This window comes from Chryseobacterium sp. Leaf201, assembly GCF_001421435.1.
Lineage (GTDB): Bacteria > Bacteroidota > Bacteroidia > Flavobacteriales > Weeksellaceae > Chryseobacterium.
This window is the reverse complement of record NZ_LMKA01000067.1, coordinates 1-42575: the sequence shown is the minus strand read 5'-3', so window position 1 is coordinate 42575 and position 42575 is coordinate 1. Positions and strand designations below refer to the sequence as shown.

Here is a 42575-nt window from a genome sequence, read left to right as displayed (position 1 = left end):
ATCTTTGTCAAGTACTTGGTACATCATAGGCTTGCTTTATCTTTTTATGTCTCGCAACACAAAAATAAGCAAGCCTTTTTTTATAGAAAAGTTTAAATGACCTCGATAAGTCAATTTACTCTTGGAAAGATTCCTCCGGAAAAAATCAGAGAACTGCGCCTCAGATTCTTGGTGATCCCGATAAGGATACACTGCCTGTTCTTGAAGAAACTCTAACAACTCAGGAGTTTTTTATTCAATCCCTTCAATCTTCACCACCTCACTTTCCATCACCTTCGTTCCGCTTTCATTATAAATCTGCTTCACGGTAACTTTGATGCGGTCATATTCCGGAGTAGGAAAGTCCATCAGTTCGGAAATGTTTTTGTAGCCGAAAGCTTTTGCCAGCAGTGAAATGTGTCGGGTGGAGTATTTATGTCGTTGAGTATATGATTCTACATTTCCTACGAAAGATTTTGCCACACCCATTTTAAGACTCAATTGATCTTTGCTGATTTTCTTGGATTTACGAATATTTTTTACATGATTTATAAAATCAAAATCAAATTGAGTGGTTTCGAAAGTGAATGTTTTCTCCATAAATTATAAAAAAAATATCATCCTATATGTTGGATGTTTAAAAAATATTATTACATTTGTATCAGCGAATTGATAACAGCCTCTAAAGACCAGTTAAAAAAATGCATCCCGAGCCGGAAACGACCAATTCCATTGGAAAATCCAGTGAAATGGTTGTAAAAAGTTCATCACTTTTCGTACGGTAAAAGTGTGGTTCTCACGCAGGCTTCAGGGGAAACTTTTATAAGACACAGATGATGAAAAAGAAATTTCAACCCTGCTGCTTACAGGCCCGCCGGACTCACCGGAGCCCCGCAGCATAACAATGACAACGCTATACCGAAACTGCCCGCAAGTGCAGGAAGGCGGGTATAGCCTCACCCAAAAACCGCCGCCCTCCGAAATTCCTTTAAGCCTAAAAGGAAAGCCGAAGTACGCTTAAACTCACCCCTTAAAAGTACTGGCTTTCTTTCAATTTTCCAAATTATTTTCATCCCGAAAGGAATTTATAAAAAAGTGAACAGCCCGCCTGCTACAGAGCGGTTAACTGCTGTTTTAATCCGGTAATGGTCTGCCATGAAGACAGGCTGGCCCCGGCATGCCCAATTACTGATGACTTTAACAGATAAATAAACCTTTCGGCCACCGTGCAGGAAATTCCTTTGTGGCCCATGACAATTGATAACCTAAAAACAGAATGATGAAAAAGAAAAAAACAGACTTTGAATCCCGGTTTTGGTCCGGCACCCGGAAACATTCCGCAGTAGGCTTGCTGGAGGCATTCTTCCAGTTCAATGACCTGGCCGGAGTAAAAGAAACCATCAGCACGATGGTGCAGTGTTCGGTACAGAAGAACGCCCGGATCAGGGCAGATCCTGCCGAAGTGTTCCATTTGTACCAGTCGCTGCGGTCGCTGGTCCGGGCCGCCCGCCTGATCGGGAGAAAAGCAAAGACCGGAAAGTTTCAGATTCCTCCGGAAAACCATTACCTCATGATGCTCACCTTTCTTTCGGCGGAAGAATACCGGGATCCGGTGCGGGTGTTCCGGAGCGCTTTCAAAGCCTGCAGCCTGGAAGAATACGATGAGTTTCTGTCGGCAATGGTTTATTTCTCGCTGGGAAAATCCGGGTATGAAGAGGAGAGAAGGATCATCATTCCGTATATCCAACTCATGAAAATGCTGGATGCGGCGTGGCTGATCGTGGAAAAGGCTTCAACAGAAAAAGCAACCGGGAAGTGATCTGTTTTTTTGACCGCAAAAGGGCATAACAGAATATTTACCTTAAATTTGTACTACTTTGAATTCCCAAACTATGAATACCAAACAGGAAAAGCTGGACGCGTTCGGAAAATTATTGGATATTATGGATGACCTGCGCGAGAAATGCCCGTGGGACCGGAAGCAGACCTTAGAATCGCTTCGCCATCTGACGCTGGAAGAAACCTACGAACTTTCTGATGCCATTTTACAGGGAGACCTGCAGGAAATTAAAAAAGAGCTTGGCGACGTACTCCTTCATCTGGTTTTCTATGCTAAAATCGGTTCCGAGAAAGAAAGCTTTGATATCGCGGATGTAATCAATTCCCTGAATGAAAAGTTGATCTTCCGCCATCCCCACATTTACGGTGATACGGAAGTGAAGGATGAAGAAGAAGTAAAGCAGAACTGGGAAAAATTAAAACTGAAAGAAGGCAACACCTCCATTCTGGGCGGTGTCCCGAAAAGCCTGCCGAGCATGGTAAAAGCCTATCGGATTCAGGATAAAGTAAAAGGCATCGGCTTTGAATTCCATGATGCGGAGGATGCCTGGAAAAAAGTAGATGAAGAAATCCAGGAATTTCATGAAGAGACCGATCCGGAAAAAAAGGAGCAGGAGTTGGGCGATGTATTTTTCTCACTCATCAATTATGCCAGGATTTCCGGGATCAATCCAGACTCAGCCCTGGAAAGAACTAATCTGAAATTCATTTCAAGGTTCCGGAAAATGGAGAAACTGGCCTCAGAACAAAATTTAAACCTCGCCGATATGACCCTGGAAGAAATGGATGTTCTCTGGGAAGAGGCAAAGAAACGTTTACAATAATAGATGAAAGTACAGAATCCGGTAGCCCAGAGGTTCCATTACCTGCTGGAATTTAAACAGACGGAACGGAAATGGCATTTTCCTGTTCTGGCGGCGCTGTGTATAGGAAGCTGCCTGTTTATCGAATATTTTCTCGGGAAACCCGGATATGGCAGCCTGTCTAGCCTCGGGGCTTTAACCATTTTATACTTTACATCAGCACCCATTACCCAGCGGATGGTGCACCTGGCCATCTGTGCTTTCGGGATTGTATTTTCATTTACCATAAGCTCATTTTTCAGCTTTAATGTATATGCAGCAGCCTTTTCGCTGGGTGTCATCTCTTTCCTGGCTCATTTTCTTACTTCCTATTTTAAAATGCCGCCGCCGGGAAACTTTTTCTTCATTATGGTTGCCGCAATGGCAAGTACTTTCACTTTCGATTTAGAATTGATTCCCACGAGGGTAGGGCTGGTGGCCATGGGCGCTATCTTATCCTGTTCCCTCGCTTTCCTGTATTCCGTTTTTATCGAAAAAAGCAAAGTGGTAACAGTTCCGAGAAGGACATTCAACAAAAGAAGATATACAAAATTCGTGGAAAGCACCATTATAGGGTTTTTCATGGCCCTGACTTTAATTACCGGGCATCTTTTAAAATTCAATAATACCTACTGGATTTCCATCGCGGCCGTTGCCATCGTCCAGGGACGGAATTTTGAACATGTGCGCCAGCGGAACATGCACCGGATCCTGGGAACCTTTATCGGGATTGCACTTGCCTGGCTGATCCTATGGTTCCGGCCGGAGAAAATCATCATGATTGTGATTATTACCGTATTGCAGTTTATCATTGAACTGCTCATTGTAAGGAATTACGGTTTTGCCGTTGCCTTTATCACTCCATTGACGATTCTTCTGGCAGAAACCGGAAGCGAAGTCTATCATCCCGTAGAACAGCTGATGCATGCAAGGCTCCTGGATACCATTATCGGAAGCCTGATCGGGCTGGCAGCAGGCTTTTTCCTGCACCATCAGCAAATCATTAATAACCTGGAAAAAAATATAAGGTTTTCTTATTTCCGGTTTAAAAAATTAAAAAAATAATTATGTTGCGTATTTCAATTTTATCAGCATTCTTCCTGTTAAGCTGCAATCCGAAAGCTCAGGATTCACCGGAAAATGAAGACCTGAAGACAGAATTTTCTTTACCGAAAAAGCTGAAGGAGGTTTCAGGGATCGCCCTGTCCGGAGATAAAAAAATAATCTGGGCCATTGAAGACCAGGGAAATAAAAATGTAGTATATGGCCTGGATCTGCAGGGGAAACCCGTTGCAGATGTACAGGTAAGCAATGCTGAAAATACCGACTGGGAAGATATTACGGCAGATCCGCAGGGAAATATCTACATCGGGGATTTTGGGAATAACGACAATGACCGGCAGAATCTTTCCATTTTAAAATTAGACCTAAAAAATGCCTCCCAAAACAGTATGGCGGTAACACAGACCACAAAGTTCCGTTATGAAGGGCAGACTGAATTTCCGCCGAAAAAATCTAAATGGCTGTATGACTGCGAAGCATTTGTAGAAATGGACGGTAATTTTTATCTGTTTACCAAAAACAGAAGCAAAGGTTTTGACGGGACTTTCCTGGTTTTCCGAGTTCCGAATAAAGAAGGGGATTTTGAAGCTAAGCTGATCGGGAAACTAAAGCTTGAAGGCAGCTACAGCGATGCAGCCATTACTTCTGCAGCTGTTAACAGCACAAAAGATAAGATCATCCTGCTGAATCACAAGAATATCCAGGTCCTGACAGGTTTTACGGCAGATGACTTTAACAAAACAAAAATCCAGGCCGTATCTTTAAACCACAATTCACAGAAAGAAGCCGTTGTTTTCCTTGATGAGAAGACTTTATTAATCGCCGATGAAAAAGATAAAAAAACAGGAGGCAATGTGTATCGGTTTCCTTTAAAATAAAACAAACAAAATCCGCAGATACTTCTGCGGATTTCATTTTTTAGTCTGTTATTTAAAATTAATGTAACAGTAAGTCGAGGCGTTAAAAGCTCAATCCTACACCTCCCGAGATCCTTCCGCCGTCTTCACCGGTGAAATAATCCAGCCTTGCAGAGAACATTTCCAGGACATTCATCCAGAATCCGGCTCCGACACCCTGATGCCATTTATCAGAGCTTTCACGGTCCATCCACACTCTTCCCACGTCATAACCGATCAGGATCCCCATATTGGTCGGGACAATATTGTTTTTGATACGCCCGAAATCCCATCGTACTTCTGCATTATTCACCAGATAAGATTTTCCGGCAAACCTTTCGTTTCTGTAGGCACGCATTCCGTTGTTGCCGCCGATGGCTGCTGCCTGGTAGAATTCGAAATTATTATTGTTGATAATCATGGCATTGGTAGAGTTGGCGAACACAAACCGGCCTCTTTTATCAATTCTGCGGAACAGATTCATTGTTCCCTGGAATGTAGCGAAGTTCTGGTCGAATTCTGAAATGTTGGCTTTCCAGCCTGCCTGTAAAGCCAGTTCCAGGCCTAAGGTCGGGAATGCTTTGTTATCTAAATTTTTAAAGCTGAAGGTATAATTGGCACCCGCAAACTGCTGCCCATTGAAAACTTCCGGATTTACATCCGGTGAAACAGCAATAAAGCGGTCGTCATTTCTCTGTACTTCAGCATGCTCAAAGTTCAATTGGAACTGATGTCTCATGTTCAGCCAGCTGGTCGTGGAAACTGATGGTGCAAATTTAAACTGTGAAATCCGCACTCTGTTGAAATTCCGGTCTACCGCATCTTTATCGTATTCGGTTTCATTACCCAGTCCGAAAAACGTTCTTGCGAAAAACGGCGTGGTGTAAGAAGCATCAATCCCGGCATCCCAGCCTCCGATTGCTTTTTTGAAAATCCCTTTGTAACCCAGGTTAAATCCGCCTGTCGCGGTATAGACATTCGCCCTGAGGCTGTGCTTCTGTGTATACGGATCACGAATGAAGTTATTAACGGTGTAATTGGCAACAAAACCTAAAATCACCCCGTCGTCCGGGTTGAAATTGGCATTCGGATATCCTGCAAAGAAATTGTATTTCGGGTGTTTCCAGTTGTAGGTATTGGTATCGTAATCGTTCGTGATATGCTTTGATGCAGATTTTGCATTGTAGGTGTTTTCCTGTGATTTAAAATCGTAGATCTTTACATTGCGCCCTTTTTCTACATTATACGTATCTTTATTGTAACCTCCGATCAGGCGGATGTTTGTTTTGGATTTTCCGTCTCCTGAAACTTCATAAATATCATTGTCTTCCAATCCGTAGATCCAGAGTTCTTTGGTTTTTTTACCGTCGTAGGTCTTTTCAAAAACCAGTTCTTCAGACTGGTCCTTGTTGATTTTATACTGTTTTACCCCAACCGAGTTTTCATTTTTAACCACCACAAACTTGTCCGGGTTCACGGTTCCGGCCAGCTGTACTTTTTCCTGCAGGATATGGTAATATTTTACCGCAGAGGTTTCAATACCTGCTTTTCTCAGCTTCAGTTTTCTCTGGATATCCGTGATGGTCTCGTCCTGTACTTCTTTGGGAAGGTTTTTAAACGCTTCATCAATATCCGTATCGGTCAGGTTCTGCTGAATGTATTGGGCCTGGGTAATCCAGTCCTGTTCCGAAGAACCCTTAAGAAGGATCATATCCAGCGGATACGGCTCCATATTCATCCAGCGGACATTCTTAATTTCATCTTTAAAAGATTTCATGTGGCGGATTACCGGGATATTCATCACTACCTTAAAAGCTGTCCCGTCATAATTGCTGAATGCCTGGTCATGGTCTCTCGGGATAGGCTTGTAAATAATTTTATCCCCTTTTTTGTATTCCGCCCATTTCCACTGGTCTTCATGCCGGTCCCAGTCGCCGATCATCATATCGAAAATCCTGGCCCGGATATACTGTTCCTGGTCTACGGAATATCTGCTGTCTTTTCTCAGGTTTTTCAGTACGTCATCAGTTGACAGGACATCGGAAGCATTGTCAAGGTACTGCAAGGTTTTAGGATCAGAAGAAAAGCGTTCCTCAATCATATAAAGCTCGTCGCCGTAATTTTTATTGTATTCACCCAGAGCTTTCTGCTTAGGCACATAATACAGTTCCGGGTTGCTGTGGAAAAGATCTATTTTCTCAGCCATGTTGTTCACGGAAAATACGGTGAAAGGATGGCTTGTGGTATAAAAGTCAAGCAGGAACCTGTCTGGGAACGTATTGTTCAGTTCGTTTCCGAAGGTGTTTTTTTTGAAAGCCATCGCGTTAAGAAAGCGTACTGCGCTCTTTTTTACACCGCGCATCACGAATTCCTGGCCGTCTTTTGCTTTTAGGCGCAGGCTGTTGGACTGGTTGCCGCCGCCTTCCCTGAAAGGTTCATAACCGCCGTTCAGTTCAGAAAGATTGGCGGTTCTCGCATTGATCGGAAGCGCATAATATTTCCGGTAATGGTTCCCCCAGAGCCAGCGGTAGATCTTGCCTTTGCTGGTTAACCTTTCGGTATAAATCGATGAGGTCTGCATCGGGGAGAAAGCCGAAGGGTAATTGTTCTCAAACAGCTGTGGCTTCGGCATTACGGAAATCTGCGTAAGCTTCTCCAGCTCATTGTTTTTTGTGGAGAAATATTCAACATCAGAACTCAGGTCTTTTCTCAGGTTCAACACGGCGAAGCCGCTTCCGCCATACGAGAAATCGGTATTGTTCACAATGGTTGCCGGATCTGTTTTAGAGCCTGCACCACTGATGATCTGCCTGATGTTGTTGTTTTTATGATACTGTAAATTATGATCGTGCCCGGAAACCAGGATGACGTTTTCCTTATCCTGGATAATGCTTTTGATCCGGTTGGCAAACTCTGTGTAATGGACATTGCTCAGGTCTTCCATACTTACGCCGGAAGAGCTTCTCAAGGTTGTGGCTACAGTGGCAAGCCCGGGAACCGGAAGCCTTCCGTTGAATGCCGAAAGATGGGATTTTGCCGAGTTGAACCCCGCATGCACGCCGGAACTGATCACCGGATGATGCAGCGCTACAATAATCCTCTTATCCTGATTTTTAATGATCAGATCCTTGAATTCAGCGTAGAAATCTTCCCTTGTTTTAATATCACAGCCTTCGTTGATGCCCGGCTGTTTATCCCAGTTGATCAGAGCCCATTCCGAGTCTACCACAATCAGCTTGATATCTTTGGTGAGATTGATGTCATCAATAGGGCAGGAATTTTTAGGCAGAAAAGCCTTTTTATCGTTCAGGTAAGATTTTACAAATTTTTCCTGTGCTTTCAATCCTTCGAGGCCGTTATACCAGTCGTGGTTTCCCGGGATCACCAGGGTTCTGCCCTTAAAATTTTTTACAATGGCAAGCTGGTCTTCCAGTTTCTGCTTAGCCAGGTCATATCCTTTGGCTGAAGGAGCTGGCATCCCGAGCGGATAGATATTATCCCCTAAAAAGATCAGCATAGAGTTCTGTCCGGCACTTTCAAGCTGGCTTTTCAGCAGGTTGAGTGTATTCTGGCCCTGTTTCTGATCTGCATTTCCGGCATCGCCTATTAAGAAAAGTTTAAAGTCATTTTCAGATTTTACAGCAGAATTTTCTATCTCTGATAAGTTTTTGCCTTTTTTTACGTTATAGGTTGCGCAGGAATAGAGCACTCCTGCAGACAATACGACCCTAAGGACAACAGACGTATTTTTTAAATGAGTTTTCGAGGATAAATTCATAAATTTACAATAACAAAATTCCGGCCATGAGCATTTTACAGAAAGCCAAAGATTACGTTGAGATCTTATTCAAAGATAAGTTATCTTCGGTATATTTTTACCATAATTTCATACATACTACCTACACCGTAAACAAAGCGGAAGAAATTATGAAGAATACGCCTGTTTCCGCGGAAGAGCAGGAGAAAGTGCTGTTAGCGTTATGGTTCCATGATACAGGGTACATTAAATGTGCGCAGAGCCATGAGGAGAACGGTGTGGAGATTATGAAAGATTTTCTGAGCAAGGAGAATTTCAGCGAAGAATATATCAGTGAGGTAGCCCGGCTGATCCTTGCCACACAGATTACCCATCAGCCTAAGGATCTTTTGGAAGAGATTGTAAAAGATGCAGACTGCAGCCATTTCGCAAGCCATGATTATAATGATATTTCCGATGCCCTGAGAAAAGAATGGGAGCTTACCAACGTAAGATGCTTTTCCAATGATGAATGGAATGCAGGCAACTTGGATATGCTGAAAAACAAGCACCGGTTTTATACAGATTATGCCAAAAAGAACTGGCAGTCCCTGAAAGATAAAAACATCAAAAAAATAGAGAAAAAGCTGGAAAAAGAAGACAGCGGAAAAAAAGAGCCTTCCGAAAGTAAAAAAGATAAAGAGAAGGAACCGAAATCTGACCGGAGCGTAGACACTTTATTCAGGATTACGCTGAGCAACCATACGCGGTTAAGCGATATTGCCGACAGCAAGGCGAATATACTGCTTTCGGTAAATGCGATTATTATCTCGGTTTGTCTGTCCGTACTGGTGCCCAAACTGGATACGCCTAAGAATTCACATCTTATCATTCCGAGCTTTCTCTTACTGCTGTCCAGTGTAATTACCATTATTTTTGCCATTTTATCGACAAAGCCGAACGTGACGAAAGTAAAATTTACACCTCAGGATATTGCCGAGAGGAAAGTCAATCTTCTGTTTTTCGGTAATTTTAACAGGATGCTTTTCGATGATTTTAATGATGCGATGAAAGACCTGATCAATGACCGGAACTATATCTATGATTCGATGGTAAAGGATTTATATTTCCTGGGGAAAGTTCTGGACCGGAAATACAGGCTTCTCTCCATGACCTATAATATTTTTATGGCCGGAATTGTCATTTCAGTACTGTCTTTTGCCTATGCTTTCCTGAGCCTCTAATTAAACAGATTTAAGCTGATAAAACAGATAAAAACTCATTCAATACGGATGGGTTTTATTTTTATGCGAGTGAAACCCGCAGCGCAAGCAGCCCGGTGATTCCCTGAAGGTCTTCAACTTTTAAAAATTCAATGTCATTCTGCAGGATTTCTTTTTTCTGGAGCTTGCTGATGTATTCCAGGTATTCCCTCTGGTTTTCCATCCCGAAATAGACAATGGTTATCTTTCCCGGACATGTTATTCTGTCTGAAGAACCCTTTACATGCGCCTTGTCAAGCCGTTTTTTAATGATTTCATAATAAGAATTATAGGCTCCGTCCACATCAAACCGTTTTTCGTCCATCCGGAACCGGATATCGATTTTTTCATTATATACGAAGATCAGTGAGGCAATGTCCAGAGGAACCGCCAGGTCTTTCCTGAAATTACGGAATTCACGTTCCATACTGCACATGGTCTTCAGCTGCCAGTATCTCAGCCGCTGCACTACCTTTGAGGTATATGGCAGTTCCGGAGCAATATTCTGGCCTGTGTACAGCGTATGCTCTACACCATCGGATTTGAATCTTTCGTAATAATGCGGGAAAATCAGCTGGGCTTCGGCCTGGCTTTCATCCAGCATATCCGCGAGTTTCCTGTTGACCAAAGTAATGGAGTCATCCAGGCTTTTCCGGTTGAAATAAAACAGGTCATTCTGGGTGTGGATCTGGGCAAAATAATCCTTGATTTTCGCTTTTGCTTCACTGGATGTTTTAATCTCCAGCTTTGCCTGTAAAAAGGGATGGATTTCTTCTCTCAATAACCGCTGGAAACGCTGTTCGCTGTCTGCCTTTATTTCATTGTTTAATTCATTTTCAAAAATTTCAAGGGCGAGTATGTATTTCTCCGAATCTGCTGCGATCAGGGAAAAAATCCCGTGAAGACAGTCGATCTGCCGGTTGAGGTCCTCCAGCATGAGGTAAAAACGCTTTTCCGAGGAAGAGCGGATATCTGAAAAGCCGAAAAGCGGCGTAAGATTTTTAAAAGAGATCTGTTTTAAGGTATATATTTTCTTGGACAGTGAAGCATTGAAGTATTTTTCAGCCTCATTCCTGAACTTCCACACCACACTGTTGTGAATGCTGGTATATTCCCGCTGGATAATAGCCTCAATCTGGTAGTTTTTCTCGAAACTGAAACGGTTCAGCGAGAATAAAATCATATCGGTAAAAAACTCCATCTTTTTAAGCTTTAACCCGTTGAAACTGTTCCTGACCGGTGAGGTAAACTCCATAATGGCCAGCAGTTCATTGTCTCTCATAATGGGGATGACCATAAAGCTGTTGATGTTGTTGTCTTTTAATATTTTGAAAGAAGGAAGCAACTGTATCTCCTGGTCCAGGTTCTCTACATTGGAGATCACAAAGGGCTTTGAATTATAATTGATATTGCTGAAGGTACTTTTCCGGGTTTCCTCATCAAAAGTATTGATCCAGAAATCCAGGATATGATTCGTAAAGAGGTTCTCGTATATCGGGAGCTTTTCAAGGCGCTGGTCTTTTGTATTGAAGAGCATCAGCCCGAAGTTAAGTTCAGGCACATCAAAATAAGACTTGAATATTTCAATCAGGTTTTCATCAGGAGAAAGGTTCTCCGGATCAATGCTGATCAGGCTGGATTTCAGGTCAGATAATGCCACTTCTGAAGTACAGTCTACCAGGGAAATAATGGTAAAACCTGTGAGTATCCAGGATTCATAAGGGAAATATTTTTTCCAGAGCTTAGTATCATCTAAGTTTTCCAGCAGCATATCCAGGATTTCATCGGACGGTATCTTTGTGCCTTCTGTAGGATACACGTCCGTAAAATCTGAGTTTACCGTGATCTTGTAATGCTTCATGATGCCCTGCCGGTTCGGGATGTCATAATAAAGGGGCAGCGTGCCTCTGATATCCCTTTTGAAATAGCTCTGTACAATCAGGCAGCAGCAGAATACATAAAATTCATCATCGTCAATATTCCTGAGCTCTATTTCAAAATCTTTTCCGGCATCTTTAAGGATGTTTTTAAACCGTTCTGTATAATTGAAGGTAATATTGGAAAGCGGAATACTGGCTGCCTTTATTTCATTATGGGTAAGTCCGGTAGGGAAGAGGTCTGCCAGCAACAGCCTGATGAGGTCTGCATGCTTTTCAAGCAGGGAGACATCCTGAAAACCGTCCCTGAGTTCCCTGAAGTTTTTGGTCTTGTCAATAAGTGATTCAGCATAGCTGGCACGGTATTCCAGACGGTCGTTATATCGGATATGTTCGAGGATATCCAGATATTTTTTAAACGAAATGTGAACCTGAAATGGAGCGTCTTTCTTGTAAAGATTTGCCAAAGCTGAAATTTAGAGTAAAGTTATAAAAAAACCACAACAGGAACGTTGTGGTTGGTATGATTTGTCATGACTTTTTACAGCCCGAACTGTCTTGCAAATAAATCCGGGTAGACGCCCAGTACAATGATTGAAGCAATAATGCATACGGCAACAATATTATAGGTAAGCGTTACTTTTTCTGAAGATTTGAATGAGCTTTCTTTAAAGAAAAACATTGAAATGATTAATCTCAGATAATACGCGATTGAAACCGCAGAACCTAAAACGGCGATCAGAACCAGGAAAGCGGCTCCGTTCATCGCCTGGGAGAACAATGCAAATTTACCCATGAAACCGGCCGTAAGCGGAACTCCCGCCATGGAAAGCATGGAAATTGCAGCTACTGTTGCCAGCAAAGGCTCAGATTTCGCCAATCCTTTGAAGGCTCCGAAAGAGGTTTCTCTTTTCAGTTTCTCAACATAGATCAGACACATGAAAACACCGACTGTTGATAAAGCGTATGCGAATAAATAAAAGGCTAAATTATAAGGCGAAAGGCTTGTAATCCCGAAGAATACCAACCCGATATATCCTGCATGGGAAACCGAAGAGTAAGCCAGCATCTTTTTGGCATTGGTCTGGGCAAGTCCCATTACGTTGGCTAAAAGCAAAGTAATAATCAGGAATACCCCGAAAACATTGATCCATTCATTGGTCACTCCCGCAAACCCGATCGTCATTAATCTGAACAGTGCGAAAAATCCGGAGATCTTAACCACACTGGCCATGAAAGCCGTAATCAGTGAAGGTGCTCCGTAATATACATCCGGGCTCCACATGTGGAATGGTGCCAATGCTACTTTAAATGCCAGTGCACAAAGAATCAGCAATACTCCTAAAATAAACATGACGTCCTTAGGGTTAGACATTCCGAAATCATGAATGGTATATAAATCGAAACTTCCCGTGCTGCCGTAGATAAAAGCAATACCGAAAAGTAAAAAGCCTGTTGCAAATGCACCCATCAGGAAATATTTGATGGAAGCTTCGTTTGATCTTAAATCTGTTTTGTTGGCTCCTGCCATTACATATAACGGGATGGAAAGAATCTCTATTCCGAGGAACAGCGTAACCATATTCTGGAAGCCGAAAAGGATAATCCCGCCGCAAAGCGCAAAAAGCATTAAGGCATATAATTCAGACTGGTGGCTTCTGTGATTGCTGAATGCAAAACCTCCTAAAAAGAATAACAGCAAAGTGGTAACAAGGGATATCTTTGTAAACAATGCGGTATTTGCAGTATAGTCATACATATGCCTGTACTGTTCAAAGAATGCATTTTCCGGCATAAAGCTTACAAATAATGCGATGATCAATCCCAAAATCCCAATGTACCTTGCGAATTTCCCCTGTTCGAAAACCCCCGAAAATAACGCAACAACTGCCGTTAGAAAAACAATAATTAAAACACTCATAATATAGATTTGAGATGCGAGATATGAGATCTGAGACAAAAATTCTGATTTCTCATTTCCTGATCTGCTAATTTTTTAATTTTTAAATATTTCAATTTTTAATTGGCCATAGAACTGTAGATGAACCTCACCGAGCTGCTTACCATATCGATAACCGGCTGCGGGAAAATACCCAGTACAATTACAAAAACGGCCAGACTTGCCAGTACCGAAAATTCCACTGCGGATAAATCTTTCGCGGTACTTAAAACGGCTTCGTCACCTTGCCCGAACATGGCTCTTCCGTAGAATCTTAACAGATAAGCGGCCGCAAAGATAATGGTAAGACCAGCCAGTATTGCAGCCGTCCCGTTAAAATCATACACCGCTTTCAGCAGGATAAATTCCCCGATGAACCCGTTGGTCAAAGGAACTCCCATGGAACCTAATATAATTACCAGGAACAGTACGGCAAACTTCGGAGCTACTTTTGCAAGCCCGCCCATCTGTCTGATGTCTCTGGATTTAAATCTTTTGTAAAGAATATCACAGCAGTAGAACAGCCCCACCACGTTGATCCCGTGTGCAAAAGTCTGTACCAAAGCTCCTTCAGCCCCTTCAATATTGAAGGTCCCTCTCAGTGTAACCATGGCAGAGGCAAAAATACCGGCTACCATCAATCCTACGTGAGAGAAAGAGGAATAGGCAATAATCCTTTTCATATCGGTCTGGATAATCGCAATCCACGCACCGTGAACAATTCCTATGATGGCCAGAATAATAACGATCTGTCCTGAAATCCCGGCAATCGGGATCGGTGTGATCGGTAAAAGGTAACGCATAACCCCATAAATTGCCATCTTCAGCATAATCCCTGACAAAAGCATGGATCCCTGTGTCGGCGAATAGGTATAGGTGTCCGGCTGCCACGTATGGAACGGGAATACCGGCAATTTCACTGCAAAAGCAAAGAAAATAAACCAGAATACCACCGTCTGCTGTGTTTCATTCAGCTGCGCATTGTATAGATCAGTCAGTGCAAATGAAGCGGAGTGATTGTATACGTAAATCAATCCTGCTAGCATGAACAGCGACCCTACAAACGTATAAACAAAGAATTTTGTGGTGAATTCAAACCTTTTATTTTCCTGACCCCAAAGTCCGGCGATAAACCAGATCGGAATCAAGGTAACTTCCCAGAAAATATAGAACAGCAAGCCATCCAGCGAAGTAAATACACCTACAAGCCCGAACTGCATCAGCAGGATCAAACCGTAGAATGTATTCCTGTAGCTTACATTTTCATTAAAGGAAGATAAAATAATGATCGGCGCTAAAATATTGGTCAGCAACAACAGAAGCATACTCATCCCGTCAATGCCGAAATGAAGCGTGCTTTTAATAAATTGTGACCACGGATACGTGATTTCATACTGCAGCTTACTGTCTACGGTCGGACCGAAATTGAAATCCGATAACACATAGAATGTAAGGAGCATCTGTACCAACGCAATTCCCAGTGCCAAATACTTACTGGAATTGTTTTTCCAAACAAAGACCAATCCCGAACCTACAAGAGGTAATAGTAATAATGTTATTAACAAACCCGACATTATTATGGTAATAAAAAGTTAACAATTAATATAATTCCCACCGCTAAAGACATGATCAGAATGTAATTCTCTACATTTCCGTTCTGGATGCGCTTCATGGCTTTTCCGCTGTCTTCAGCGCCTTCACCGATAAAATCTACCAGACGGTCGAGAATACCTTTATCAAACATCCTTCCTCCGCGTCCTAATCCTTCAACTGTTTTTACAAAAATAGCATTGTAAAGTTCGTCAATATATAATTTTCTGGCAGACAGTTTTTCCCATCCTGTATACATGTCTTCCGGTAACGCCTGCTTTTTCTTGTTTACATACGTATTTTTTATCAGGAACCATACAGAGAAGAACATTAAAACCGTTGCGCCCAGCAAGATCATTTCAGTCCCGAAAGGCACTCCCGAAAGGGTAGTTTCCATCTGGTTGAAGCTTTCTTCGGTAAGAACCGGTTTCAGCCATTCCATCAGTTTCGCATAATGGCCGTGGCCGATGAAATGCGGAAGGTTGATTAAACCGCCGACTACAGAAAGAACCGCAAGTACAATCAATGGAATGGTCATACTGGAAGGGCTTTCATGCAGATGATGTTTCTGTTCTTCAGTCCCTCTGAAATCTCCGTGGAACGTCAGGTAATACAGTCTGAACATATAAGTTGCCGTAACAGCCGCTAAAACAAACAGCATAAACCAGTATACCGGGTTTTTAGCAAAAGCCGCCACTAATATTTCGTCTTTGGAAATCATCCCCGATAATAAAGGGAATCCTGAAATGGCCAGTGTCCCGATCAGGAAAGTTGCGTGGGTAATTGGGATGTATTTTTTAAGACCTCCCATGAAACGCATATCCTGTTCGTTGCTCATGGCGTGGATTACAGAACCGGCCCCAAGGAATAACAGTGCTTTAAAGAATGCATGTGTCATTACGTGGAACATTGCGGTAGTATAAGCACCCAGCCCTAAAGCGATGAACATGAATCCAAGCTGTGAAACCGTAGAGTAGGCCAATACCTTTTTGATGTCGTTCTGGCGGAGTGCGTAGAATCCTGCCAAAGCTGCTGTAATAAATCCGATTAATAAAATCCCGTCCTGAACCGTTGGTGCCAAAGTGAATAAGAAATTGGACCTTACCACCAGATAGATCCCTGCCGTTACCATGGTTGCGGCGTGGATTAGTGCAGAAACAGGAGTTGGCCCGGCCATTGCATCCGGCAGCCATGTATATAAAGGAACCTGAGCCGATTTTCCGGTTGCCCCGATAAATAAACTCGCGGTAATAAAAATAATTACACTTCCGTCCAGTTCAAATTTTCCGGCATTTTCTCTTACCGAAAGATAATCTACTGCGTTGGTTTGTGAGGCAATCATAAAGATACCGATCAGTAACGCAAGGTCACCGATTCTGTTCATAATGAATGCTTTTCTTGCCGCTTTACCGTATTCTTCGTTGGTATACCAGAACCCGATCAGTAGATAAGAGCAAAGCCCAACGCCTTCCCATCCGATGAACAGGATCAGGTAGTTGCTTCCCATTACCAATAGCAGCATGGAGAAGATAAATAAATTCAGATAGGTAAAGAACTTAAAGAAGCCTTTATCATGGCTCATATATCCGATAGAGTACAGGTGGATCAGAGAACCGATTCCCGTGATGATCATCACCATCATTAAAGAAAGCTGGTCGATCTGGAACCCGAAATTGATCTGGATCCCATTTACCCTGAACCATTCAAAAGCTTTTACGATTACCGGCTGGCTTTCAGAATCGAAATTCATGAAAATGCTTACTGCGATACAGAACGGAATAAAAACCATTGCCGTAGCCAGGGAACCCACCACTATTTTTGGAAGGCTTTTCCCGAATAAACCGTTTATAAGAAACCCTAAAAGTGGTAAAAGTATGATTGCATATACTAGATTTTCCATTCTTATCCTCTTAATTTATTAAATATACTCACATCAACAGAACGGGTATTTCTATACAGCATAGCAATAATTGCCAGGCCTACCGCCACTTCCGCAGCAGCCACCACCATAATGAAGAAAACTAAAAGTTGTCCGTCTCCGTTACCTCTGTAGGCTGAAAAAGCAGCCAGTAAAAGGTTTACCGAATTCAGCATAAGCTCTACACAACCCAAAATAACAATCGCGTTTTTTCTCAGCAATACACCAAGCACTCCCAGGCAGAACAATACTGACGAAAGAATGATGAAATAGTTCAGAGGGACGCTTTGTATAAATGTATTTACTTCTCCCATAATTTATAAATCTTTTTTACCGATTAATACCGCACCTACAATACCTGCTAAAATCAGGATGGAAGCAAGCTCAAACGGCAAAACATATTCGTTGAATAAAAGCCTTCCCAGATTTTTTGTAAGACCTACTCCTTTATCTACGTTTTCTACAATAACATGATTGTCATGAACACCTCTGAATACCCCTAAAACCCCAATCAATAAAAGGCCTGCCGTAAAAACACCGACAAATTTTAAAGTATTGTTCTTCTTGCTTTCGTCTTGTTTATTAAGGTTAAGCATCATCAGGATATAAAGGAACAGTACCATGATGGCACCGGCGTACACAATAATCTGAATAATCGCAAGGAACTGTGCATTCAGGAGAATGTACATGCCCGCAATAGAAAACATAGTTACAATTAATGACAGAACAGCATAAAGCGGATTTCGTGCGAATACAAAGTATACCGCACTTGCCACTGCTAAAAACGCCACCAAGAAAAATAAAAACTGATCCATTATTTTACCGCATTTTTTTGTTTCTCGGACTGTCTTTCAGTGATATCAATCCTTTCGTTTATTTTTTCTACCAATTTATCTTTTCCGTAAATAAAAGAACCTCTGTTGGTTTCCACATCCACCAGCCTGTCGGTAAGGTAAATGGCAGATTTCGGGCATGCTTCTTCACACATCCCGCAGAAAATACATCTCAGCATATTGATTTCATATACCGATGCATATTTTTCTTCCCTGTACAGGTCTTTTTCTTCTTTTGTTCTTTCAGCAGCCGTCATGGTAATGGCTTCTGCAGGGCAGGCCACTGCACAAAGTCCGCAGGCCGTACATCTTTCTCTGCCTTCCTCGTCTCTTTTCAGAACGTGCTGACCTCTCCAGATATCTGCTCTCGGCTTCTGTACTTCCGGATAAGAATATACTGCGGGGGCACCTTTCAGTACGGTCCTTACAGCATGCTTAAATGTAATCCCCATCCCGGTAAAAATAGCAGGGAGGTAGATCTTTTCAGCAAGGGTCATTTCTTTATTGGAAACAACTTTTGATCTGTTCGTAAGTTTCATTTAATTATAGATGTTAGATGTTAGACATCAGATTTTAGACTCATCTTGCCTGTTATCTTAATTTTTAAATATATATGAAGCTGAATATTTTGATTGTATAAAATGTATATCAGCTTAATTCTCAAATGTACCCTTCTTTAGTTTGCAAACGCTAAAATAACAGCGCCTGTAACCAGAAGGTTAACCAATGCCATCGGGATCAGGGTTTTCCATCCTAAGTGCATCAGCTGGTCATACCTGAATCTCGGCAGTGTCCATCTGATCCACATAAAGATCAGGATTCCGATTACCGTTTTCGTCAGGAAAGCCACAATACTTAAAATTCCGGCTGTATTTTCTCCCCAGTGCTGGGTTACCCATTCAATCCCCGGATAATTGTATCCTCCGAAGAACAGTACCACCATAAATGCATTGGAAATAAACATATTCACATATTCGCCGAACATATATAATCCCAGTTTCATGGAAGAGTATTCTGTAGAGTATCCTGTTACCAGTTCAGATTCACATTCCGGTAAATCAAAAGGATGCCTGTTCGTTTCTGCCAAAGCAGCGACAAAGAATATCAGGAATGCAACCGGCTGATAGAAAATATTCCAGTTCAGCCCGGAAACCCATGGAATGAATCCCCAGAGTTTTCCTGTAGTCTGATTTTCTGTAATGACCTTTAAATCCAGGCTTCCCGTCATCATAATGATAGAAAGCAAGGCCAGTCCCATCGCAAGTTCATAAGAAATCATCTGGGAAGAGGCACGGATGGCCCCTAATAATGAATATTTATTGTTGGAAGCCCAGCCTCCGATCATGATTCCGTATACTCCGATGGAAGCCATCCCGATGATGAAAAGTACGCCGACATCAATGTTGGCTACCTGAAGGTCAAAAGAAGTCCCTCCGATGTTCAGGCTTTTTCCCCATGGAATTACCGCTCCTGTAATCAATGAAATAAACATCACCAGGGCAGGCCCCAATACGAAAAGAAATTTTTCTGCATTGGCCGGGGTAAAATCTTCCTTAAAGAAAAACTTTCCACCGTCGGCAAGAGGCTGCAGCAATCCGAAAGGCCCTGATCTGTTCGGCCCGATCCTGTCCTGCATAATGGCAGCCACTTTTCTTTCCGCCCAGGTAGAGTAGGCTGCAATCGTTAAAGAAAGCAGGAAAAGCGCCAGTACAAGTATCAATTTAAATGTAAGTAAATCCATTTTTTATTTATTTAGATAACAGATGTCAGATGCTAGATGTCAGGTTTTAAATCTGTTGTCTTATATCTGAAATCTTATGTCTTAAAGATTAATTATTTTTCGTCTTTTTCACTGATTTCTTTAGCGAGCGGATTGTCTAAAACCCTCAGCTCATCTTTAGGCTTTTCATAATGGTTCAGTGAAATCACCGAATGCCGGTCAATATGCCTCGGACCTTCAATATTCCAGTCGCTTAAATTCTTTCTTTCAAAACGGCAGGTATCGCAGATGAATTCTTCCACCTCTCCCCACTGGTCTTTTCTGGCCGTTACCCTTACAATTTCATCGCCTTTCATGTAAACCGTGGCTTTTCCTGAACATTTATCACATTTGCATGAAGCATTCATCGGTTTTGTAAACCATACCCTGCTTGCAAAACGTGCGGTCCTGTCTGTTAAAGCACCTACCGGACAAACATCAATAATGTTTCCGATAAAGTCATTATCCAAAGCTTTATTCAGGTAAGTTGAAATCTCTGCGTGGTCTCCTCTGAACAGGATTCCGTGTTCCCTGGTTTCTGTCAGCTGATTGGCTGTTAAAACACAACGTGCACACAGGATGCAACGGTTCATATTCAGTTTAATGTTCGGGCCGAGATCATCTGCATCATAGGTATTTCTTTCAAACTCCGTTCTGGTGTTCTCATTACCGTACTCGTAACCGAGATCCTGTAAATGGCATTCACCGGCCTGGTCGCACACCGGGCAGTCCAGAGGGTGATTAACCAGTAAAAATTCAGTTACGGCTTTTCTTCCTTCCTGGGCTTTATCAGAAGTAAGGTTTTTTACTTCCATGCCGTCCATTACATTTGTTCTGCAGCTTGCCACCAGTTTGGGCATAGGGCGCGGATCTGCTTCGGATCCTTTGGATACTTCCACCAGGCACGTTCTGCATCTTCCTCCGCTTGCTTCCAATTTGCTGTAGTAGCACATTGCAGGAGGTACAGATTTTCCGCCGATCTGTCTGGCAGCTTCCAAAATAGAAGTTCCAGGCAAAACTTCAGCAGTCTGTCCGTCTATAGTTATTTTGAATTTTTTAACCTCTTCGCTCATATTCTATGCTTTTGCTTTACTGCCGGAGCAGTGAAGCGCTGTTTAATTATACTTCTTCGTATTAAATGTATATCCGATACCAAAATCAAGCTCTCCGTACACAAAATCCTGTGAAGCCTTATCCGGCTTATTGTTGAGTGTTGTTTTGATATCCGGCATATTAATGTATCCGAATTTACCTTCTACCTGAACCACAATATGTCTTATTGCCACTAAACTAACCGCTGCCCTTGCATCAGCCCCGAAACCTGCCAGATGAAACCGGTCGCTTCTTTCATTGCCCATCAGCCTTACATTAGACTTAGGCAATAAGGCCCCGACTCCGGCTCCATAGCTTAGAAAAAGATCAAAGTTCTTTTTATTCAGAACATTATGATATTTCTGTGCTCCTATGTTAATATAGTTAAGACCGTCCGTGTGTTCAAATGTCAATAATTTGGCATCACTTAAATCCACTTTTCCATTCTGCACCAGAGAAGCGTATTCAGGATTATTAATATATCCTTTTACGTCCACTGTCTGGTCCTGATCCATTACATATTTCATGTGGTCCATTCCTAAAGTAATCCCCAGATTATCTTTCGGAAAATATGTAATTCTGTAGTTCACCTGCGGAATTGTAATTGAGGAAGGATTAAAATACGTCCCCCAATCAAATTTCGTCTGTCTGTCATGGGCTGTAACGTTATCCAGTTGAAAATCATATCCGTCCCCTTTAAAATGGATATCTGATTTTGAATATACTGAACTGTTCCACCCCCAGAATACCATCACTGATCCTTTCTTAAACGGATCCACGTGACTTTTTTGAGCTTTAACGCCCACTATTGCTGTTACTGCTAACAACAATAAACACTTTTTTATCACCTATAATTTTATCTTCTTACCCCTAAGAATTAACTGATGGCACCGGAATAGGATCTGCATAATTTGCCAGACCGTAGTTTTGTGTAAGACACAATTCCGGGTTTTTAACATGCCATTCAAATTCATCCCTGAAATGGCGGATAGCCGCCGCTACAGGCCACGCTGCCGCATCCCCCAACGGGCAGATCGTGTTGCCTTCTATTTTTCTCTGGATGTCCCAAAGAAGATCGATATCTTCCATTTTACCCTGTCCGTTTTCGATCTTTTTTAAAATTTTGTGCATCCATCCCGTACCCTCACGGCATGGTGTACACTGTCCGCAACTTTCATGATGGTAAAATCTTGCTAAAGTCATGGTATGTTCTACGATACACTGGTCTTCATCCAGTACGATGAATCCTCCTGAACCCATCATGGTTCCGGTAGCGAATCCACCGTCTGCCAAAGATTCGTAGTTCATGTATCTCGGTTCTCCGTTTACGGTTTTAAGCAGTAAATTGGCAGGAACAATCGGTACTGAGCTTCCTCCCGGGATGCATGCTTTCAGTTTTTTTCCGTCTTTGATTCCACCGCAGTATTCATCAGAATAGATGAATTCTTCTACGGTAATGGTCATGTCAATTTCATACACGCCCGGTTTGTTGATGTTTCCACAGGCCGAAATCAGTTTCGTCCCAGTGGATCTTCCTACGCCGATTTTAGCATATTCCGCTCCTGTAATATCAATAATCGGAACAATGGCTGCAATTGATTCAACGTTATTTACTACCGTCGGTCTTTCCCAAAGTCCTTTTACAGCAGGGAACGGCGGTTTCAGTCTCGGGTTTCCTCTTTTTCCTTCAAGGGATTCAAGCAACGCCGTTTCTTCACCGCAGATATAGGCACCTCCGCCTCTCTGAACGTAGATTTCACAATCGAAACCGGTTCCTAAGATATTTTTACCTAAAAACCCTGCTGCTCTGGCTTCTTCAATGGCTTCTTCCAGAATATCAGGAATCCATGAATATTCACCACGGATATAAATGTAAGATACGTTTGAACCTAAACAGTATGATGAAATAAGCATTCCTTCGATCAGCAGGTGAGGAAGGTATTCCATCAGGTAGCGGTCTTTGAAAGTTCCCGGCTCAGATTCATCGGCATTCACCACAAGGTGTCTCGGAACGCCTTCCGGTTTTGCCAGAAAGCTCCATTTCATTCCTGTAGGAAACCCGGCTCCTCCACGTCCGCGGAGTCCTGAAGCTTTTACTTCTTCAAGAATTTCATCGGGTGTCATTTTCAGGGCTTTCTCTGCTGCTCCGTAGCCTCCCTGTTTGCGGTAGGTTTCCAGATAGCGGATGCCTTCTATGTGTGCATCTTTAAGTAAAAGTTTTTTACTCATTTTTATTTGCTTATTGCAATCAGCTTGCGGCTTTTTGCATTAATTAATATTAAAATTTAATTATTTAAAATCTAAAATGAAGAATTTAAAACAGGATTAATCCAAAGCAAGCTGTCCTTCCCTGCAAAGGTCAAGGATTTCGTCTACTTTTTCTATCGTGAGGTTTTCATGAAAGAATTTCCCCAGCTGCATCATCGGAGCATATCCGCACGCGCCCAGGCATTCAGCAGGCTTTAGGGTAAACATACCGTCTGCTGTGGTTTCCCCGTCTTTGATGTTCAGTCTGGTCCTGATATGGTTAAGTATTTTCTCGCTTCCGGAAACCATGCATGGTCCTGTTCTGCAAACTTCCAGAACATATTTCCCTACCGGCTTCATATTGAACATGGTGTAGAACGTAGCTACTTCGTATACCTCAATAGGCTTGATACTCAATAATTCCGCAACATAATCCATTACGGGAACGTCTAACCATCCTCCGAATTCTTTCTGTGCCAGGTGAAGTACAGGCAGAAGGGCAGACTTCTGTCTTCCTTCAGGATATCTTGCCATAATTTTATGTACCTGTGCTAAACTTTCCGGTTTAAAAGCTATTGTTTCGCTCATTTTCTTTATTTGTAAAATGTACAGTGTACCATGTACAGCGTACTTTCTATTTATTAATCTTTAATACATTTTACTTTGTACCCTGTACAAAATTATGCGTCCAATTCTCCCGCAATAATATTCATGCTGCACATCGTAACGATGGCATCAGAAATCACAGAACCTGTAATCATTTCAGGATAAGCCTGGTAGTAAATGAAACAAGGCCTTCTGAAGTGAAGCCTGTACGGGCTTCTTCCGCCGTCACTCACCATGTAGAATCCTAATTCACCGTTTCCGCCTTCCACTGCATGGTAAACCTCACCTTTCGGTACGTCGGTTTCTCCCATTACAATTTTGAAATGGTAGATCAATGCTTCCATTTTCTGGTATACATCCGCTTTTTCAGGAAGGTAGAAGTCAGGAACATCCGCGTGGAATGGTCCTTCCGGAAGGTTCTCGTAAGCCTGCTTGATAATTTTGATCGATTCCCAGATTTCCTGCTGGCGAACCATAAACCGGTCATACGTATCACCGGCAGTTCCTACAGGAATAATAAAGTCGAAATCTTCATAAGAAGAGTAGGGTTGTGCAACTCTTACGTCATAATCTACCCCTGTCGCACGTAAATTAGGACCGGTAAAACCATAGCTTAATGCTCGTTCTGCAGAAATTGCTCCTGCTCCGATGGTTCTGTCCATAAAAATTCTGTTTCTTTCTAATAAAGTACCGAATTCTTTGAATCTTGCCGGGAAAGTTTTCAGGAAATCCTGTAATAACTCATGAAACTTTGGTGTGAAATCTCTTTCAAAACCTCCGATTCTTCCCATATTGGTTGTCATTCTCGCCCCGCAGATTTGCTCGTACATATCGTAAATACGTTCTCTTTCGATGAACATATAGGTAAGTCCGGTAATTGCTCCGGCATCCATTCCGGTAACCCCGTTACAGATCAGGTGATCCCCGATCCGTGCCAGCTCCATTAAAATTACACGCATATAGTCTACACGCTTAGGGACTTCAACACCGATCAGTTTTTCTACCGTCATGTGCCATCCGATGTTGTTGATTGGCGCAGAACAGTAGTTCATACGGTCGGTAAGGGTGGTAATCTGAGCATAATTCCTTCTTTCGGAAATTTTCTCAAATGCCCTGTGGATATAACCTACCGTCTGTTCCGCATGAAGGATCCTTTCTCCGTCCATCGTTAAGACATTCTGGAAGATCCCGTGCGTGGCAGGGTGGGTAGGTCCTAAATTGAGGGTGTATAACTGCCCGTCAATCTGTTCCTTACTTTCGTATTGGTTAAGTATATTGGATAATGAGTTATCTTTCATAATTTAAATGCTTTGGGCTCTAGGCATTAAGCTTATTGCTTGCTGCTTATTGCATTATTTTTATCTTCCGAACATGGCATCGTCCTTATCTGTCCTGGTACCGTCTTCAAGGCGATATTCCTTCAGCATCGGATGGTAGCCCAGATCTTCCATATTTAGGATAGGGCGAAGGTCAGGATGTCCCTTGAATTTAATTCCGAAGAAATCATAGGTTTCCCTTTCCATCCAGTTAGCTCCGGCGTACAGTTCTACGAGAGAGTCAACTTCAATATTTTCCCTGGACATAAAGATTTTCAGACGCAGCCTGAAATTGGTCATCATGTTATGAAGGTGATAAACCACCCCGATTTCCTTATCAGGAAATTCAGGATAATGGATTCCGCATATATCGGTAAGGAAATTAATTTCCAGTGATGAATCTTTAAGGTAATGGATGATTTTTTTAATATCGTCCTTTTTTACTTCAACAGTAAGCATTCCATAGGGCTCAGCACTTGAGATGACAGAATCAGGAAATTCTCTTGTGATGGCTTCTAATACAAATTCGTTTGTCATTCCCGTTAGTTGCTTATGTTGTAAGAATCTAATAATTTCTGGTATTCAGGCATATCCCTTCTTCTGATGCTCTCGCTTTCTGCCAAAGCCTGAACCTGCATTACGCCTTCAATAATCTGCTCCGGCCTCGGTGGGCATCCCGGAACGTATACGTCAACCGGAATAATTTTGTCGATCCCCTGTAGCACGGAATAGGTGTCAAAAATACCACCGCTGCATGCGCATGCACCAACAGCAACTACCCATTTCGGCTCAGCCATCTGGGTATATACTTCTTTCAGCACAGGCCCTAATTTTTTAGCGATCGTTCCGCAGACCATCAGCATATCTGCCTGTCTCGGTGAGAAAGAGTTTCTCTCCATACCGAATCTGGAAGCGTCATAGGTAGGGTTCAGTGTCGCCATAAACTCGATACCGCAACAAGAGGTTGCGAAAGGCAAAGGCCAAAGCGAAAACTTTCTGGCCATCCCGATTACACTGCTCAGTTTCGTTGCGAAAAAGCCTTCTCCTTCAAATCCTTCGGGAGCAGTTGCATCTGTTCTTATTATTGGTTTGTTATCTGACATTTGATTGATTTAAGATTTAACTTTTAGATTAAAATTCAGTGTTAAAGTTAGCTATAACAGCTGTTTTTCTATCTAAAATGATCATTTAAAATTTCTATCTTTTATTTATCCCAGTCTAAGGCACCGCGTTTCCAGACATAGAAAAATGCCATAAAGAAAATTGCCACAAACATCAATACCGCTAAGAATCCTTCCATTCCGAATTCTCTGAAGTTTACAGCATACGGATAAAAGAATACGATTTCAATATCGAACAGAACGAACAGTACCGCCGTCAAAAAGTATTTAATGGAAAACGGTGTTCTTGCATTTCCTTCTACCGGGATTCCACATTCCCAGCTTTGGTTTTTCACAGAATTTCCCTCTTTCTGTTTCGGGCCTAAGAAATGCGCTCCAAGCAGAGAAATCGCTACGAATCCTATCGCAACACCTGCCTGTATAAGGATTGGAATATAACTTTCAGGTAAATTCATTTTTGCATTATTATCTCAATTTGCAAATTTAGGGAATAAACAATAAAGCATGAAATTAATAAGCCTAAAAGTGGAATTAAAACAGGTAAATCAGGCAATTTAGAATCAGTAAAAATAACGGTTATTTCCTCGTTTTTCTGAGGAGGGAGTATGCCATAAAAGAAATATAACCGAACAGGATGCTGGCATAGATGATATTAACGGCAGTATTGATCCTGTCATTATCAGATTGTAGAAAAAAGTTGAAAATAACAAACCCGGCGATTAAAATCCCGAAAATAATAAGTTGCAGCTTCATAATGTATTTATTCAGGTTGTTGATCTCCGATGTTTAATGAATACGTCCTTCTTCTCTTATGGTTTACCGGATTGTAATCCTGCCACAATACCTGCACGCTTTTATTCTCTTCCAGCTCAGGATTGGTTTCTGCAAAATCTATTCCCATGCTTGTAAACCGGATAAAGATTTCCTTGAAAATAATAGCTGTAACGCCGCGTCTCTGGTATTCAGGATGGATTCCGATCAGGTAAAAATTGGCCCGGTCGTTTTTACGGCTGGCCTGCAGGAAATGCCACCATCCGAACGGAAACATTTTTCCTTTCGACTTCTGTAGTGCTTTTGAATATGAAGGCATCGTAATGGCAAAGGAAACCAGTTCGTTATTTTCATCCACCACGCAGATGACATAGTTTTTATCAATAAACGGGAAATATTTTTCCTTGTAGGTCTGTATCTGCTCTTCTGAAATAGGCGTATAGGTGGAAAGATGCTTATACGTTTCGTCCAGCAGCCTGAACATGGGCTCTACGAAAGGCAGGATCTCTTCTTTTGATTTGAACGGAAGAACTTTCAGCTTGTATTTCTGGGCAATAAGACCGCTGAATTTTTCTACTTTTTCCGGAAGGATTTTAGGGAAATTCATTTCAAATTCCACCCACTCCTTTTCTTTTGTCAGGCCAAGCTCTTCAATGTGTTTAGGATAATATTCATGGTTGTATATACCGATCATTGTGGCCAGCTTATCAAAGCCCATGGTCAGCATGCCCGCCTTGTCCAGGTTGGTAAAGCCCATCGGCCCTTCAATCTTCCCGATGTTGTTTTCTTTAGCGTAATCAATTGCTCTCTGAATTAAAGCTGCCGAAACCTCTTTATCATCAATGAAATCAATCCAGCCGAAACGTACTTTTTTAATGCCTAATTCCTTTTCTTCCTTATGGTTGATCATTACTGCAATCCGTCCCACTACTTTATCCCCTTTTTTTGCCAGGAACTGTTTAGATTCCGAATAATTCAAGGCCGGATTCTCTTTGGGATCCCAGATCTTAAATTCATCTTTTATGAAAGAAGGTACGTAATAAGGATTGTTCTTATATAAATCCATCGGGAATTTTACGAACTGTTTCAATTCTCCGGGTGTTTTTACTTCAGTAACTGAGACTTTAGACATAGCTTTAAAGGGTAATTCAGGCACAAATATAATTAATAAAATTGTAATACTTTGGCATAATTTTTCCATAATATGGGGTGAAAATATATTATAAGTAAGGTAAAAGATGATAGGGTATTATATAATTATCGGTATTTCGATGCTGGTCAGCTGGTGGGTATCCTCAAGGCTGAAGTCCAAATTCGAATATTACTCTAAAGTTCACCTCCGCAACGGGCTTTCCGGCAAGGAGGTAGCAGAAAAGATGCTGAGAGACAACGGGATCAATGATGTACAGGTTATTTCTGTTCCCGGACAACTGACGGACCATTACAATCCGGAAAATAAAACGGTAAATTTATCAGAATCAGTATATATGCAGCGAAATGCGGCAGCAGCAGCGGTTGCAGCTCATGAATGCGGACATGCCGTACAGCATAAAGTAGGGTATTCCATGCTTCAGCTGCGTTCCAAGCTGGTGCCTGTGGTGCAGGTCAGCTCAAACCTGATGCAGTTTGTCCTGATTGCGGGGATTATGATTATGGTGGCCACGCAGTCCGGTGACAATCCTGCCGGTAACCGTTTGGTGTTAGGAATAGGAGTGATCCTGTTTGCGTTTACCACGCTGTTCGCATTTATTACACTTCCGGTGGAATATGATGCGAGTAACAGAGCGATGAAATGGCTGAAAGATACCGGTACGGTAACTTCAGAAGAATATGTAGGGGTAAAAGACAGCCTGAAATGGGCAGCAAGAACTTATGTTGTGGCTGCTCTCGGTTCACTGGCACAGCTGCTGTACTGGGCTTCCTTACTGATGGGAGGACGCAGGGATTAACTTTCTTAAAGTTTAAATGAAATATAGGGCATCTCAGAAATTTTCTGGGATGTTTTTGTTTACATTCCGTCAGGATTCTATACTTTTGGCAGACCTACATCCCATTATTTCCCAAATGTATAAAAAGACATTGTGCTCAGAAGAACAGCAGGTGAGCCGGCTGATTAAAACCATTGCGTTTTTCTGGTGTATCACCAAAATATGGAGTTATAAGACCTGGGTCACAGACAGGCTGTATCCGGTAATTCCGCCGGCAGATTTTCTGAAATATGTTCCTGATTTTCTGCATGTATTCTTATTCGGGTTTTCTGTGCTTGCTTTACTGGTGCTGCTGTTTGTTAAAGCAAACCGGCTGCTCCTTATTTCCCTCTTTTTATCTGAACTGTTAAGCTGTTCACTGGATACCGTGCGGTGGCAGCCGTGGGAATATATGTACATGTGTTTCCTTCTGATCATTGTGATTAATCTACACAGGCCTAAACGTATTTTGATGCTCGGGCATTTGTTTCTGGTATCCGTTTATTTTTTCAGTGGCCTGCATAAACTCAGCCGTGGATTTCTTTCTTCGATATGGATGAATATGGTACTGATGGATTTCTTCGGTCTTTCCATGGAGGCTATATTAAGGTACAAACTCTATTTCATTGGATTGCTGATTCCTTTTACGGAGATCCTTTTAGCCGTTCTGCTTTTTATCTCTCAATCGAAGAAGAAAATAAGTTATTTGTTGATTCTGACTCATATCAGCATCCTGATTTTTATCGGCCCTTTTGGGATTCAGTATAATTCTGTGGTCTGGCCCTGGAACCTGGCGATGATTTCAATTCTGATCGTTGTGTATGCAAAACCGGTTGAACCCATAAGCAGGGAATTTTTTATTACCAACAGCTATTGGGTTGTGCTTTGGTTTGTTTTGCCCGTCCTGAGTTTTTTCGGAAGCTGGTATCAGTATTTTTCATTTAATCTCTATTCCGGGAAAGGCGAGCAGATGTATATTTATTTTTCGGAAAAGGAAAAAGAACTCAGGCCTTATTTTGAGCCGGGATCCGGCAACAGGAATAAAAATGAACCGTATATCATTCTGCAGAACTGGGCAATGAAAGAGATCAGGTCTGCGCCGGTTCCAGAAACTGAAATGCACAGGGAAATCGCAATTTCTTTAAGGCGGAGATATCATAAGCGTATTGTGAGAATAATGCTGTACAATCCGCAGACCGGAAAAATAACGGAGTTATAGTTTAAAGATTCTATGTCCAAATAACGGCAGGTTATACCTTATATTCCACAAACTGAAGGTTCGTAAGGGCTTCTGTGATATTGTCTTTGTCTTTTGATTTTATTTTCGCCGATATAACAGCTCTTTCCTGAGAATCAAAACTGATGATTTTTCCGTCGAATTTTGAAAGCAGGGTAAAAATAGTATTCTGCTGGTTAAAGTTAAACCGGATTTCAATTTCGGTCTCCAGTTCTTTTGTAACAATACGGGCTTCTTCCAAAGTGATTTTAGCTGATTCCTTATAGGCTTTCACCAATCCTGAAACGCCAAGTTTGGTACCGCCGTAATACCGTACCACGATAACGAGGACATTGGTAATATCGTTCGCCAGGAGCTGGTTGAAAATAGGCAGTCCTGCGCTTCCGGACGGTTCGCCGTCATCATTGGCCCGGTAGTTTTCCCCGTTGATCCCCATTCTGAAAGCATAGCAGTGGTGTGTTGCTTTCGGGTGCTCGCTCCTGATTTTTTCTAATGCCTTTTTGAGTTCCGTTTCATTGGTTACCGGAAAGGCAAATCCGATGAACTTGCTTCCTTTTTCTTTGAATAACGTGTTTTCGATAGGTTGATCTATGGTTTTGTACTCGAACATTCTACAAAGGTACTTTATAGAGCAAGCCATGTCAACTAATTAAAATAAAAAAGAGAACATCAGTGTTCTCTTTTTATTTATCAGCATGGGAAAGTTCCATCAAGCCAGGGTGGCGGGCAGCTCATACTTGAAGGTGTAGCACAGCATCTCTGTAAATTTGGGGGATAGTAAGAACAGCATTGCGGGGCATTTCCTCCTGCTATATTTTTCAGTTCTTCTCTCCGGATTTTTTTCAGATTTTTCATAGTCAGTTTTTCTAAAGTTCAATTGATGGAGTGGCACAGGCTTGCCCAATAGGAACACATACGCCATTACAGTTGTAGGTCGTGTGAGGGTTGCAAGGGCAGACTCTTGTTCCGTCAAATAAATAATAGCACTTTTCAATAGCTCCCTGAATTGTTTTCAATTCTCTTTTTGATAGTTTCTTAAAATTTTTCATGATAATAGGTATTAAATTTTTCATGAAGTTAAATAATTAATATCAATAAACAGTGAAAAAACATCAGGATATTTATGTTAAAGTTTTGACTTTTATGGTTTTATAAGGTTTTTTGATGATGAAATTCGATTACATTGTCTGAGAAGGCTTTAATTTTCTTTGGTGCAAGGGGAAATTCCGGAGCTCTTGTACCGTTCTCCAGGTTCAGGTTTTCATTTTTAATGACTACCGCTTCATCCCAGAGATTTCCATCAATAAACTGCTGCAGAGTAAACCGGCCGCCTTCAATAATTACGGACTGGATCTGTTCTCTGTACAAAGCATCCATTAAATCTGACAGGAAATTTTCCCTTCCGATTTTAATGAACCGGATATTATTTTCATCGCCTTCTTTTACTGAATTAAAAACCAACGTCGGGGCTTCATTGTTATAAATATTGAAATCCGCAGGAACTTTCAAATCAAAGTCAATTAAGATTCTTACCGGATTAACACCGGCAATGTTTCTTACCGTCAGGCTCGGGTTGTCATTAAGTGCCGTCTGTGTTCCCACTAAAATAGCATGTTCATCTGACCTCATCTGATGGACAAACTGATTGACAAGCGGATTGGAAATAGCGCAGGGCCTGAAATCCCTGTCCATAAACCCGTCTGCTGATTCCGCCCACTTCAGGATGATATACGGCCTCTTCTTTTCATGGTAGGTGAAAAACCTTTTATTCAGCTCAATACATTCTTTTTCCAGGATTCCGGAAACAGCTTCAATGCCGGCTTCCTGAATGATTTTTTTACCTTTTCCATTCACTTTATCATGGGAATCCATAGCCCCGATGACGACTTTTTTAAATCCAAGCTCTTTAATTTTTAAGGCACACGGAGGTGTTTTTCCGTAATGGGCGCAGGGCTCCAGCGAAACATAAATCGTAGATTCCGGAATCAGGCTTTTATCGGCAACGGAACTGATGGCATTGATTTCCGCATGCGGTTCACCAGCTTTATTATGGTAGCCTTCTCCTATGATTTTCCCGTTGTGAACAATAACGCTTCCCACCAAAGGGTTAGGATAGGTTCTGCCAATGGCTTTCCGGGCCAGCTCAATACATCTGCTGATATAAAATTCGTCCTGCATACTGAATGAAATAAAAAAGCGGAGTCAAATTGCTTTGCTCCGCTTTATGTAGATTTTTAAATAATTTATTCTCCGGAGATGATGTTGTGGAGATTCTGTTTTAAGGTTTCCAGATGGGCTTTCTTGTCATCAATAGAATTAAAGGTATCCCTAAGTAACGGGTTATCCTTTGATGGGTTCTTAAAGAATGCCAGGTTATTCTCCAGTTTCACAATTTCAGCTTCAAGATCAGAAATCTGGTTCTTGATTTTTCTTGCCTTATCAGTCAGCTGGTTCTCAGATAAACCTTCTTCTTTCAGATCGTATTCATTGATTTTATTCAGCTTCAGTTTCTCCCTCAGCGTTTTGTTGAACTCGGTATTGATTGAGATTTTATCTCTCGGAACTTTCCCGATATTGTTCCACGCAGTCTTGATGGCTTCGATTTTTTCAATGCTTCCTTCTTCATCGGAAACAGTTTTCAGCTCGTCAAGAATCGCCTTTTTATTCTTATAGTTTTCTTTCCAGTTATCCGTTGAGGCATTGCTTTTCTCCCTGTAATTGTTGAAGAATGTGTTGCAGGCATCACGGAATTCATCCCAGATTTTATTGGTCATGCTTTTTGGTACATGCCCGATTTTCTTCCAGTCTTCCTGAAGTTTTTTGAATAACGGAACGGAAACATCCCATTCTTCATTGTTCTGGTTGTCTTTTGCCGTCTGGATCAGTTTCAGCTTTTCTTCCAGATTAGCCTGCTGTGATCCTTTTAAAGATTTATAGTAGGTATTCTTTGTGGTATTGAATGTTCTGAGGATGGCTTTGAAATCATTCCAGTTCTGGTTGGAAAGCTTTCTCGGAACACTTCCGGTCTTAAGGAATTCTGAACGGAGATCTTCCACCTGTCTGATGGCATTCTGCCAGTAGTTGTGGTTCGGGGTTTCCGCAGGCTCGGTAAGTTTTTTAATTTCGGTGATAATCTGGTTTTTCTTTTCAAGATTGGCGGCCTGTTCCGTTTCTATGGCTGCAGAAAGCTCAGATTTCCTTTCATGGATCTTGTTTGAAATTTCCTTGAACTCTTCCCAGGTCTTCTCACGGTACTCTTCAGAAACCGGTTCGGCTTCTTCTTTCCAGAGTTTGTGAAGATACTGAAGTTCGTTAAGCGCTTTCTGGATCACCGGCTCATGTTCAAGCTGTTTTGCACGCTCAATAATGTGCTGCCTTTTCTCCAGGTTGTGGCTGTATTCCTGCTCCAGGAATTCTTTGTTAAGATCCAGCATCTGATAAAACTGGTTCAGGTGATGGAAATAATTATTGTTAAGGATCTTGAATTCAGATTTGGCTACCTGCCCGGCTTTTGCCCAGTCTTCTTTAATTTCCCTGATGGATTTGAAGAGATTGGTTCCCGGCTCCGAGTTGGTATAAAGGTTTTTAAGCCTTTCAATAATGTTCTGGCGGTATTCGAGGTTTTTATGCTGTTCCTCTTCCTGGCCTTTCTGATAAGTATCGTATTTCTCCCTGAAAATATTTACCAGTGCAGAAAACTTGGCCTGGGAAGGGTGCTCGTAACTGAAATTTTCAGCGGCATTCCCTGCTTCCTCGTACTCATGCTTTTTGTCTTCCACTTCATCATGGATGTAATGACTTGCTTTTTCCTTCAGCTGATTGAATTTCTTAAGGTTTTCCCCTGCATCCGGCGCATTGATGATTTTCTCCATTTCCTTAAGGGCATCGCTTAGAGAGATCTCTGCTTCTGCATGCTCTTCTTCGTGTTCAGCTTCTTCTTCATGTCCGCTTTCAGGGGCAGGAACCGTATTTTCCGGTGTATCTCCCTGCGGCAGTTCGTTAGAATTATTCTTCTCTTCGTTTTCAGAAAGGTTGTTTTCTGTAATCATAGCAAATCGTTTATGTGAGTGGCGTTAATTAAGATTTAAATATAGGGCTAAAATGCCAATTAAGGGACTAATTTAGGTTATTTTTTTTGAAAATTCCAAATTTCCCAGGCTTTTTCTGCTTGCTGTTCAAGCATATAATATCCGTTCACTGTTTTCGCTCCTTTTTCGGAAGCTTTTGTAATGAATTTGGTATAATTCGGATTGTAAATCAGGTCAATCACAAGGTGGTCTTCCGTAAGGCCTTCAAAAGGAAAATCCAGGCAGTCATCCAAATGGGGAAAGGTGCCGACAGGCGTACACTGGATGATGATTTTATGGTTTCCGACGGTTTCCTTATCCAGGTTTTCAAAATTCACTTCAGAGGTCCTGGCAACCGTGAGAGCACTGATCCCGTGTTTATCCAGCACATACTGTACGGCTTTTGCCGCGCCTCCGTTGCCAAGGATCAGGGCCATATCCTGGTGGGGTTTTTTATGCAGGAACAGGGTTTTCTCAAAACCGAAAGCATCCGTATTGTAGCCTGTTTTCTTTCCGTTTTCAATCAGGATACAGTTAACGGCACCGATCTTCCGTGCTTCATCGCTAAGTTCATCCAGATATGTGATGATTTTCTCCTTGTACGGAATGGTCACGTTGCATCCCAGAATGCCGGGCGTGGAAAATACATCCAGAACCTCATCAATTTCAGCCACATCAAAAATATCATAGGAATACCCTTTCAGCATCAGTTTCTGAAACTTGTTTTCAAAGAACTTCTTAGAAAAGGAATAGGCGATGTTCTTCCCGATCAGGCCTAATTTTTTATTGGAATCCATACCTTCAAAAATAAAAAAAAGACCGGAAAAACCGGCCTTTAAGATGAAAATATTTTTAGCAGTCTGTTATTCTACAATGAATTTTGCAGAGAAGCTGTCAGCAGTAAGGATATAATTTCCTTTTACCAGACCTTTAAGATGGATCTTATTGGAATTTTTGAAAGGGTTTTCCACTGTCTGGATCAGTTTTCCTGAAAGGTCATAGATCTGTGCTTTTGAAATCCTGTTCAGGTTATCTCCTTTTACATACAGTTCATTGTTTTTTACCGGGTTAGGGTAGATCGTGAAACCGGATTTGTCTTTTGTGGTCTCAGAAGTCCCAAGGATGCTGTAGCATGTCCAGCTTAAGTCATCAATAGAAATCCTTTTTCCTGTTTCTGAATTTATGATTTTAATGGTAACATTCCCGGCTACGTTGATATTATCAATAGTAGTGGTTGTATTTGCAGCACTGAAAGGAATGGTTCCTGCGTTATTTCCGTTGATCTGCAGGATAAGATTTCCGGCTGTGTCAGAAAACGGAAGTCTTGTCGTAACAGTCAGGCTTTTAATTCCACCTGTAATAGCAGAGCTGGTAAGGTTTCCGTTTCTGATATTAATTGCTTTGCCGTTTATCGTTTGGTCAATTCTTGCATCGGTTGCGGTCCATGTAATGTTGTTATTCGTCCATGTTCTTGTATCGTATGAAGGCGTAGTCGGTGATGTTGGGATGTTTGTAAAATCTTCCGTTCCGCAGCTTGTATTTCCGCCACCCGGCTGCCCTCCGGCAAGCGTGGTTCCGGTTACTGTATTACTGGCAGGAGAGGCATTTCCGGAAGCATCTTTGGCAATAATGTAGAAACTGTAGGTTGTAGAAGGAGCCAGTCCTGAAACAGTAGCTGTAGTTCCTGAAGCAGTCGTGTATAATACTCCGTTTACATAAATGTCATATCCGGCGATGCCTATGTTATCTGTAGCAGCGGTCCAGCTTAACGAAATGGAGTTTGAAGAAGGGTTGTTGGCCGCTAAGTTTGTAGCCGCTGTAGGAGCCTGGGTATCAATAACCGGCGTTCCCCAGATCTGGCTTACATATTCAGGATGATCGATGAACGGGTTTCTGTTTCCCTGAAACGTATAAGAAGCATTGTTTCTGGCAATTTCAGTCGCAGAAACCGGGTCTGCAGCACTCCAGGCCAGTAACTGGTTAAGTTCCCAGATCTGTAGCCCGGGAAATGCAGAGCCTCCGAGCATATTTCCGGAAGTGAAGCCGGCAAGCTGTGTTTCGTATCTTGTTACAAAATAAAAGATCATTCTGGCAATGTCTCCCTTAAAAGCATCAATCGGCTCAAAAACTGTCCCGGAATACCCAGGAGAAACCGAAGTTCCGAGCTTTGACCCGTTCTGGGAAGTGAAGGTAGCTGAGCCTACTTTTCCGAAAGGGAAATTAGATCTCATTCCGTTTACTTTTCCGTCGGTTGCCCGTATAAAATGGACGTCAGACTTCATCGGAAAAGCTTCGCTAAATAAACTTTGCGGGACCACATGTTCCCTGTTGTAGCAGTCTCCTTCATTAGCATAGCCTGAGCCGCCGCATTGAGTACTGCCATAAGTGAAATTATAAGGATCTGTTCCGTTCGGGTTTTCAGAATACATATCCAGGATGGTTCCGTCATTTTCATACCCTGAAATTCCTGAAATATTGTCCCGGTCCGTAGTCTGGTAAGCGATCCATAAACCGCCATATCCGTTGTCCTGATGGCCGTTGGAAATAATCTGTTTCAGTTTGGATTTCAGGGGTGCACCGCTTAGGCCTGACGTTCCGTCATAATAACCTGTCGGGATCTGGGCAAAGGCACTGATAAAGGCCATGCTCATTAAAAAAGAGAGTAAAGTCCGCTTCATTTTTTTTATTTTGGGGCACAAAGGTACGAAAAAATGAATGTTATTATGTTAACTTTTAGTAATATACTCCCTGCTGATTTTCGAGAATACCCAGGAAATACCGAACCCGAAAAGGGCTGCTGTAAGCGATACTGTAAAGTAATTTTTCCCGACAATTTTCACAGGGAAAGGCAGGGTTTCATTGGCTTTAAAGAATTCCGTATACTGTTGGAAATAGCAAAGCGCGGTTCCTAAGATCAGTCCGGAAATAATCCCGAGTACTACGATTAGTATGCCGGTGTAGAAATAGATCTGCCTTAGATGGCTTAACGGGAATCCTAAAGAAATCAGGGATTTTGCCTGCTCTTTTTTATCCAGCTGCAGGATGATGATGGCACCTGCCAGGTTAAAGGTAGTAATAAAAATCACCAATGCAAAAATAAGGTAGATGAACAGTTTTTCCGTATTGATCATTTTCCAGAAGGCCGCATTTTCCTCTTCCTTGGTTTTGATCTCAATATTTTTACCCAGCGCAGAAAGGAGCTGTTGTTTCACGGATGCCGTGTTCTCAGGATTCCTGAGCTTGATTACGATCTGGTATGCAGAATTTTCAGGAAGGTTCAACAGTTCTTCCGTCAGCTCAATAGGAGAGATGATGTAGTTATCCAGCTGGTCCTTTCCCGGAAAAACACCGGTAACGAGGATGTCTTTTTTATGGTAAATGTCTTCTTCTTTGTTAATGATCCCTGTACCTGCTTTAGGCATAAAGATCGTTGCATAGGCCGTACTGGAAGGCACGGGAACCGACAGCCTGTTGTCCAGGGAATTCTCCATCAGGACTTCATTGGAATATTTGAAGCTCGGGTACGATCCGTAGAATACATCTTTGTTGATTGGGTTCACCTGCGTATAAGCGGAATCAACGCCTCTCAAATAAGCGATATCGCCTTTTCCGTTGTAGCTGATGTAGACTTTTTCTTCAATGACCCTTGAAAAATGGGTAACTTCTTTGTTGCTTTTGAGGGCAGCGCTGATCTTATTGAAATCCTTCAGCGTTTTCCCGGCTGTGCTTTTAAGTGTAAGGTCGGCATGCAGGTTGGAGATCAGGTCTTTGTTGAGGTCTTCCAGTCCTGAAAAAACCGAAATGATAACGAACATTGCAGTAACGGCTACCGTCATGGCACCTACAGCCAGCCACGTAATGAACGTAACGGCAGTGCTCCCTTTTTTTGACAAAAGGTAACGGGAAGCAATATAAAATGCAATGTTCTTCAAGTCTTATAAAATAGGATTGTCGCCTTCGCCTCTCAGTTCGCGCTCCAGTTTCTCAACGTCATCAAGAGCGGTATCCAGGTAAAAATTCAGGTTGGGGATTACCCTTACCTGCTTTGCCATTTTCTGGCCGAGGAAATTCCTGTACTGGGCTTTGTTTTCTTCAATCTCCTTCATCACGGCAGAACGGAATTCCTGCGGGAAGATGCTCAGATAGATTTTGGCAATCCCCAGATCCGGGGTTACCTTAACATCCGAAACGGATACCAGAACGCTCTGTTTGCTTTCTGCAGCCTGTTTGCGGAACAGCTCTGCGAAGTCTTCCTGTATGATCTGTGCTACTTTTCTTTGTCTGTTGCTTTCCATAAGTCCTGCAAATTTAGTATTTTTGTTTGAATTGGTACTTTGAAAATCCGAAGCTTTATCAAATTTACGACTTAATTGATGTAATTGCTTATGAAATTAGAACATATCGGCATTGCCGTGAAATCCCTCGGGGTTTCCGATGCACTTTTTGCGAAACTTCTGGGAAAGGAATCCTACAAACAGGAATCTGTGGAGCGGGAAGGGGTCGTTACCTCATTTTACGCTGCCGGGGAATCCAAAATCGAACTGCTGGAAGCCAGCAAGGAAGAAAGCCCCATTGCTAAATTTATCGATAAGAAAGGGGAGGGCATCCATCACCTGGCTTTCGGGGTGGAAAACATCCTTGCAGAGGTGGAACGGCTGAAAAAAGAAGGATTTCAGTTTATCTCCGAAGAACCGAAAGAAGGCGCTGATAATAAGCTGGTTGTCTTCCTTCATCCGAAATCTACCAATGGAGTACTGGTAGAATTGTGTCAAGAAAAACCATAAAAAGTTTTGTAGTGCAGGAAATTTTACTATTTTTGCAATCACAAAATTCAACCAATTTTGAGGTCCTATAGCTCAGTTGGTTAGAGCACCTGACTCATAATCAGGTGGTCCCTGGTTCGAGCCCAGGTGGGACCACTGGAAATCAAGCACTTACAGAAATGTAGGTGCTTTTTTGTCATAAGATAATAACAGATAGTATTTATAAGTCAACCACTAAAATAAGGTCCGTCATTAACTAAAAATTCATTATTCCAATTTACTGATAGTCATATAAATACTATTACAAAAGATTATTATGAGGATGAAAATTTTTGTATAAGTAGTGATGGAAATATAAGTCTGTGGGATCTCTACAATCTCTTTACACAATCTAATAAGAGCAGTTATATAGATACATTTTTAGATAGAAATTTGAATGCTTTTGATTTTACTGTAGGTATTTAATAAAGTCTCAATGAAAATTATCATTGGTTTTTGAGTTAATTTTATCTCTTTAGTTTGTTACTAGAGAGATTTTTTTATCTTTAATGAAAATTAATAATAAACATGAAAAAATGGCTAATTAGCTTATTAGGTTTAGATAAGCTTTCAAATGAAGTTACACAAATTCAGCATGAAATATCAGAGCTAAATAAAATTATAAATAAAGAAATTCTAGAAATTGCAAGTAACACTAGAAACTTACATGAGAAATTACAAGCATCAGATTCAAGCCAAATATCTACAGTATTAGTAAGTCTTAATAATAAAATTGATAAGCTAATTCCTGTAAAAAATGAATTCTCACCATCTGATTTAGCAATAAAAGATGTATTAGGTAATATTGTCTTAAACTTTTCTCTAAAAGGAGCAGATGAAATAGATCTTGATAAAGCAAAAAGAGTTCATGGAGCTGCATTATTTGCAACTAGTGCTGTCAACATTTCTGCATTTCAGGGAATATCTCAAAATTTATTTTATGCTACAGCTAATCCAAGCACTTTAATGGCCATAAAAGGAGGTCTTGGGACAGCTGTGATGGGAGCAAAAGGCATTGTTAGTCATGCTCCCTTTATTAGTGCTGGTTTAGGAGCTTTTGCACCAATTTTATTATTTCAGGCTACATCTATGATGATTATGCAGTCATCAATAAATAATTTAGCAGAAAGAGTTGAGTTGGTAAAAAAGAAAGTAGAACTACTTCTGAAATACACAGAGAAAGAGAATGAAGCCACACTGATGACTATTAATGAAAAGCTAATTTCATTAGATAAACAAAAGTTTTACACTACTGAAGATTTTGTACTTCTAGAAAATTTCAAGGACAGATTAAGCGTTCTTTCTAATCAATACAGACTTTTAGCACTTGAATCATTAATTAGTTTGTCAAAAAAAAATTCTGAAGTGGAAAGTGAAAATGATAGATCTGATTCTTTAGATGTGAAGAAAAAGTTTAGAGAAAGAAGTTTAGATGCTATTGTCAAGCTAGGTAAAAAAGTATCAAAAATAGCAGATTATGTCCCACATGAGAAAGTTTCACAGTTTGTAAGTGAAAATATCTTTGAATTATTTAGAAACAGTAATGGAAATGTTGAAAAGATAAAACAGGAAATTTTAGGTTCTAAACTACAATACTTCTTAGTGCTTAGTTCAACAGCAGAAAACCTAAGTTCTCAGGCAAAATTTCTTGAACTGAAAATGAACTATGCACAGATTAATCCAGATGGCAATAGAATTGAAAAGGCAAAATATTTAGTAGAAAGATTTAAAGAAGATCATTTGACTCTAAGCTCACAAAACTTATCACTATTAGAATCTGTAAAACAAAATATAACAGATCAGATTCTTGAATTACAAAATAACTCTGATTGGAAAAGGGAAAATATTGAAGTAGTAAAGACTGATATATTAAAAAGTTTTGATGAAACTAAAACCATCATCATCAAAAATCAGGATGAAATTTACATCCTAAAGAATAGCCTTAATGATCAAAAGTCATTAGAATTAATATTAGAATATAAAGATGGTGAGGAAAATATTTATGTTTTAAATGCCTAAGAATTATTATTGGCATATACTACCCTATAATAAAAGTAGGGTAGTTAGTTATTTCTTTCAATCTTAGCTCTCATATGATTTATCATACTGCTTACTACAAAAAGAGTATTAATGGTTATCTCTAGCAAATAATATATTATCAAAAACCTTTGGATAAATAGAAGAGAAGCTTTAAAGAATAATTTTGTAGATTCTCTATTTATGATTTTTAAGCTAAACTCCAATTCATTGAGATTAAAATTCATATTATAAAGATCAAGAGTGTTTGGGACTATTAAGATCAATATAAAAATGCTGATGATAATTGTATACCCAGTTACATAAGCATAAATTTTTGAATAATTAAAATCTTGTTTATCCCATAATTTTTCTCTTGAAGTTGGATTTTCAGATTTTGATTGTTCATAGAACTTATCAAAACTGAAAATTAATGCTGTAATAAATAAACCTACTAGAATAGATAAACTAGAAGTTATGAATTCAATAAACTTTTCACTAAATCCTTTTTCAAGAATATATAGTGCTAATAAAGTTAAACCTATATGAAAAAAAGGTCTTAAGTATCTGGTGAAAAATGATTTGTCAGTACTGTTGTTGACATCTACATTTTTCAGTTTGTTAGCCTCCTTTATAACGGTTATAATATGTTTAGTTAGTTTTAGTGACATTTAAATCTGGTCTTATTTCTGGTAATATTTCATCTCTAAAAATATTTTCACAAAATTGCTTTAGCTCCACAAAGTCAGGAGTTCCATCTTGATTTGTTTTTGTAACTCTATCTTTCAAGTATACAACAGGAACGAAATCGTCGTCACTTATATCCCAATTCATGGTTTTTGTTGCACCTCCAAAAGTTCCCTCTAAGGTAGTCTGTCTTGTTTCAAAATCCTCTAATCTTCTTGTATTTCTTAATGAGCCAAAAACTTTATCCTTAAAAACCTTCATTACATCACCTATATTCCTAGCTGACACATCTTTATTTTTTGGTATTGCCTCAATTTTTATATGAAATTCATTAAGGATTGATGAAACTCCATATTTACTAGTAACATTATCAATCATATTAGTTTCAAAAGAAACTCTTTTAATTGTTGAACCTTTTAAAAACTCATCCTGAAAAACTTGGGGACAGAACTCTAACGTTTTTGCTTTATAAAATGAAGGACTATGCTTAAAGAGATTTTCAATATAGTGTTTAAATATATTGGTGATGTTATCTTCTTTGCTATTGGAATGAATTATAAAAAAACCTTCATCATGGTCTGGAGGCAGGTAAAGAAATACGAAGAAATATGAAGCTACTGTTTTATTGCTTCCTAATGCTGTGCTATCTTCATCATCATCATTATTTGAAACAGCTCTTTCAGTCCCAAATTTGCCACCATTTAAAACTCCAGATATTGTAAATTGACCACTGTCAAAATGTGGTCTCTTATCAAAGTGTTTGTTGATCGTTCTTTTGGCTTCAATATATATTCTTTTCTTAAGAGTATCAGACTTTGAATATTCTTCTTTTAAAGACTGTATGAAATGTTGATGTAATTTTTTAAAAACGGTTACATCAGTTGCCCTCTTACCTACACCTAAACTCTCAACAGCAAAATCTCGGAAAGTAACAAAATCTTTGCTTCTTGCCCTTAGCTTTATTTTATAAAATTCTAATCTTGGATTCATTAAAATAATTTGTTTTTATAGAGGTCATTTAAACTTTTCTATAAAAAAAGGCTTGCTTATTTTTGTGTTGCGAGACATAAAAATATAAAGCAAGCCTATGATGTACCAAGTACTTGACAAAGAT

General features: G+C 40.9%; 41 protein-coding genes, 1 tRNA gene and 1 pseudogene. 11 read left to right on the top strand and 32 right to left on the bottom strand.

Annotated features, from left to right (window positions below):
• Positions 1–231 precede the first annotated feature (231 nt).
• On the bottom strand, positions 232–579 hold the full coding sequence (locus ASE55_RS08940; protein WP_056218128.1) for a helix-turn-helix domain-containing protein: 348 nt from the start codon (positions 577–579) through the stop codon (positions 232–234).
• Between the two features lie 511 nt (positions 580–1090).
• Complete coding sequence (locus ASE55_RS20310) at positions 1091–1231, bottom strand: hypothetical protein (protein ID WP_157844640.1); 141 nt, start codon at positions 1229–1231, stop codon at positions 1091–1093.
• Positions 1232–1258: 27 nt separating this feature from the next.
• Here ASE55_RS20310 and ASE55_RS08935 point away from each other — a divergent pair, with 27 nt between their 5' ends.
• The 4 genes from ASE55_RS08935 to ASE55_RS08920 all read left to right on the top strand — a co-directional run bounded on the left by ASE55_RS08935 (position 1259) and on the right by ASE55_RS08920 (position 4600).
• Positions 1259–1798, top strand: coding sequence for a hypothetical protein (locus ASE55_RS08935; RefSeq protein ID WP_128414539.1), 540 nt, complete (start codon positions 1259–1261; stop codon positions 1796–1798).
• A 73-nt stretch (positions 1799–1871) separates the two neighbouring features.
• Entirely contained in the window at positions 1872–2642 is a 771-nt protein-coding gene (mazG, locus tag ASE55_RS08930; RefSeq protein ID WP_056218125.1) for a nucleoside triphosphate pyrophosphohydrolase, read from the top strand.
• Positions 2643–2645: 3 nt separating this feature from the next.
• The gene (locus ASE55_RS08925) at positions 2646–3725 is read left to right on the top strand and encodes an FUSC family protein (protein WP_056218123.1); all 1080 of its coding nucleotides are present in this window, start codon (positions 2646–2648) and stop codon (positions 3723–3725) included.
• 2 nt (positions 3726–3727) lie between these two features.
• The gene (locus ASE55_RS08920) at positions 3728–4600 is read left to right on the top strand and encodes a hypothetical protein (RefSeq protein ID WP_082474383.1); all 873 of its coding nucleotides are present in this window, start codon (positions 3728–3730) and stop codon (positions 4598–4600) included.
• Positions 4601–4682: 82 nt separating this feature from the next.
• On the opposite strand, the gene ASE55_RS08915 is transcribed toward ASE55_RS08920, so the two are convergent.
• Positions 4683–8396 (bottom strand): metallophosphoesterase, encoded by a 3714-nt coding sequence (locus ASE55_RS08915; RefSeq protein ID WP_056218117.1) that lies wholly within the window; start codon positions 8394–8396, stop codon positions 4683–4685.
• 26 nt (positions 8397–8422) lie between these two features.
• Between ASE55_RS08915 and ASE55_RS08910 the strand changes: the two genes are divergently transcribed.
• On the top strand, positions 8423–9598 hold the full coding sequence (locus tag ASE55_RS08910; protein ID WP_056218114.1) for a Pycsar system effector family protein: 1176 nt from the start codon (positions 8423–8425) through the stop codon (positions 9596–9598).
• A 61-nt stretch (positions 9599–9659) separates the two neighbouring features.
• Here ASE55_RS08910 and ASE55_RS08905 read toward each other — a convergent pair whose 3' ends face one another.
• The 18 genes from ASE55_RS08905 to ASE55_RS08825 form a co-directional block, all read right to left on the bottom strand.
• Positions 9660–11960 (bottom strand): GAF domain-containing protein, encoded by a 2301-nt coding sequence (locus tag ASE55_RS08905; protein WP_056218111.1) that lies wholly within the window; start codon positions 11958–11960, stop codon positions 9660–9662.
• Between the two features lie 74 nt (positions 11961–12034).
• Entirely contained in the window at positions 12035–13414 is a 1380-nt protein-coding gene (locus tag ASE55_RS08900) for an NADH-quinone oxidoreductase subunit N (RefSeq protein WP_056218109.1), read from the bottom strand.
• Between the two features lie 98 nt (positions 13415–13512).
• Positions 13513–15006: a NuoM family protein gene (locus tag ASE55_RS08895; protein WP_056218107.1), complete on the bottom strand. Its 1494-nt coding sequence runs from the start codon at positions 15004–15006 to the stop codon at positions 13513–13515.
• A gap of 2 nt (positions 15007–15008) precedes the next feature.
• Positions 15009–16922 (bottom strand): NADH-quinone oxidoreductase subunit L, encoded by a 1914-nt coding sequence (gene nuoL, locus ASE55_RS08890; protein WP_056218102.1) that lies wholly within the window; start codon positions 16920–16922, stop codon positions 15009–15011.
• A gap of 2 nt (positions 16923–16924) precedes the next feature.
• Positions 16925–17254 carry an NADH-quinone oxidoreductase subunit NuoK gene (nuoK, locus tag ASE55_RS08885; protein ID WP_027386769.1) on the bottom strand — a complete coding sequence of 110 codons (330 nt, stop codon included), beginning with the start codon at positions 17252–17254 and terminating at the stop codon, positions 16925–16927.
• A 3-nt stretch (positions 17255–17257) separates the two neighbouring features.
• Positions 17258–17755 carry an NADH-quinone oxidoreductase subunit J gene (locus ASE55_RS08880; RefSeq protein ID WP_056218100.1) on the bottom strand — a complete coding sequence of 166 codons (498 nt, stop codon included), beginning with the start codon at positions 17753–17755 and terminating at the stop codon, positions 17258–17260.
• Positions 17755–18312, bottom strand: coding sequence for a NuoI/complex I 23 kDa subunit family protein (locus ASE55_RS08875; RefSeq protein WP_056218098.1), 558 nt, complete (start codon positions 18310–18312; stop codon positions 17755–17757). Before ASE55_RS08875 ends, ASE55_RS08880 begins: the two co-directional genes overlap by 1 nt.
• Before the next feature lie 137 nt (positions 18313–18449).
• Positions 18450–19514, bottom strand: a complete 1065-nt coding sequence (gene nuoH / locus ASE55_RS08870; protein ID WP_056218095.1) for an NADH-quinone oxidoreductase subunit NuoH — start codon at positions 19512–19514, stop codon at positions 18450–18452.
• Between the two features lie 92 nt (positions 19515–19606).
• Positions 19607–20605, bottom strand: a complete 999-nt coding sequence (locus ASE55_RS08865) for a 2Fe-2S iron-sulfur cluster-binding protein (protein WP_056218093.1) — start codon at positions 20603–20605, stop codon at positions 19607–19609.
• Between the two features lie 42 nt (positions 20606–20647).
• Positions 20648–21454, bottom strand: coding sequence for a hypothetical protein (locus ASE55_RS08860; protein ID WP_238585025.1), 807 nt, complete (start codon positions 21452–21454; stop codon positions 20648–20650).
• Positions 21455–21494: 40 nt separating this feature from the next.
• On the bottom strand, positions 21495–22853 hold the full coding sequence (gene nuoF, locus ASE55_RS08855) for an NADH-quinone oxidoreductase subunit NuoF (protein ID WP_056218086.1): 1359 nt from the start codon (positions 22851–22853) through the stop codon (positions 21495–21497).
• 96 nt (positions 22854–22949) lie between these two features.
• Positions 22950–23459: a complex I 24 kDa subunit family protein gene (nuoE, locus tag ASE55_RS08850; protein WP_056218083.1), complete on the bottom strand. Its 510-nt coding sequence runs from the start codon at positions 23457–23459 to the stop codon at positions 22950–22952.
• Between the two features lie 92 nt (positions 23460–23551).
• Complete coding sequence (gene nuoD / locus ASE55_RS08845) at positions 23552–24775, bottom strand: NADH dehydrogenase (quinone) subunit D (RefSeq protein WP_056218078.1); 1224 nt, start codon at positions 24773–24775, stop codon at positions 23552–23554.
• Positions 24776–24835: 60 nt separating this feature from the next.
• Positions 24836–25330: an NADH-quinone oxidoreductase subunit C gene (locus ASE55_RS08840; RefSeq protein ID WP_056218073.1), complete on the bottom strand. Its 495-nt coding sequence runs from the start codon at positions 25328–25330 to the stop codon at positions 24836–24838.
• A gap of 5 nt (positions 25331–25335) precedes the next feature.
• Positions 25336–25896 carry an NADH-quinone oxidoreductase subunit B gene (locus ASE55_RS08835; RefSeq protein ID WP_056218070.1) on the bottom strand — a complete coding sequence of 187 codons (561 nt, stop codon included), beginning with the start codon at positions 25894–25896 and terminating at the stop codon, positions 25336–25338.
• A gap of 101 nt (positions 25897–25997) precedes the next feature.
• A complete protein-coding gene (locus tag ASE55_RS08830) occupies positions 25998–26369 on the bottom strand; it encodes an NADH-quinone oxidoreductase subunit A (protein ID WP_056218068.1) in 372 nt (123 codons plus the stop codon).
• A gap of 121 nt (positions 26370–26490) precedes the next feature.
• Complete coding sequence (locus ASE55_RS20465) at positions 26491–26667, bottom strand: hypothetical protein (protein WP_185116286.1); 177 nt, start codon at positions 26665–26667, stop codon at positions 26491–26493.
• A 7-nt stretch (positions 26668–26674) separates the two neighbouring features.
• On the bottom strand, positions 26675–27817 hold the full coding sequence (locus tag ASE55_RS08825; protein ID WP_056218066.1) for a hypothetical protein: 1143 nt from the start codon (positions 27815–27817) through the stop codon (positions 26675–26677).
• Between the two features lie 106 nt (positions 27818–27923).
• Between ASE55_RS08825 and ASE55_RS08820 the strand changes: the two genes are divergently transcribed.
• Positions 27924–28634 carry a zinc metallopeptidase gene (locus ASE55_RS08820; RefSeq protein WP_185116285.1) on the top strand — a complete coding sequence of 237 codons (711 nt, stop codon included), beginning with the start codon at positions 27924–27926 and terminating at the stop codon, positions 28632–28634.
• Between the two features lie 49 nt (positions 28635–28683).
• Positions 28684–29871 carry a hypothetical protein gene (locus tag ASE55_RS08815; protein WP_128414538.1) on the top strand — a complete coding sequence of 396 codons (1188 nt, stop codon included), beginning with the start codon at positions 28684–28686 and terminating at the stop codon, positions 29869–29871.
• A gap of 31 nt (positions 29872–29902) precedes the next feature.
• Here the strand turns inward: ASE55_RS08815 and ASE55_RS08810 are convergent, their stop codons facing one another.
• From ASE55_RS08810 to rbfA, 9 genes are all read right to left on the bottom strand, one after another.
• Entirely contained in the window at positions 29903–30499 is a 597-nt protein-coding gene (locus tag ASE55_RS08810) for an IMPACT family protein (protein ID WP_082474382.1), read from the bottom strand.
• 80 nt (positions 30500–30579) lie between these two features.
• A complete protein-coding gene (locus ASE55_RS20935) occupies positions 30580–30744 on the bottom strand; it encodes a bacteriocin-like protein (protein WP_157844639.1) in 165 nt (54 codons plus the stop codon).
• An 11-nt stretch (positions 30745–30755) separates the two neighbouring features.
• The gene (locus ASE55_RS20930; protein WP_410493011.1) at positions 30756–30938 is read right to left on the bottom strand and encodes a bacteriocin-like protein; all 183 of its coding nucleotides are present in this window, start codon (positions 30936–30938) and stop codon (positions 30756–30758) included.
• 100 nt (positions 30939–31038) lie between these two features.
• The gene (gene ribD, locus ASE55_RS08800) at positions 31039–32067 is read right to left on the bottom strand and encodes a bifunctional diaminohydroxyphosphoribosylaminopyrimidine deaminase/5-amino-6-(5-phosphoribosylamino)uracil reductase RibD (RefSeq protein WP_056218053.1); all 1029 of its coding nucleotides are present in this window, start codon (positions 32065–32067) and stop codon (positions 31039–31041) included.
• A gap of 65 nt (positions 32068–32132) precedes the next feature.
• Positions 32133–33938, bottom strand: coding sequence for a DUF349 domain-containing protein (locus ASE55_RS08795; protein ID WP_056218049.1), 1806 nt, complete (start codon positions 33936–33938; stop codon positions 32133–32135).
• A 77-nt stretch (positions 33939–34015) separates the two neighbouring features.
• The gene (locus ASE55_RS08790; protein WP_056218047.1) at positions 34016–34753 is read right to left on the bottom strand and encodes a shikimate dehydrogenase family protein; all 738 of its coding nucleotides are present in this window, start codon (positions 34751–34753) and stop codon (positions 34016–34018) included.
• A 66-nt stretch (positions 34754–34819) separates the two neighbouring features.
• Complete coding sequence (locus ASE55_RS08785; RefSeq protein WP_056218046.1) at positions 34820–36634, bottom strand: endonuclease; 1815 nt, start codon at positions 36632–36634, stop codon at positions 34820–34822.
• A 48-nt stretch (positions 36635–36682) separates the two neighbouring features.
• Complete coding sequence (locus tag ASE55_RS08780) at positions 36683–37888, bottom strand: ABC transporter permease (protein ID WP_056218042.1); 1206 nt, start codon at positions 37886–37888, stop codon at positions 36683–36685.
• A 3-nt stretch (positions 37889–37891) separates the two neighbouring features.
• The gene (gene rbfA, locus ASE55_RS08775; RefSeq protein ID WP_056218040.1) at positions 37892–38251 is read right to left on the bottom strand and encodes a 30S ribosome-binding factor RbfA; all 360 of its coding nucleotides are present in this window, start codon (positions 38249–38251) and stop codon (positions 37892–37894) included.
• A 90-nt stretch (positions 38252–38341) separates the two neighbouring features.
• Between rbfA and mce the strand changes: the two genes are divergently transcribed.
• The 4 genes and pseudogenes from mce (at position 38342) to ASE55_RS08760 (ending at position 40777) form a co-directional block, all read left to right on the top strand.
• Positions 38342–38740 (top strand): methylmalonyl-CoA epimerase, encoded by a 399-nt coding sequence (gene mce / locus ASE55_RS08770; protein ID WP_056218037.1) that lies wholly within the window; start codon positions 38342–38344, stop codon positions 38738–38740.
• Positions 38741–38801: 61 nt separating this feature from the next.
• Positions 38802–38875: transfer RNA gene (locus ASE55_RS08765), tRNA-Ile, on the top strand.
• A 129-nt stretch (positions 38876–39004) separates the two neighbouring features.
• Positions 39005–39184: pseudogene (locus ASE55_RS19885) on the top strand (DUF3871 family protein); the annotation flags it as partial.
• Positions 39185–39286: 102 nt separating this feature from the next.
• The gene (locus ASE55_RS08760) at positions 39287–40777 is read left to right on the top strand and encodes a hypothetical protein (RefSeq protein WP_056218034.1); all 1491 of its coding nucleotides are present in this window, start codon (positions 39287–39289) and stop codon (positions 40775–40777) included.
• 44 nt (positions 40778–40821) lie between these two features.
• On the opposite strand, the gene ASE55_RS08755 is transcribed toward ASE55_RS08760, so the two are convergent.
• Together ASE55_RS08755 and ASE55_RS08750 are read right to left on the bottom strand one after the other, a co-directional pair.
• Positions 40822–41445 (bottom strand): hypothetical protein, encoded by a 624-nt coding sequence (locus ASE55_RS08755; RefSeq protein ID WP_056218031.1) that lies wholly within the window; start codon positions 41443–41445, stop codon positions 40822–40824.
• Positions 41426–42451, bottom strand: coding sequence for a hypothetical protein (locus ASE55_RS08750; RefSeq protein ID WP_056218028.1), 1026 nt, complete (start codon positions 42449–42451; stop codon positions 41426–41428). Before ASE55_RS08750 ends, ASE55_RS08755 begins: the two co-directional genes overlap by 20 nt.
• Positions 42452–42575 lie beyond the last annotated feature (124 nt).

Excerpts from the sequence above, each read along its gene's own strand:
- ASE55_RS08920 (WP_082474383.1), top strand. The coding sequence starts at position 3,728 with ATGTTGCGTATTTCAATTTTATCAGCATTCTTCCTGTTAAGCTGCAAT.
- rbfA (WP_056218040.1), bottom strand. The coding sequence starts at position 38,251 with ATGGAAAGCAACAGACAAAGAAAAGTAGCACAGATCATACAGGAAGAC.
- ASE55_RS08910 (WP_056218114.1), top strand. The coding sequence starts at position 8,423 with ATGAGCATTTTACAGAAAGCCAAAGATTACGTTGAGATCTTATTCAAA.
- nuoK (WP_027386769.1), bottom strand. The coding sequence starts at position 17,254 with ATGGGAGAAGTAAATACATTTATACAAAGCGTCCCTCTGAACTATTTC.
- ASE55_RS08900 (WP_056218109.1), bottom strand. The coding sequence starts at position 13,414 with ATGAGTGTTTTAATTATTGTTTTTCTAACGGCAGTTGTTGCGTTATTT.
- ASE55_RS20935 (WP_157844639.1), bottom strand. The coding sequence starts at position 30,744 with ATGAAAAATCTGAAAAAAATCCGGAGAGAAGAACTGAAAAATATAGCA.
- ASE55_RS08880 (WP_056218100.1), bottom strand. The coding sequence starts at position 17,755 with ATGGATCAGTTTTTATTTTTCTTGGTGGCGTTTTTAGCAGTGGCAAGT.
- ASE55_RS08750 (WP_056218028.1), bottom strand. The coding sequence starts at position 42,451 with ATGAATCCAAGATTAGAATTTTATAAAATAAAGCTAAGGGCAAGAAGC.
- ASE55_RS20465 (WP_185116286.1), bottom strand. The coding sequence starts at position 26,667 with ATGAAGCTGCAACTTATTATTTTCGGGATTTTAATCGCCGGGTTTGTT.
- ASE55_RS08875 (WP_056218098.1), bottom strand. The coding sequence starts at position 18,312 with ATGAAACTTACGAACAGATCAAAAGTTGTTTCCAATAAAGAAATGACC.
- nuoH (WP_056218095.1), bottom strand. The coding sequence starts at position 19,514 with ATGGATTTACTTACATTTAAATTGATACTTGTACTGGCGCTTTTCCTG.
- ASE55_RS08815 (WP_128414538.1), top strand. The coding sequence starts at position 28,684 with ATGTTTTTGTTTACATTCCGTCAGGATTCTATACTTTTGGCAGACCTA.
- mce (WP_056218037.1), top strand. The coding sequence starts at position 38,342 with ATGAAATTAGAACATATCGGCATTGCCGTGAAATCCCTCGGGGTTTCC.
- ASE55_RS20930 (WP_410493011.1), bottom strand. The coding sequence starts at position 30,938 with ATGAAAAATTTTAAGAAACTATCAAAAAGAGAATTGAAAACAATTCAG.
- ASE55_RS08915 (WP_056218117.1), bottom strand. The coding sequence starts at position 8,396 with ATGAATTTATCCTCGAAAACTCATTTAAAAAATACGTCTGTTGTCCTT.
- ASE55_RS08840 (WP_056218073.1), bottom strand. The coding sequence starts at position 25,330 with ATGACAAACGAATTTGTATTAGAAGCCATCACAAGAGAATTTCCTGAT.
- ASE55_RS08895 (WP_056218107.1), bottom strand. The coding sequence starts at position 15,006 with ATGTCGGGTTTGTTAATAACATTATTACTATTACCTCTTGTAGGTTCG.
- ASE55_RS08820 (WP_185116285.1), top strand. The coding sequence starts at position 27,924 with ATGATAGGGTATTATATAATTATCGGTATTTCGATGCTGGTCAGCTGG.
- nuoL (WP_056218102.1), bottom strand. The coding sequence starts at position 16,922 with ATGGAAAATCTAGTATATGCAATCATACTTTTACCACTTTTAGGGTTT.
- nuoE (WP_056218083.1), bottom strand. The coding sequence starts at position 23,459 with ATGAGCGAAACAATAGCTTTTAAACCGGAAAGTTTAGCACAGGTACAT.
- ASE55_RS08830 (WP_056218068.1), bottom strand. The coding sequence starts at position 26,369 with ATGAATTTACCTGAAAGTTATATTCCAATCCTTATACAGGCAGGTGTT.
- ASE55_RS08755 (WP_056218031.1), bottom strand. The coding sequence starts at position 41,445 with ATGTCACTAAAACTAACTAAACATATTATAACCGTTATAAAGGAGGCT.
- ASE55_RS08865 (WP_056218093.1), bottom strand. The coding sequence starts at position 20,605 with ATGAGCGAAGAGGTTAAAAAATTCAAAATAACTATAGACGGACAGACT.
- ASE55_RS08795 (WP_056218049.1), bottom strand. The coding sequence starts at position 33,938 with ATGATTACAGAAAACAACCTTTCTGAAAACGAAGAGAAGAATAATTCT.
- ASE55_RS08925 (WP_056218123.1), top strand. The coding sequence starts at position 2,646 with ATGAAAGTACAGAATCCGGTAGCCCAGAGGTTCCATTACCTGCTGGAA.
- ASE55_RS08835 (WP_056218070.1), bottom strand. The coding sequence starts at position 25,896 with ATGTCAGATAACAAACCAATAATAAGAACAGATGCAACTGCTCCCGAA.
- nuoF (WP_056218086.1), bottom strand. The coding sequence starts at position 22,853 with ATGAGTAAAAAACTTTTACTTAAAGATGCACACATAGAAGGCATCCGC.
- ASE55_RS08825 (WP_056218066.1), bottom strand. The coding sequence starts at position 27,817 with ATGTCTAAAGTCTCAGTTACTGAAGTAAAAACACCCGGAGAATTGAAA.
- ASE55_RS08760 (WP_056218034.1), top strand. The coding sequence starts at position 39,287 with ATGAAAAAATGGCTAATTAGCTTATTAGGTTTAGATAAGCTTTCAAAT.
- ASE55_RS08935 (WP_128414539.1), top strand. The coding sequence starts at position 1,259 with ATGAAAAAGAAAAAAACAGACTTTGAATCCCGGTTTTGGTCCGGCACC.
- ASE55_RS08785 (WP_056218046.1), bottom strand. The coding sequence starts at position 36,634 with ATGAAGCGGACTTTACTCTCTTTTTTAATGAGCATGGCCTTTATCAGT.
- mazG (WP_056218125.1), top strand. The coding sequence starts at position 1,872 with ATGAATACCAAACAGGAAAAGCTGGACGCGTTCGGAAAATTATTGGAT.
- ASE55_RS08790 (WP_056218047.1), bottom strand. The coding sequence starts at position 34,753 with ATGGATTCCAATAAAAAATTAGGCCTGATCGGGAAGAACATCGCCTAT.
- ASE55_RS08940 (WP_056218128.1), bottom strand. The coding sequence starts at position 579 with ATGGAGAAAACATTCACTTTCGAAACCACTCAATTTGATTTTGATTTT.
- ASE55_RS20310 (WP_157844640.1), bottom strand. The coding sequence starts at position 1,231 with ATGGGCCACAAAGGAATTTCCTGCACGGTGGCCGAAAGGTTTATTTAT.
- nuoD (WP_056218078.1), bottom strand. The coding sequence starts at position 24,775 with ATGAAAGATAACTCATTATCCAATATACTTAACCAATACGAAAGTAAG.
- ASE55_RS08810 (WP_082474382.1), bottom strand. The coding sequence starts at position 30,499 with ATGTTCGAGTACAAAACCATAGATCAACCTATCGAAAACACGTTATTC.
- ribD (WP_056218053.1), bottom strand. The coding sequence starts at position 32,067 with ATGCAGGACGAATTTTATATCAGCAGATGTATTGAGCTGGCCCGGAAA.